53 protein-coding genes and 1 other RNA gene (2 of these 54 cut by a window edge) are annotated in these 57,671 nt (G+C 45.2%); 26 read left to right on the forward strand and 28 right to left on the reverse strand.

All coding sequences use genetic code 11. The annotated features are described in order from the left end of the window. From pepQ to DK187_RS09630, 5 genes are all read left to right on the forward strand, one after another. Window positions 1-700, forward strand: partial view of a Xaa-Pro dipeptidase gene (gene pepQ, locus DK187_RS09605; protein WP_111607133.1) — the 3' portion only. 590 nt of this gene lie to the left of the window's left edge; 700 of the gene's 1,290 nt are visible here — the last part of the coding sequence; its start codon lies off the left edge, out of view; it ends in the stop codon at window positions 698-700. 294 nt (window positions 701-994) lie between these two features. After that, entirely contained in the window at window positions 995-1,987 is a 993-nt protein-coding gene (locus tag DK187_RS09615; protein WP_111607135.1) for a tripartite tricarboxylate transporter substrate binding protein, read from the forward strand. Between the two features lie 74 nt (window positions 1,988-2,061). Continuing rightward, window positions 2,062-2,577: a tripartite tricarboxylate transporter TctB family protein gene (locus DK187_RS09620; protein ID WP_111607136.1), complete on the forward strand. Its 516-nt coding sequence runs from the start codon at window positions 2,062-2,064 to the stop codon at window positions 2,575-2,577. Between the two features lie 7 nt (window positions 2,578-2,584). Beyond that, the gene (locus DK187_RS09625; protein WP_111607137.1) at window positions 2,585-4,093 is read left to right on the forward strand and encodes a tripartite tricarboxylate transporter permease; all 1,509 of its coding nucleotides are present in this window, start codon (window positions 2,585-2,587) and stop codon (window positions 4,091-4,093) included. A gap of 402 nt (window positions 4,094-4,495) precedes the next feature. Further along, window positions 4,496-6,637, forward strand: coding sequence for a methyl-accepting chemotaxis protein (locus DK187_RS09630; RefSeq protein ID WP_111607138.1), 2,142 nt, complete (start codon window positions 4,496-4,498; stop codon window positions 6,635-6,637). Between the two features lie 121 nt (window positions 6,638-6,758). On the opposite strand, the gene DK187_RS09635 is transcribed toward DK187_RS09630, so the two are convergent. Beyond that, entirely contained in the window at window positions 6,759-8,612 is a 1,854-nt protein-coding gene (locus DK187_RS09635; RefSeq protein WP_111607139.1) for a bifunctional sugar phosphate isomerase/epimerase/4-hydroxyphenylpyruvate dioxygenase family protein, read from the reverse strand. A gap of 333 nt (window positions 8,613-8,945) precedes the next feature. Here DK187_RS09635 and pcaQ point away from each other — a divergent pair, with 333 nt between their 5' ends. Together pcaQ and DK187_RS09645 are read left to right on the forward strand one after the other, a co-directional pair. Next, the gene (gene pcaQ / locus DK187_RS09640; protein WP_111607140.1) at window positions 8,946-9,911 is read left to right on the forward strand and encodes a pca operon transcription factor PcaQ; all 966 of its coding nucleotides are present in this window, start codon (window positions 8,946-8,948) and stop codon (window positions 9,909-9,911) included. 35 nt (window positions 9,912-9,946) lie between these two features. Continuing rightward, window positions 9,947-10,888: an AEC family transporter gene (locus tag DK187_RS09645; protein WP_111607141.1), complete on the forward strand. Its 942-nt coding sequence runs from the start codon at window positions 9,947-9,949 to the stop codon at window positions 10,886-10,888. Here DK187_RS09645 and aroQ read toward each other — a convergent pair. The 4 genes from aroQ to DK187_RS09665 form a co-directional block, all read right to left on the reverse strand. After that, window positions 10,860-11,330 carry a type II 3-dehydroquinate dehydratase gene (aroQ, locus tag DK187_RS09650; protein ID WP_111607142.1) on the reverse strand — a complete coding sequence of 157 codons (471 nt, stop codon included), beginning with the start codon at window positions 11,328-11,330 and terminating at the stop codon, window positions 10,860-10,862. The genes DK187_RS09645 and aroQ overlap by 29 nt on opposite strands. Window positions 11,331-11,385: 55 nt before the next feature. After that, window positions 11,386-12,318, reverse strand: coding sequence for an AEC family transporter (locus DK187_RS09655; protein ID WP_111607143.1), 933 nt, complete (start codon window positions 12,316-12,318; stop codon window positions 11,386-11,388). A gap of 48 nt (window positions 12,319-12,366) precedes the next feature. Beyond that, on the reverse strand, window positions 12,367-13,080 hold the full coding sequence (locus DK187_RS09660; RefSeq protein ID WP_111607144.1) for a GntR family transcriptional regulator: 714 nt from the start codon (window positions 13,078-13,080) through the stop codon (window positions 12,367-12,369). A 138-nt stretch (window positions 13,081-13,218) separates the two neighbouring features. Further along, on the reverse strand, window positions 13,219-14,073 hold the full coding sequence (locus DK187_RS09665) for a shikimate dehydrogenase family protein (protein WP_111607145.1): 855 nt from the start codon (window positions 14,071-14,073) through the stop codon (window positions 13,219-13,221). Window positions 14,074-14,551: 478 nt separating this feature from the next. Here DK187_RS09665 and DK187_RS09670 point away from each other — a divergent pair, with 478 nt between their 5' ends. The 3 genes from DK187_RS09670 to DK187_RS09680 all read left to right on the forward strand — a co-directional run bounded on the left by DK187_RS09670 (window position 14,552) and on the right by DK187_RS09680 (window position 17,911). Next, window positions 14,552-15,766, forward strand: coding sequence for a LysR family transcriptional regulator (locus DK187_RS09670; RefSeq protein WP_111607146.1), 1,215 nt, complete (start codon window positions 14,552-14,554; stop codon window positions 15,764-15,766). Window positions 15,767-15,891: 125 nt separating this feature from the next. Next, window positions 15,892-16,839 carry a Gfo/Idh/MocA family oxidoreductase gene (locus DK187_RS09675; RefSeq protein ID WP_111607147.1) on the forward strand — a complete coding sequence of 316 codons (948 nt, stop codon included), beginning with the start codon at window positions 15,892-15,894 and terminating at the stop codon, window positions 16,837-16,839. Window positions 16,840-16,930: 91 nt separating this feature from the next. After that, window positions 16,931-17,911: an aldo/keto reductase gene (locus tag DK187_RS09680; protein WP_111607148.1), complete on the forward strand. Its 981-nt coding sequence runs from the start codon at window positions 16,931-16,933 to the stop codon at window positions 17,909-17,911. 102 nt (window positions 17,912-18,013) lie between these two features. On the opposite strand, the gene oadA is transcribed toward DK187_RS09680, so the two are convergent. Both oadA and DK187_RS09690 read right to left on the reverse strand, forming a co-directional pair. Next, entirely contained in the window at window positions 18,014-19,822 is a 1,809-nt protein-coding gene (gene oadA / locus DK187_RS09685) for a sodium-extruding oxaloacetate decarboxylase subunit alpha (protein ID WP_111607149.1), read from the reverse strand. Window positions 19,823-19,839: 17 nt separating this feature from the next. Next, complete coding sequence (locus DK187_RS09690; protein WP_111607150.1) at window positions 19,840-21,255, reverse strand: acetyl-CoA carboxylase biotin carboxylase subunit; 1,416 nt, start codon at window positions 21,253-21,255, stop codon at window positions 19,840-19,842. Between the two features lie 185 nt (window positions 21,256-21,440). Here DK187_RS09690 and DK187_RS09695 point away from each other — a divergent pair, with 185 nt between their 5' ends. Together DK187_RS09695 and DK187_RS21485 are read left to right on the forward strand one after the other, a co-directional pair. Next, window positions 21,441-22,421, forward strand: coding sequence for a LysR family transcriptional regulator (locus DK187_RS09695; protein ID WP_111607151.1), 981 nt, complete (start codon window positions 21,441-21,443; stop codon window positions 22,419-22,421). Between the two features lie 175 nt (window positions 22,422-22,596). Next, complete coding sequence (locus DK187_RS21485; protein WP_111607152.1) at window positions 22,597-23,886, forward strand: methyl-accepting chemotaxis protein; 1,290 nt, start codon at window positions 22,597-22,599, stop codon at window positions 23,884-23,886. 74 nt (window positions 23,887-23,960) lie between these two features. On the opposite strand, the gene DK187_RS09705 is transcribed toward DK187_RS21485, so the two are convergent. From DK187_RS09705 to DK187_RS09730, 6 genes are all read right to left on the reverse strand, one after another. Beyond that, the gene (locus DK187_RS09705; protein ID WP_111607153.1) at window positions 23,961-24,809 is read right to left on the reverse strand and encodes a class III extradiol dioxygenase family protein; all 849 of its coding nucleotides are present in this window, start codon (window positions 24,807-24,809) and stop codon (window positions 23,961-23,963) included. After that, window positions 24,809-25,171, reverse strand: coding sequence for a protocatechuate 4,5-dioxygenase subunit alpha (locus DK187_RS09710; protein ID WP_111607154.1), 363 nt, complete (start codon window positions 25,169-25,171; stop codon window positions 24,809-24,811). Before DK187_RS09710 ends, DK187_RS09705 begins: the two co-directional genes overlap by 1 nt. 41 nt (window positions 25,172-25,212) lie before the next feature. Then, on the reverse strand, window positions 25,213-26,085 hold the full coding sequence (locus DK187_RS09715) for an amidohydrolase family protein (protein WP_111607155.1): 873 nt from the start codon (window positions 26,083-26,085) through the stop codon (window positions 25,213-25,215). A gap of 63 nt (window positions 26,086-26,148) precedes the next feature. Continuing rightward, window positions 26,149-27,237 carry a 4-oxalomesaconate tautomerase gene (locus DK187_RS09720; RefSeq protein WP_111607156.1) on the reverse strand — a complete coding sequence of 363 codons (1,089 nt, stop codon included), beginning with the start codon at window positions 27,235-27,237 and terminating at the stop codon, window positions 26,149-26,151. Then, window positions 27,230-27,907, reverse strand: coding sequence for a 4-carboxy-4-hydroxy-2-oxoadipate aldolase/oxaloacetate decarboxylase (locus DK187_RS09725; RefSeq protein WP_111607157.1), 678 nt, complete (start codon window positions 27,905-27,907; stop codon window positions 27,230-27,232). The genes DK187_RS09720 and DK187_RS09725 overlap by 8 nt, the downstream gene beginning before the upstream one ends. A gap of 25 nt (window positions 27,908-27,932) precedes the next feature. After that, window positions 27,933-28,940 (reverse strand): amidohydrolase family protein, encoded by a 1,008-nt coding sequence (locus DK187_RS09730; protein ID WP_111607158.1) that lies wholly within the window; start codon window positions 28,938-28,940, stop codon window positions 27,933-27,935. 680 nt (window positions 28,941-29,620) lie between these two features. On the opposite strand from DK187_RS09730, the gene DK187_RS09735 reads away from it, so the two are divergent. The 3 genes from DK187_RS09735 to DK187_RS09745 all read left to right on the forward strand — a co-directional run bounded on the left by DK187_RS09735 (window position 29,621) and on the right by DK187_RS09745 (window position 32,459). Continuing rightward, on the forward strand, window positions 29,621-30,634 hold the full coding sequence (locus DK187_RS09735; protein ID WP_111607159.1) for a DctP family TRAP transporter solute-binding subunit: 1,014 nt from the start codon (window positions 29,621-29,623) through the stop codon (window positions 30,632-30,634). A gap of 80 nt (window positions 30,635-30,714) precedes the next feature. After that, complete coding sequence (locus tag DK187_RS09740) at window positions 30,715-31,188, forward strand: TRAP transporter small permease (RefSeq protein WP_111607160.1); 474 nt, start codon at window positions 30,715-30,717, stop codon at window positions 31,186-31,188. A 2-nt stretch (window positions 31,189-31,190) separates the two neighbouring features. Beyond that, window positions 31,191-32,459, forward strand: a complete 1,269-nt coding sequence (locus DK187_RS09745; protein ID WP_188322951.1) for a TRAP transporter large permease — start codon at window positions 31,191-31,193, stop codon at window positions 32,457-32,459. An 89-nt stretch (window positions 32,460-32,548) separates the two neighbouring features. Here DK187_RS09745 and DK187_RS09750 read toward each other — a convergent pair whose 3' ends face one another. Beyond that, window positions 32,549-33,028 (reverse strand): peroxiredoxin, encoded by a 480-nt coding sequence (locus DK187_RS09750; RefSeq protein WP_111607162.1) that lies wholly within the window; start codon window positions 33,026-33,028, stop codon window positions 32,549-32,551. Window positions 33,029-33,090: 62 nt separating this feature from the next. Beyond that, window positions 33,091-35,067 (reverse strand): methyl-accepting chemotaxis protein, encoded by a 1,977-nt coding sequence (locus tag DK187_RS09755; protein ID WP_111607163.1) that lies wholly within the window; start codon window positions 35,065-35,067, stop codon window positions 33,091-33,093. 210 nt (window positions 35,068-35,277) lie between these two features. Between DK187_RS09755 and DK187_RS09760 the strand changes: the two genes are divergently transcribed. The 3 genes from DK187_RS09760 to DK187_RS09770 all read left to right on the forward strand — a co-directional run bounded on the left by DK187_RS09760 (window position 35,278) and on the right by DK187_RS09770 (window position 37,855). After that, window positions 35,278-36,690, forward strand: a complete 1,413-nt coding sequence (locus DK187_RS09760) for an aminotransferase-like domain-containing protein (protein ID WP_111607164.1) — start codon at window positions 35,278-35,280, stop codon at window positions 36,688-36,690. A 201-nt stretch (window positions 36,691-36,891) separates the two neighbouring features. Then, entirely contained in the window at window positions 36,892-37,302 is a 411-nt protein-coding gene (locus DK187_RS09765) for an energy transducer TonB (protein ID WP_111607165.1), read from the forward strand. 37 nt (window positions 37,303-37,339) lie between these two features. Further along, window positions 37,340-37,855 carry a DUF501 domain-containing protein gene (locus DK187_RS09770; protein ID WP_111607166.1) on the forward strand — a complete coding sequence of 172 codons (516 nt, stop codon included), beginning with the start codon at window positions 37,340-37,342 and terminating at the stop codon, window positions 37,853-37,855. Window positions 37,856-37,930: 75 nt separating this feature from the next. On the opposite strand, the gene DK187_RS09775 is transcribed toward DK187_RS09770, so the two are convergent. Next, entirely contained in the window at window positions 37,931-38,221 is a 291-nt protein-coding gene (locus DK187_RS09775) for a hypothetical protein (RefSeq protein WP_111607167.1), read from the reverse strand. Window positions 38,222-38,312: 91 nt separating this feature from the next. Continuing rightward, complete coding sequence (gene glpK, locus DK187_RS09780) at window positions 38,313-39,797, reverse strand: glycerol kinase GlpK (RefSeq protein ID WP_111607168.1); 1,485 nt, start codon at window positions 39,795-39,797, stop codon at window positions 38,313-38,315. Between the two features lie 177 nt (window positions 39,798-39,974). On the opposite strand from glpK, the gene DK187_RS09785 reads away from it, so the two are divergent. The 3 genes from DK187_RS09785 to DK187_RS09795 all read left to right on the forward strand — a co-directional run bounded on the left by DK187_RS09785 (window position 39,975) and on the right by DK187_RS09795 (window position 43,319). Beyond that, window positions 39,975-40,745, forward strand: a complete 771-nt coding sequence (locus tag DK187_RS09785) for a DeoR/GlpR family transcriptional regulator (protein WP_111607169.1) — start codon at window positions 39,975-39,977, stop codon at window positions 40,743-40,745. Window positions 40,746-40,939: 194 nt separating this feature from the next. Next, window positions 40,940-42,427 carry a glycerol-3-phosphate dehydrogenase gene (gene glpD, locus DK187_RS09790; protein WP_111607170.1) on the forward strand — a complete coding sequence of 496 codons (1,488 nt, stop codon included), beginning with the start codon at window positions 40,940-40,942 and terminating at the stop codon, window positions 42,425-42,427. A gap of 121 nt (window positions 42,428-42,548) precedes the next feature. Then, on the forward strand, window positions 42,549-43,319 hold the full coding sequence (locus DK187_RS09795) for a TSUP family transporter (RefSeq protein WP_111607171.1): 771 nt from the start codon (window positions 42,549-42,551) through the stop codon (window positions 43,317-43,319). A gap of 3 nt (window positions 43,320-43,322) precedes the next feature. On the opposite strand, the gene gcvA is transcribed toward DK187_RS09795, so the two are convergent. The 4 genes from gcvA to DK187_RS09815 all read right to left on the reverse strand — a co-directional run bounded on the left by gcvA (window position 43,323) and on the right by DK187_RS09815 (window position 47,315). Further along, entirely contained in the window at window positions 43,323-44,258 is a 936-nt protein-coding gene (gene gcvA, locus DK187_RS09800) for a transcriptional regulator GcvA (RefSeq protein ID WP_111607172.1), read from the reverse strand. Window positions 44,259-44,776: 518 nt separating this feature from the next. After that, window positions 44,777-46,156 carry a glyceraldehyde-3-phosphate dehydrogenase gene (locus tag DK187_RS09805; protein ID WP_111607173.1) on the reverse strand — a complete coding sequence of 460 codons (1,380 nt, stop codon included), beginning with the start codon at window positions 46,154-46,156 and terminating at the stop codon, window positions 44,777-44,779. A 262-nt stretch (window positions 46,157-46,418) separates the two neighbouring features. Continuing rightward, window positions 46,419-46,748 (reverse strand): DUF3392 domain-containing protein, encoded by a 330-nt coding sequence (locus DK187_RS09810; protein ID WP_111607174.1) that lies wholly within the window; start codon window positions 46,746-46,748, stop codon window positions 46,419-46,421. Window positions 46,749-46,757: 9 nt separating this feature from the next. Next, entirely contained in the window at window positions 46,758-47,315 is a 558-nt protein-coding gene (locus tag DK187_RS09815; protein ID WP_223232290.1) for a uridine kinase, read from the reverse strand. 127 nt (window positions 47,316-47,442) lie between these two features. Between DK187_RS09815 and DK187_RS09820 the strand changes: the two genes are divergently transcribed. Continuing rightward, window positions 47,443-48,054, forward strand: coding sequence for a uridine kinase family protein (locus DK187_RS09820; RefSeq protein WP_111607175.1), 612 nt, complete (start codon window positions 47,443-47,445; stop codon window positions 48,052-48,054). A 34-nt stretch (window positions 48,055-48,088) separates the two neighbouring features. On the opposite strand, the gene dnaJ is transcribed toward DK187_RS09820, so the two are convergent. From dnaJ to grpE, 3 genes are all read right to left on the reverse strand, one after another. Next, window positions 48,089-49,213 carry a molecular chaperone DnaJ gene (gene dnaJ, locus DK187_RS09825; RefSeq protein ID WP_111607176.1) on the reverse strand — a complete coding sequence of 375 codons (1,125 nt, stop codon included), beginning with the start codon at window positions 49,211-49,213 and terminating at the stop codon, window positions 48,089-48,091. Between the two features lie 162 nt (window positions 49,214-49,375). After that, window positions 49,376-51,289: a molecular chaperone DnaK gene (dnaK, locus tag DK187_RS09830; RefSeq protein WP_111607177.1), complete on the reverse strand. Its 1,914-nt coding sequence runs from the start codon at window positions 51,287-51,289 to the stop codon at window positions 49,376-49,378. Window positions 51,290-51,390: 101 nt separating this feature from the next. Beyond that, the gene (grpE, locus tag DK187_RS09835; protein ID WP_111607178.1) at window positions 51,391-51,969 is read right to left on the reverse strand and encodes a nucleotide exchange factor GrpE; all 579 of its coding nucleotides are present in this window, start codon (window positions 51,967-51,969) and stop codon (window positions 51,391-51,393) included. A 185-nt stretch (window positions 51,970-52,154) separates the two neighbouring features. Between grpE and recN the strand changes: the two genes are divergently transcribed. Then, window positions 52,155-53,825, forward strand: a complete 1,671-nt coding sequence (recN, locus tag DK187_RS09840; protein WP_111607179.1) for a DNA repair protein RecN — start codon at window positions 52,155-52,157, stop codon at window positions 53,823-53,825. 69 nt (window positions 53,826-53,894) lie between these two features. On the opposite strand, the gene fur is transcribed toward recN, so the two are convergent. Next, window positions 53,895-54,305 (reverse strand): ferric iron uptake transcriptional regulator, encoded by a 411-nt coding sequence (fur, locus tag DK187_RS09845; protein ID WP_111607180.1) that lies wholly within the window; start codon window positions 54,303-54,305, stop codon window positions 53,895-53,897. Between the two features lie 69 nt (window positions 54,306-54,374). On the opposite strand from fur, the gene DK187_RS09850 reads away from it, so the two are divergent. Next, window positions 54,375-54,692 (forward strand): outer membrane protein assembly factor BamE, encoded by a 318-nt coding sequence (locus DK187_RS09850; protein ID WP_111607181.1) that lies wholly within the window; start codon window positions 54,375-54,377, stop codon window positions 54,690-54,692. A gap of 3 nt (window positions 54,693-54,695) precedes the next feature. On the opposite strand, the gene DK187_RS09855 is transcribed toward DK187_RS09850, so the two are convergent. From DK187_RS09855 to DK187_RS09865, 3 genes are read right to left on the reverse strand one after another with little or no spacing between them, the layout of a single operon-like run. Continuing rightward, the gene (locus DK187_RS09855; protein ID WP_111607182.1) at window positions 54,696-54,974 is read right to left on the reverse strand and encodes an RnfH family protein; all 279 of its coding nucleotides are present in this window, start codon (window positions 54,972-54,974) and stop codon (window positions 54,696-54,698) included. A gap of 1 nt (window position 54,975) precedes the next feature. Next, window positions 54,976-55,407 (reverse strand): type II toxin-antitoxin system RatA family toxin, encoded by a 432-nt coding sequence (locus DK187_RS09860; RefSeq protein WP_111607183.1) that lies wholly within the window; start codon window positions 55,405-55,407, stop codon window positions 54,976-54,978. 1 nt (window position 55,408) lies between these two features. Next, complete coding sequence (locus DK187_RS09865; protein WP_111607184.1) at window positions 55,409-56,767, reverse strand: sodium-dependent transporter; 1,359 nt, start codon at window positions 56,765-56,767, stop codon at window positions 55,409-55,411. 181 nt (window positions 56,768-56,948) lie between these two features. Here DK187_RS09865 and smpB point away from each other — a divergent pair, with 181 nt between their 5' ends. Beyond that, a complete protein-coding gene (gene smpB / locus DK187_RS09870) occupies window positions 56,949-57,428 on the forward strand; it encodes an SsrA-binding protein SmpB (RefSeq protein ID WP_111607185.1) in 480 nt (159 codons plus the stop codon). A gap of 114 nt (window positions 57,429-57,542) precedes the next feature. After that, window positions 57,543-57,671, forward strand: a transfer-messenger RNA (tmRNA) gene (ssrA, locus tag DK187_RS09875) (it continues 233 nt past the right edge of the window).

Here is a 57,671-nt window from a genome sequence, read left to right on the forward strand (position 1 = left end):
AGAACCTTATCCTGGCATTGTCGGCTTAAATGAACACGCTGCCGTGCTGCATTACGAGCATAAATCCATAGAGCCGTTGGGCAATTCCCGTACACTATTGATTGATGCTGGCGCTAACGAGCATGGTTATGCCAGTGATATTACTCGTACCTTTGCGCGCCATGATGATGACTTTAACGCTTTGATCCAAGACCTAGACACCATGGAACAGACGCTTTGCCACAGTGCCTTGTCTGGTGTTAACTTCCGAGATTTACATCAGCAAACACTGATCGGCATTGCCACTTTACTGCGTGAGCACAAAATATGTGCCTTAAATGTGGAGGAGCAGTTAAGCAAACGTATTCCGCAAGTTTTCTTTCCTCATGGTTTAGGGCACTTACTTGGCTTACAGGTTCACGATGTGGGCGGCCATCAAATAGACAAACTGGGGACATTAAGCATGCCTGATGAACAGGCTCCTTTTTTACGCCTCACGCGAACCTTAGCAGAAAACATGGTCATCACCATTGAACCTGGCTTGTATTTCATTCCAATGCTACTCGAAAAAATGCAAGCAGACATACCACAGCATGGTTGTGATATGGCACGTATAGAGCATTTTTTACCTTACGGCGGCATTCGTATTGAAGACAATGTGGTGGTAAAAAACCACCAACCTGTCAATTTAACTCGTGAGGCGTTTTTAAGTAAGTTGTAATTACCCTCCCCCTCGCTCCATTGATATCAAACGATGAATATGAATGGAGCGACCAAAGATCACGTTTTTTCTTTCAAATAGGCCAAAAATCGTAATTTTAACGTCCCTATCTATAACTAAAAGATCACAAAATGGGTAAAATATGGAATAGATAGCATCTTTATAAACAATAACCCATAGGCTAAGGTTACAGTGGTTCCAAAATACCAGTTGAAACACAGAACTGGTATCGATCACTAATAATAACAAAACCAAGCCAAGTTCATTTAACAATGAACACCAAAGAGGCCAATAATGAAAAAAACAACGATTGCGTTACTAGCAGCACTTTCCCTTTCTTCCAGCCTAAGCTTCGCGGATTATCCAACGAAAGACATTCAAGGCATCATCCAATGGGGCGCGGGCGGTTCAACTGATACCGTAATGCGCTCTATCACTCCTCATGTCGAAAAAGAACTTGGAACCAGTATCATCCTGACCAATAAAACAGGTGGTGTTGGTGCCATAGCAACCAAGTTCGTTGATGCGAAAAACGCCGACGGTTATACACTGTTAATGGGGGCAGAAAACCCACAGATGTATAAAATTTTAGGACTATCTGACATCGACTACAGCGATATGATTGCGATCAATGTGTTGGCTCGTGGGACGCCAATTATCGTCGCAAATAACGATGCGCCTTTTAACAACATGCAAGAGCTTATTGATTACACCAAAGCGCATCCAGGTGAAGTGAAATTCGGTTCTACAGGTCCTGGCGGATTAACCTCGATTGTGACAGCGATGTTGGACTCTCAAGTCAAACTGGATTACATCAGTATTCCTTATAATGGTGATGGCCCAGCGCTAACAGCACTTCAAGGTGGTGCGATTGACGTCATGCCTGCTGTACTCGGTGCGACTATCGAACAAATTAAGGCGGGACGAATGAAAGCCATCAGTCTAGTCGATGTAGAATCTAGCAAGCTGTTACCGGATCTTGCGCCTATCACCGATACCTTACCAGGTATGAAGTCTTACTTGCCATGGGGTCCTTTCTTTGGTGTGTTCGTGAAAAAAGGCACATCGGATGAAGCGGTAGAGAAATTACAAGCCGCGTTTCAAAAGGCCGCGTTTAATAGCGACTTTGTGGATCTTATGCAAAAACGTGGTTTCACCATCATGAATATTTCCGGTGATGAAGCCAATTACTTCCTTGAAGCTTACCGTTCAACCTCTTCTTGGTTAGTACACGATGCAGGCTTTAGTAAATTTTCACCAGAAGAGTTTGGTATTCGCAAACCATAACAAATAACCTAACCTCAAGACGCGGCTTACATGGAGTAAACGCGTCTTGTTTCCTTGCTTTATCTGGAGTTACCATGTCCAGCCAGTCCCCTTTTATAAAAACCCGTAAACCAGGAGAGCGAATTTTTTGCCTTCTAATGGTTATGGGCAGTGTTTATCTGTTTTGGCAATCTTATGCCATTTCAGGGTTCAGTTCGTTCAGCTCACCAGGTGCATTTCCACTGGCGGCCTCGGCCACCATGGTCTTGGCTTCCTGTGTGACCTTTTTGAATACGCTAAAGTTACCTGCGGCCGAAAACGTTCGCTTCGTGTATCACTGTTTTCCGCCTATTGTTGCCGTTATTATGGCGTTAATTTTGATTTATTCCGTCGTTTTGGAAAGCCTAGGCTTTGTTCTTTCCAGCTTTGCCTTTCTGTTCGTTTCTATCCAGTTTTTATATCGACGCAGCGTCCTCACTACACTCACAATAAGCTTGCTGGCCTTAATTGTCGTGTACATTATTTTTCGCTTAATTTTCCAAGTCGTGCTTCCTGAAGGCATCGTACCCGAACGCGAAATTTTATCCTCAATAAAATCTTTGTGGAGCTAGTCACTTTATGGATGCGTTACATTATTTTGCCATGTCTTGGCTATCACCAGAGTTACTAGGCTTAACCGCACTAGGCACGTTTTTAGGGATTTATGTCGGGGCCATCCCAGGTCTGTCCGTGACCATGGCCGTCTCGATTCTGATTTCGTTCACCTTTGCATGGGACGTCAATTACGCACTTTGCTTAATGGTCGGTGTTTATATGGGCGGTGTTTACGGTGGCTCTCGCACCGCTATTTTATTAAACATCCCTGGAGCGCCCTCGGCCATTGCGACGGCATTAGACGGCTACCCTTTAGCTAAAAAAGGGCTTGCTGGAGAGGCGATCGGCTTATCGACAGTCATGTCTGTCGTTGGTGGCTTTGTTGGCATTATCGTCTTAGCGCTTGCGGCACCCACTGTGAGCGAATTTGCCATCACATTCCAGCCTCGTGATTATATGATGCTGGGGATTTTAGGCATTATGCTGGTAGGTTCTTTATCGGGTGGCAGTCTAGCAAGAGGGATTTTTGCTGGTGCGTTAGGGCTCTTAATTGGTACCGTTGGACTCGATCCAATGACAGCAGAAGAGCGTTTTACCTTTGGTGTTGTTGAACTTTGGGATGGCATCAATCCCGTCGCGGTGATGATTGGTATGTTTGGTATCTCAGAAGCCTTGCATCAGTTACACCACATGAATAAGGCCGTCATCAAACAAAAAATCTCTCGCGTTATCCCTAAGTGGTCAGACATTAAAAAATACATGCCTCTTAGCCTGCAAACCTCTTTTATTGGCGTGATTGTAGGGGCGTTACCAGGAACCGGTGGCGACATTGCTGCGCTGATGGCTTATGACCATGCGAAACGCGTTACCAAGAATCCCAAAGTCCCCTTTGGTGAAGGCGCTAAAGAAGGTTTAATCGCCCCAGAAGCGGCCAATAACGCGGCTGTTGGTGGTGCTTATATACCAATGCTGACCCTAGGCATTCCCGGAGACGCGGTAACCGCAGTATTTATTGGCGCCTTGTTTATTCATGGTTTAAACCCAGGTCCTTTATTGCTCATCGAACAACCTCATATGTTTTGGTTTACCGTTGGCAATTTAACCTTAGCCAATATTTTCGTACTGATTTTTGGTTTAACCGGCATCAAACTGTTCTCGAAAATCGTCGAATGTCCAAAAGGCATCTTAATCCCACTCATTTTCCTTCTGTCGATCGTCGGTGCGTATGCGATCAACAATGCCATTACCGACATTTGGTGGATGCTGGCTTTTGGTGTGTTTGGTTACTTTATGCGTCTCTATGGCTTCCCTGTTGGGCCTGTGATTTTAGGGGTAATACTAAGCTCACTAACCGATGAAAATTGGCGTCGTGCCATTTTGTCAGAGCGTGGCAGTATCAGTGATTTGTTTATCAACTTATTTCATAGCCCACTTTCCACCGTGCTCTTTAGTGTGATTGTATTAATCCTCTTTACCCAGTCACCTCTTTGGACACGCTGGCTAAAACGAAAGCTCTTTCACGAAACCACCTAAGTACAGATTACACAGGCAACAGCTCCCCCCTCAACCCCGTTATTTAATGCCATAACAGGGTTGAGGGGTAGATTATCCTCTTACCTATGTCGCTAAATTTGTTTTTAACATTATCTGCTTACCTAAAAACGACAAACTGTTTCTAAATATCGACGAAAGCGCCCTATCATAAAGCAAAATGAGCGAAAAAAACCATTATGGTGCAATATAAAAAGACAGCTCTTTTAATAATTCACTGCTTTTTAAAACGTATCCAGTGGAATACCAATGCACTTTTATCTGTTCGCAGAATATCAAACTAAAGTTTTACATTGAAGAAACAATGGCAAAAAAATTGCTCTTTCAGCACACCCCTAAGCATCTGCAACGACGTAGTGCTTAATGCAATGGAGCAGTAAAGAGATGAGTTTAAAAAGCAATCAGATGTTACTTTCAGCAAAAGAACGCCGATGGTTACCTTGGTTTGGCAACACTGGGCGGTTTTCACTTTTTTGGTCGTGTTATTTAAATAAAGACACCTACCCAAACATAGAAAAAACCTTCGAGAATATTGCCAGCACCAGAGTGAAACTGCTCAACACTTGGGTGAATACTCAGTGGTCTCAGTTAGACGTCTTACTGGAAATCGTTTCTCCAACCTTCCCAATTGTCGAACAAGAAACACTAGAAGAACGTTTAAATATCGTCCCTGATGTCTCTGAATATTTTGTTATCGATGCGCAAGGACAGGTGCTAAAATCGACCACCCAAAGCCGTGTAAGCAAAATCGATTTACCAGCAAAAGCCGTGTCAGCAGGCTTGCTTGCGCCATTTATACATGGCCCTTATATAGACCAAAATACCTTAACAATTGGCGCATCCAGCTCAAAATTTCACGATGCGGTCACTCTAATGTTTTATCTCCCCATTAAACAAAATGGTATTAGCGTAGGTGCTGTCTGTGCCCGTATTCCCAATGACGTTATCGGTGATCTTATCCAACGCGAAGCGGGACACATTTATAAGGAATCTGGCGACAACTATTTGTTTATGGTGAAGTCAGAGTTCGATCCTTCCATACTCCCCGGCACCGCTCTGTCCCGTTCCCGCTTTGAAGACAATGCCTTCAGTCATGGCGAAAACCTAAAGGGTGGTATCAATACAAAATTTGGCGTCGTCAAGGTTCAAAAGCAGACTGAGTTTGAAATTCGTTTTACCGATCCTGCCACTAAAGAGTTGCACCCCGGTGTGCGAGAAACGATTAAGAAGGGTCAAAACCTTTTTGTGACTTACCCCGGCTATTCCGACTACCGACACATTCCTGTTATCGGCAAAGGGGTGACTTTTCAGCTGAAAGGCAGCCCAGATACATGGGGCATGATGTGTGAGGGCGACTTAGAAGAAGTCTATCGTCGACGCTCCATCAACTTAAAACTGATGAGAAGCTACTTGCTAGCCTCCAGTGTGCCGCTTGTCATCAGTAGTTTACTGCAGGTTTACACCGACTTATCCCTTCTGCCAACGAGCTTGATCGCCTTTGCCAGTTTAGGCCTAGCAGGCATCCTCTTTCATCGTTTCAGCACTAAAAAAATTAGCCGTAGCATGAGCCAAATGACGGAAGTCATTCAAACCATTGCCGAAGGAGAAGGCAACCTAAAACAGCGTCTGGATGACGATCTAGCCAACGACGAAACTGGTGACATGGGACGCTGGATGAACAGTTTTATTGACAACCTCGACAACACCATGGGACAAGTCATTTCGGCCAGCAATAACGTCAAAAAATCTAATGAATTTATGATTCGCACCAATGAAGAAGCCAGCCAAGCGTCTCATTATCTTGAGTCCACCGTTGAAAACATGCTGAGCGTGTTTCAGCAACAAATAGACGAAGTGCACAGTGCGTCTCAAACGGCAAATGATTTGAAACAAGCCATGGATCAAGTCGCCGCAGAAACACAATCTCGCCTAAAAGCCGCCAAAGCTGGCACACAAGAAATACGCGATGTCGTAAGAGCCACAGCGGAGTCGGTCAAATCATTGGATCAAAAAACCAATGAAGTAGCCGGTATCATTACCACCATTTCTGATATCACCAATCAGACCAACTTATTGGCCTTAAACGCTGCCATAGAAGCCGCTAGAGCCGGTGAACATGGAAGAGGATTTTCAGTCGTAGCCGACGAAGTTCGTAGCTTGGCCTCTAAAACCGCTTCAGCAGCAGAAGAGATACAAACCATGCTAGAAGGTATTCAGGAAGAAACACGCAGTGCGGTGACCTTTATGGAAAAAGGCGCCGAAAACGTCGATAAAAATCTCATCGCGAATGAGCAAAGCAATATCAGCGACAGCGCTTTGTACGACCTAGTCGACACCATGTTTGAAGCCATTTTGTTATTGAATGAAAGCAACCAGACAAACGCAAAAACCGTCCATGAAATGGGCGCGGCAACAGAGCAAATGCGTCGCTCAATCGCGGCACTTCAAAGACGTTCATCCCGTGTTGGGTTATCCGCCTTGAAGCTCAACTCACTGGTTGGTCAGTTTCAAGTAACCACCAAATAATAAACAGTCTCTAGTGCTGGGGTTTGGACGAAAAAAAACCGGAGGAAGTTTCCTTCCTCCGGCATAATTTCCTCACAAAAGGATACGCCTAAAACAAATCATTCCCCGCAATGACAATGACTTATTTTTTCTCTTGGCGCGCCTGTGAGGCAAGACGAACAAACGCATTCGCTTCGCCGTAGCGACTGTAACCACCCACACGTTGTACCACTTCAAAAAAGACGCCATGTACTTCTTCCGTATAGAAATGAAAGAATTCACCTTCGTCATTTTTATCGTACATAATATTATGTGACTGCAATTTCTTAATCAGGTCTGGCGACAAACCAAAGCGCGCTTCGATGTCACGATAATAATTCTGAGGAATCGGCAGCTGCTTCTCACTATCAATGTTTTTTGCTGCGGCAAAAATATCATCACACGCAAACGCAATTTGGTGCACCCCAGAGCCTTTAGACTTCTGGATAAAACGCTGTGCAGAGGCACCGCGTGCGTTGGTCATATTCAATGGAATACGCACACGCTTGTCTTTGCTAAGAGCGGTTCGGCTTACGACTAATCCGTGAATATCCGGCAAATCTTGGCTGGCATCGATATCGAAACCAAATACCGATTTATAGAAGAAAGACGCCGACAGAAAATCCGTATTGGAAACCGTTTGGCCGATATGATCGAAACGTGTTAAGCCAACCCCCGTTTCGCCCTGAATACCTTGAATCGGTTTGAAATCCACCTCGAAAAAACGTACAGCGGCGTCGGCTGAAACGAGATACACCAAGCTATCGCCAATACCGCGAAGTGCAGGGATATTCAATTCACCTGGACCGGCCTGATTATCAAAACGCTCGACACGATAGCGTTCAGCCAAAGACAAAGTGGCTTTAACATTTTCCGAGGCAAACGCCATCGCACAAACGGACACACCGTGTTTCTGGAAATGCTCGTGGGCTTGGCTTTTCGGCTCGCGGTTGAGGATCAGGTTAATATTACCCTGACGCATCAAGCTGACGTTTTTAGAACGGTGTTTATGGGTTTCATGAAAACCCAACTGAGCCAAGGTATTGGTTAACGCCGCGCCGCTTTCCCCTTCAATGGCAAATTCAATAAACTCAACATCGCTAACTTGTGGCGCCACAATCGGAGCGGTTTTTTCTTCACGCTTGCTCACCGTTTGGTCATCAAGCCAAATCAAAGAACGCATACCATCAATGGCCTTTTCTAATGGCGAAGAAGAACGGAATTCGTCATTGAAAATCTCATGGGACAAGTAGTCATTAAAGCCTTTGTCTTTCAAAACTTGTAAAAACTCGACCACTGGCATATCGCCTTGGCCAGGGAAGCAACGGAAATGTCGGCTGTATTGCAACACATCCATTTGTAAACTGGGCGCATCGGCCACTTGCACCAGCGCAATCTTGTTTAGCGGAATGTCATCACGCAGAACATCTAAGGTGTTACCACGGGAAAACATGTGAAAGGTATCTAAAATAATACCTAGATTCGGATGGTCAACACGTTTCACCAAATCCCATGCGTCATGATAATCGGCAATGTGGTAACCCCAAGCTAGGGCTTCATACCCCAGCATGATGCCTTCTTTTTTGGCTATTTCAGCCAAAGCAAACAAGTCCGCCGCGCACACATCACGATCCGCAGAAGAATAAGGCTGCACATTACTGCAAAACAACAAACGATTCGTACCCAACTCGTGAGCAACATCCATTTTGTGCTGCAACATTTTGACTTTCTGCGAACGCATTGGCTCAGGCATACCTTCCATATCACGGAATGGCTGCAAAGCGATAATCTCCAAACCAAGATCTTGCGCCATACGACGCACATCTCTTGGCGAGCCATCAAACTGAGTTAAGTCATTTTCGAAGATTTCTACACCTTGAAAACCGGCTTTTGCCGCCGCTTCGAACTTTTCTCTCAGCGTGCCAGATAAGGTAACGGTTGCGAGTGCTGTTTTCATTCTTACGCCCTGACTGTCAACATTTCATAACGAAAACGATATGTGAAAAGCAAATATGTTTTCTACTTCTATCATTATTATGCTTGATGCTAGCACAAGATTTTTGTATTGAGCGCCCTATTAAGAATGAAATAAAGTGCCAAAAATATATCGAAAAAGGAATACATAACCCCTTTTCAAGAGCGCAACTTAGGAGTGTAATATAGGAAAATTATTCCCTTATTAGCGCTTGTAACGAGCCTGATTCCTTAGTGTTTCTTTTTTTCAGTAGCTGACGACCCAATAGCCAGTTAGCAGCGACAGAGACCATGCGTGTACGATGGGAGACTTTTTATGCTAGAAAACCGTATTAAATATCGCCACCTTCAATGTTTTTTAGAAGTCACTCGTCAAGGTAGTGTTGTTCGTGCCGCTGATGTGTTGGCTCTTACCCAGCCAGCTGTGTCAAAAAAACTCAAAGAACTAGAAGACATTCTGGGCGTCAGACTTTTAGAACGCAGTAAAAAAGGCGTAGAGCTCACACCGTTTGGAAAAGTCTTTCTAGAACACGCTAGCACCAGTGTGGCCGCATTACGTGAAGGCACTGAACGAGTAGCCCAAGCACAGCAAAAAGGCATCAGTCGTATCAGCATTGGTGTGTTACCGACCGTTGCGACCAGCATTCTGCCAGAGTCCGTTAAACGTTTTCGCACAGGCGGTCTTGATGTGCGATTGCATTTGGTTTCCGGCCCAAACGCTTTATTAATGAGCCAGTTGCGTGTTGGCGAATTGGACTTAGTCGTTGGACGCTTAGGCGTTCCAGAAGCCATGTCAGGCTTATCATTTCAGCATTTGTACTCGGAGCAGGTCACGTTTACCGTTCGACCTAATCATCCATTGCTAACAAAAGAAAACTTCCAAATCAGCGATATTGCCAATTACACGGTGCTCTACCCGCCAAAAGGCTCCATCACTGCGCCCTATGTAGATCGTTTTTTATTGTCCCAAGGCGTCAGCACGCTAACGGATCGAATCGACACAGTGTCGGATTCGTTTGGCAAAGAATTTATTCGCAATAACGATGCGGTGTGGATCATTTCACGCGGTGTTGTGGCTCGAGAAATTTCTGATGGTGAACTGGATGAATTGCCTATCGACACAAAAGAAACGCTAGGAGCGGTTGGCCTGACAACCCGTGCAGACTCGGTTCCGTCACTAGCACTAAAGCTGTTTATGAACGCCATCCGAGATACCGCACAAACGTTAGACAGCTATTACAAACACATTGATCATCACCATAAAGACAGCCCTGTCGTTTAAGTGGCTAAATTAAGGTGCTAAGACAGGACTCCTAGATGCTGACCATTATCGCCATCACAACGCCCATTTTTATCATGATCATATTGGGATACTTGGCGGTTCGCGTTAAGTTGGTTCCTGGTGACACCATAGCTGGCATGGCAAAAATCGTCATGTATTTCACGCTTCCCGCTTTAATTTTCAGTACTTTGGCACGAATGGAGTTTGATGAGGTTATTGTCCCAGCCTATATTGCCACTTATGCAATAGGATCCATACTCACCCTATTGATTGGTCTATTTATTAGTTTAAAAGTCATGAAACGTTCTCTTATTGAGAGTACGTTAAAAGGGGCAGGCATGGCCTGTTCAAACTCGGCATTCTTCGCGTATCCAGTGATGTTACTGGCGTTCAGCAACCCTCCTACAGCAGCGTTTGCCATGTCCCTAATCGTCGAGAACATTCTGGTTCTTCCCATGATGTTTGTCATGCTAGAAGTCAGTGCGTCCAGAGGACAAGGTCTAAAACCCTCTCATCTCTTCTATGGCGTACTAAAACGGCTCATCAAAAATCCGTTAATTTTAGCCGTTACGGGTGGGGTATTAGCGTCGACATTTCACCTAGAGCTGCCCGCGGTGATTGATCGAGTATTGGTCATGTTATCCGGCGCATCCGCCACACTCGCACTGATTGTACTGGGCGGTTCATTAGTCGGTACCAGCCTCACTGGCAATGCCAAAGACATTTGTTTTGTTACCATAGGCAAACTCGTCCTGCATCCATTAATGATTGCCGTCGTGGCGCTCTTTATGCCAGAAATGGACCGCAACCTTCTGCTCGGTGGCATCTTAATTGCGGCCGTTCCCATGATGAGTATTTATCCGATTATTGGCAGCCAATATGGTTTTCGTTCTCTGTGCGCAAGCACATTACTGATTACCACACTGATGTCATTCCTTACACTCGCCGTTATTTTGTCTTTGATGGGGTTGAACTAAGCTTGTGCACCAAACCCTGAATACCCAATACATAGCCTTGTACACCCATACCCACGACAATACCTGCGGCAGCAGGTGAAATATAAGAGTGATGACGGAAGGCTTCTCTGGCGTGTACGTTGGAGATATGAACTTCGATAACAGGCACCTCTGCACCTTTTATGGCATCATGGAGCGCAACAGATGTGTGTGTATAAGCACCGGGATTGAACACTACGCCCAATACTTCGCCCGCTTTAATGCGACGGCCCGCTTCATGAATGAGATCAATCAGTACACCTTCGTGATTAGATTGATGGCATTCCACATCATGACCCAATGTCTGTGCAGCCTCACGGCACATGACTTCCACATCCGCTAGGGTTTCATAGCCATAAGTAGCAGGCTCACGAGTGCCCAGTAAATTTAAATTAGGGCCGTTCAATACCATGATGGTAGACATTTTTATTACTCCTATAAGTCAACATGAATATTCAATTAATCGCATTAGCCTATTTTCAAACAAAAAAGCGCAGCAAGACACTCAAGCTAAAAAATGACAACACGGTGGTAATCAATAACGTACTCGCACAGAAACTCCGTTCACCATACTCGCCACAGACAATGGGGTAAGAGCTAAACATAGGGACAGCAGCAAAAATAATAACCGCGATCTTTAAATCGTTTGGCATGGCCGGCGCCAGTAGCAAAAGCAAGGTGACGAGCGCGGGAAATACGACCAACTTACCCGTCGCTACTAATAAAATGGGAGACCATTGTCCTTTTATGGACACACCAACCAAAGAACCACCAATCACAATCAAGGCGACGGATGAAGCCGCAGCAGCCAGTAAATCCAGCCCTCGCCCCATAAAACTGGGCAGACGCAACTCAAACACGGAAAAAACTAAGCCAGCGGCTAAGGCAATTAATAAGGGATTCGTAGAAATGCGTTTCACCACAAAAACAAGAAGACTTTTCTCGCTGTTCTGACTTTTGCCCAACATGGTTTCGATAAAAATTAAGCACACTGGCAGCAAAATAATATTTTCCACCATCAATGACATCACAAAGGCCTGAGTCAAAGACGAATCAAAAAACTGTAATAAGACAGGAAAACCAATAAACGCACTGTTTGACATGGTTGCACCAACGCCTCTGACACCCGCGTCAACCAGACCGCTTTTCAGCAGTCGCCAGCTCAACAACACAATGATAAAAAAAGTCGCTAAGCCGCTCGCTGCATACACCGCAAGATAGTCAAAATGCAGGACTTCTCTTATCTCCATGCTGGACAATTTCATAAAAATTAACGCAGGCAAAGCAAGGTACAGCACAAAACGGCTCAACCCTGGTATGGCAGCTTGTGGGAGAAAAGAAAAACGCACACTCACAAAACCCACTAATATCAGAAAAAAAATGGGCGCAACGATATTAATGACGGCTGCCATGTTAGAAGTTCCTTATTGAGGTCATCGTGTTCATCTCATAAAAACCGCTTAGGCCGACGCTCTACTTTTGTTTGTAGTTGCAGAGGTTGCACTGCTGAGATCTGGCAGTGTTAAGCCTTTTTGAATATGCGAATCCAGTATCGATACTGCATTCTCTACGTCGTCTTCTAGAAGGCATTTCAACAATTGATGATGCTCCTCCATAGACGCCTGTCCACGAAAGGGGCGGCGGTGCAACGCCAGCACCTGATAACGCATATAAAGCTCAATTACTGAAGCATGGTAACGGATAAGCTGCTGAGAGCCGCAATGGGACACCATGGTAATATGAAAATCTCGATCGACTTTTTCCCATGCCTGCACATGACTCGTCTCGTCTTCCATCATCTGTTTCTCGACACAGTTCAAGCGAAAGTGCGCACTGATTAAAGCCGACTTCCACTCCATATGACCCACTTTATTGGCCATGGATTTACGCACCCCCGACAGCTCTAACATCTGTCGTAACTCTAATAGCTCGCATAAATCAGCGGTAGAGACAGGTTTTACTGAGAACCCTTTTTGATCGACAAACAGCACAAAACCATCAGACACAAGTCGCATTAAGGTTTCGCGTAGCGTGTTGACACTGGCACTATAACGCAAGCGCAACGCGTTTAATTTCAGCTTTTCGCCGGGAGCAAGCTTGCCCGTTACAATGTCTGAACGCAGTTGCTCATAGACAGATTGCCCAACTAATTTGCGATCATCGGAGTTAATCATAGAAATTTCTAAGGGCCTTTTATGGTTTTATAAGACCTCTGCACTATATCACGAGGCAAAGCATTCTAATGTATAGCCAAACGAAAAGACGCCCTTTGGCGCCTTTTTTAGGTTGTTCACTTTATGAAATGACGAGAACTAAATCAACGAGCTAACCACATCGTATTTTTCACGGAACTGATCCCAAACGGGCTTCACGTCCGTGACTTGTTGTCCGGTAAAAATCTCAAAAGCATCGATGCCTTGGTAGAAAAACAAATCAAAACCAGACACAACCTGCAGGCCCTTCTTATTTGCTTCTAGCAAAAATTCCGTATCCATTGGGGTGTAAACCGCATCAAAGGCCCACTTCTGTCCCTGAATCAACTCAGCCGCCAAAGGCATGCCTGGACTTTTCAAATGACCAACAGGCGTACAGTTTACCAAGCCATCCACTTCCGCCGCGGCCGCAGCAATGTCTTCTTTGGCCACCACACGGGCTTTATAACCTGCGTCGTTAATAGCATCCACCAAAGATTGCGCGCTACGTTCACTCAAATCAGTGATCAACACTTCTGTGGCGCCCACTTCAAACAAGGCAAAGCCAATCGCACGCCCTACACCACCCGCACCTATCATCAGCACTTTGCCTGCGGGTAAATCGCCCACTCGCCCCTTATAGCCGCGAATAAATCCCGTGTAATCGGTATTAAATGCACATACTTTGCCGTCTTTTAATAGCAAGGTATTACTGGCACCCACTTTTTTTACCGCATCGTTCACTTCGTCTGCACTGTCGATGGCAATTTGCTTGTAAGGAAACGTCACATTCGTACCAACAAACCCCAAAGCACGAATTTCAGCTAACTTGGCATTAAAGGCTTCGGCACTATCATCTTCGGGCACCTGCAGTTGGTAATCCACAGGCAACTGCTTTAGCTCACCTAACATCATGTGTAAAGAGGGAGATCGAGAAGCGGCAATCGCCTGACCGATTAGACCTAAATGTAACATTGTAATTGCCTCCAACGTATTCCCAAAAGGAATGTCATCACGTTAATAATTGAGTCATAAAGGATAAAAAACGCTTCCTTTATCAGAGATAGAGGAAGCGTATACCAAAACTCATGATTTGTTGTATGACAATTTGACATGTATTTTGATTGGAAAAATTATATCAAAATAGACAACACTGAAACGGCATTTTTGTGAACAAACTACCGTCTGAGACAAATCGCCTCCACGCTTTTTGCGACTTCGTTATAAAATTCGCCGATACTGTGAACAGCCGTTTGCTGTAAACATGAAAACAAAAGTACAGCACAGACCTAGAGTAATATCTCTTTTTCACTATTTAAAAAAAAGAACGCTAAATCCATATAAATAGTGACGTTTTTATCAAAACACGAAAAAAACATTGAATTAATGCTTATCCTTTATTTATTTGATATTCGTTTTTGATATAGTCTGGTTAAAATAATAAGGAGGTCTTATGGAGATCGCAATTCCCAACCTACGACATTTGCGTGTCTTTCTCGCGGTAGCAGAGCTGAAAAGTATTACTCGTGCATCTGAAACCATCTTCTTATCACAACCTGCCATTACACAAGCCATTGCAAAGCTAGAGGGGCTATTAGGCGCGGCCCTATTTGAGCGCCATTCAGATGGTATGTATCCCACGCCATCAGGTGAGGTATGGCAAAAACGCGTAAGCCGCGCCATCCATCATATCCAAAACGCCACACTCGAAATCGTCAAAGACAACACCCCCAAAGAGCGTGTGCAAAAAAATCTCGTGGCCTTGATCAGCACGACACAACTACGGGCCTTGATTGCCGTCTGTGAAGCGCAAAACTTCAGCATTGCCAGCCGCAATTTGGCGGTTTCCCAGTCCTCTGTTCATCGCGCTGCCCGTGATTTAGAGCGCTTACTTGGGGTCGTGTTATTTGAAAAAAACAGTCTTGGTACAAATGCAACGAAAGCCGCACAAACCTTAGCGAAAGCCACCAAACTGGCTTTTAGTGAATTACGCCAAGGCATTTACGAGATCAACGCCTTACAATTCAAAGATGTCAGTACCATCACCATTGGCAGTATGCCTTTGGCCCGTATGACCATCCTGCCTAAATCCATTTTGCAATTTAATGAACGCCATCCTGATGTGAATATCAATGTAACCGAAGGCCCTTATGCCGATTTATTACATCATCTACGCCAAGGCGACATCGATATTATTTTAGGAGCCTTACGCTACCCTTCCCCCGCTGACGATGTGGTCCAAGAAGAGCTATGGGCACCACCTTTGTCGGTTGTTGCTCGCACAAATCACCCCTTAATGAGCAAACACCCTGTTAGTGCCAAAGAGCTGGCAGAGTTTGCTTGGGTGGTTCCCGCCAAAGGTACTCCTACTCGGCAAGCCTTCGAAGATATTTTTCATGATGCAGGCATTCCGTTACCCACTAGGTTGGTTGAATCCAGTTCACAGATATTGATTCGTGAATTATTAATCGAAAGTGACCGCCTGACCCTGATTTCAGCACACCAAGTAGAGCGAGAAATTAATATTGAATTACTCAATGTCATCGACTTTCCACTGGAACATACTCGCCGACCAATTGGACTTTGTGTGCGAAAAAGCTGGCTTCCAACGGTGACCCAGTCCCATTTCCTCAGCTTATTGCGAGAAATATCTGAACACTTTCGCTAACCCTGAAAGAAACCAGATTGCAAAAAATGAATGGCTAATGCGGTTTATGGATTACCCCCATCGGCTATCGGATGCTAAATTTGTGAGTCATTATTCTATTCACTAATAAAAACAGGAGCCAACTAATGAGAATTTGTATCGCTGGTGCATCAGGCGCTTTTGGCATGAAACACATGGACGCCATTGCGGCCATTGAAGGCGCAGAGGTTGTTTCTGTAGTTGGCACCAAAATAGACGCCATCAAAGCGTTCGCGCAAGAACGCGGCGTACCTCACTACACTACAGATCTAGCCGAGAGTTTGGCTCGTGACGACGTGGACGCTGTTATTCTAGCGACCCCGACTCAAATGCACGCGGCACAAACTATCCAATGCCTTGAAGCTGGCAAACATGTTATGTCTGAAATCCCCATGGCAGATAACATCGAAGACGCTCGCAAAGTGGTCGAAGTACAAAAGAAAACTGGCCTAGTTGCGATGGCGGGGCACACTCGCCGTTTCAATCCTTCGCATCAGTGGATTCACAACAAGATCATGGCGGGCGAATTAAACGTTCAACAAATGGACGTGCAAACTTACTTTTTCCGTCGTTCAAACAAAAACGCCCTTGGCCAAGCACGCTCTTGGACCGACCATCTACTGTGGCACCATGCTTGCCATACAGTGGATTTATTCCAATACCAAACCGGCGAAACAGCCAGCAAGGTTCAAGCGCTACAAGGCCCAATCCATCCTGAACTTGGCATTGCCATGGACATGAGCATTGGCATGAAAGTACCGAATGGCGCAATCTGTACGCTATCTTTGTCCTTCAATAACGACGGTCCATTCGGCACTTTCTTCCGTTATATTTGCGATAACGGTACTTATATCGCACGTTATGACGATCTATTTGACGGCAGCGAGAACAAGATTGATCTCTCGGGTGTGGCGGTGTCAAATAACGGCATTGAGCTACAAGACCGTGAGTTCATAGCCGCGATTCAGGAAGGTCGTGCACCGAACGCTTGTGTCACCCAAGCCATTGAAGCCATGGAAACCCTACATCGCTTAGAACAATGTCTAGAAGACTAAATCGTAATGCTCTAAAGTGACAATACTTTAAAGTGACTCAACAAAACTCAAATGGGGAGCTTCGGCTCCCTGTTTTATTAAGGATATTGTTATGTCAAAACACCCTCATTTAACCCATCCAAACATCGGCCTCGGCTGCATGAATTTATCCCATGCTTACGGTTCACCGGTTGCAGAAGAACAAGCAATAAAAGCCCTACATCAAGCCTTTGAAATGGGTTATCGCCATTTTGATACTGCAACGCTTTATGGCGGCGGAAATAATGAACTCTTGGTCGGTAAAGCGCTAAAAGATCGCCGTGATGAGTTTTTCCTTGCCAGCAAATGCGGCATGGCCATGGTCGATGGCAAAAAAGAGATTAACGGCCGACCAGAAAACATTCGCAAACAATGCGAAGACAGCCTAAAGCGCCTGCAAACAGACCATATCGATTTGTATTATTTGCATCGCTTAGACTTCAATGTGCCCATCGAAGAAAGCGTAGGAACGCTGGGTGAGTTAGTAAAAGAAGGCAAAATAGGCGCCGTTGGCTTATCCGAAGTATCGGCTGAGACATTAACCCGTGCTCACAACGAATTTCCCATTACCGCGATTCAGTCCGAATATTCTTTATGGACACGTAACCCAGAAATCGCCGTATTAGACACTTGTAAAAAATTGGGCATTACTTTTGTTGCTTTCAGTCCCTTAGCGCGTGGCTTTTTAACGGGCACACTAAAAGACGTTGCGGATTTAGAAGCCAAAGACATTCGCAACAACATGCCTCGTTTTAACGCCGAGCATTATCCTAACAATCTTGCCTTGTTAAACGACTACTTTGCCCTTGCGAAAGACATCGGCTGCACGCCGTCACAGCTAGCATTGGCTTGGCTTAACGCAAAAGACAAAAATATTGTCCCTATTCCGGGTACTCGTTCGGTTAATCATATGAAAGACAATCTTGAAGCAGCGCAATTAAAGCTGGATGCCAAACAAGTCAGCTTGCTAGACGAAATGATTAATCAACATAACGTCCACGGTACGCGCTATACAGCAGCGCAACAGGCCGAAATAGACACCGAAGAGTTCTAACAGAAATCAACTAACAAAAAGCCCCTTACTCTTTATGTATGAAAAAGAGTAAGGGGCTTTTGCTTATATCATCCGTTCAAAAAGCCTCCACCGTGCTTCGATTTACACAATCTCAATCAACATTTCGCCCGGTGTGACTCGATCGCCTTTTTTAACGAAAACCCCTTTTACCGTACCCGCCACATTGGCATGCACTTCGGTTTCCATCTTCATCGCTTCCGTGACAAGCACAGCTTGACCTGCAGTCACTGTGTCGCCTTCTTTCACCAGGACATCAATGATATTGCCCGGCATGGCCGCACTGACATGGCCCGGCGCTGTCGCACGAGATCGACCAGAACCGCCGTCAGACACGTATTCGTTTAACGATTCGAATACCACTTCTTCTGGCATACCATCCAAAGACAAGTACAGTTTGCGTTTTCCAGCCCCAAAATCCCCCACGCCAGTGATTTCAACGTTGTAAACCTCTCCATGCACATCAATCTTGAACTCCGTTGCCAAGCCACCTGCGGCGGTGCCTTGACCTGCTTGTTCTGGCGGTAACAAGACTTCAGGAACCAAGCTGCCATCGGCACGTTGCTGTAGGAATTCGCGGCCTAACTCGGGGAACATAGCAAAGGTCAGTACGTCCTCTTCCGACTTCGCTAATTCACCGATTTCTTTACGCAGCTTATATAGCTCTGGCGACAACGAATCCGCTGGACGAGCGTCGTTCACCGATTCATTCCCTATGGCTTTTTTCTGTACGTCTGGATTCACCGCGGCAGGCGGTTGACCATAACCTCCCAATAAGTAACGTTTTACTTCATTGGTAATGGTTTTATAACGCTGGCCAGCTAATACATTATAAACCGCCTGCGTCCCCACAATTTGCGAGGTTGGCGTCACCAATGGCGGATAACCTAAGTCTGCACGCACACGAGGAATCTCGGCAAACACCTCACGAATCTTGTCTAGAGCATTTTGCTCTTTTAATTGATTCGCCAAGTTGGACATCATGCCGCCCGGGACTTGGTTAATCTGCACAGACACATCTTCGCGCGTAAATTCACTTTCAAATTGATGATACTTTTTACGAACATCGCGGAAGTAATCGGCAATCTCTGACAACAAGGTTAAATCTAAACCTGTGTCATACTCGGTATCTTTTAATGCCGCCACTTGAGTTTCAGTGGCTGGGTGACTGGTGCCGCTGGCAAAGGATGAAATCGCCGTATCAATACGATCTGCCCCCGCCTCAATGGCTTTCAGCTGACACAAAGGTGCCAAACCAGAAGTGGAGTGACTGTGCACTACCAAGGGTAAATCAACCGCTGCTTTGATGGCCTTCACCAGATCATAAGTCGCATAAGGCGTTAGTAACCCCGCCATGTCTTTAATGGCAATAGAGTCTGCGCCCATGGCTTGCATCGCTTTGGCTTGCTCAACAAACAAGGCGAGTGTGTGCACAGGACTGGTCGTATAACAAATCGTGCCTTGCGCATGTTTACCAGCTTTTTTCACCGCTTTCATCGCGGTTTCAATATTACGCAGATCATTTAGTGCATCGAACACACGGAACACATCGATGCCGTTATCGGCCGCCTTTTGCACAAAGGCTTCCACCACATCATCGGCATAATGGCGATAACCCAACAGGTTTTGACCGCGTAGCAGCATTTGCAAACGAGTATTAGGCAAAGCTGCACGCAATTGACGCAATCGCTCCCAAGGGTCTTCTTTCAAAAAGCGTACGCAAGCATCAAAGGTTGCGCCGCCCCACACTTCTAAAGACCAAAAACCCACTTGATCGAGTTTCTCACAGATCGGCAACATGTCTTCCGTACGCATACGAGTGGCAATCAGCGATTGGTGAGCATCACGCAAGGTGACATCTGTCACTTGTATTGTTTGTTTAACTTGACTCATTTTCTTCCTCCTGCGGATTATCGACCAACATGCGCTGCAATAGCGGCTGCCAACACCAAGGCAATATCGCTTGGATGGCGTCTAACGGAATAATTTAATAATTCAGGGTGCGCTGGCACGAACCCAGTATTGAATTTCCCCTTGATGAAATCTGGATGCTTCAATATTTGCTGATAATAATTCGCCGTGGTTTTGATACCATGCAAACGCATATCATCAATGGCGCGTCGACCACGTGCGACCATCTCATCCCACGTCAACGCCCACACCACCAGCTTCAAACACATGGAATCAAAGTAAGGCGGAATCTCGTAGCCAGTATAAATTGCGGTATCCACACGCACCCCCGGGCCACCCGGTGCGTAGTAGTGAGTAATACGACCAAAGCTGGGTAAAAAATCGTTTTTTGGATCTTCCGCATTAATGCGAAATTGCATCGCATAACCACGATAATAAATGTCTTCTTGGCGGAAGCTAAGGGGCAAGCCTGCAGCAATACGAAGCTGCTCACGGACAATATCAACCCCTGTGATTTGCTCGGTAATCGTGTGTTCAACCTGTACACGGGTATTCATTTCCATGAAATACACTTCGTTGCCAGACAATAGAAACTCCACGGTACCCGCGTTAACATAATTCACCGCTTTGGCGGCTCGCACTGCAAGATCGCAAATATACTGACGTTGTTCCGGAGTAAGCTGTGGGCTCGGCGCAATTTCGATCAATTTTTGGTTACGACGCTGTATCGAACAATCACGCTCAAACAAATGCACAGCATTACCTTGGGAGTCGGCTAATACTTGCACCTCAATATGGCAAGGGTCCACAATGCACTTCTCTAAAAACACTTCGGCAGAACCAAAGGCTTTGGTCGCTTCAGAAATAACGCGAGGGTACTGCGACGTTAATTCTGCTGGCGTATCACAGCGACGAATACCTCGACCGCCACCACCAGAGGTGGCCTTGATCATCACTGGATAACCAATTTTTCCAGCCAAACTCAACGCTTCGTCAAGGTTCGCTAAATTCCCTTCAGAGCCTGGCGTGATCGGAATCCCTGCCGCACGCATACTGTCTCGGGCTTGGGTTTTATCACCCATTTTATGAATAACAGAAGAATGAGGCCCAATAAAAGCGACGCCTTTTTGCTCGCATAACTCGGCAAAGCGCGCGTTCTCAGACAAAAAACCGTAACCGGGATGAATCGCATCACAGCCTGTCTCTATGGCTAAGTTAACCAAACGCAAAGGGTCTAAATAACCGGCAAGAGGGTCCTCACCCAACGAATAAGATTCATCCGCCCGTTTGACATGCAAGGCATATCGATCCGGTTCCGTAAAAATCGCCACAGAGCGAATCCCAGCCTCTGCACAAGCGCGAATGATACGAACCGCAATTTCACCTCGGTTAGCAATCAACACTTTTTTTAACATGAGTCACTCCTTTCTTGTTTGAAGAGATCACTGCACAACGTAGCCAGTACAACTTTTGTACAAATACCTCTGAATATTCAGACTACTCAAATACTAACCAAAGTAAAAATTGATATTACAAGAGTTATCTATAAGCTATACCTGATAGATAACCGTACAATCGCGATATAAGAGGGAAAATAACAATGCCTCAGAGTGTACAAAGTTTAGTCAATCGACTGACTTTTCGACAGTTACAAGTTTTTAGAAGTGTCTATGAATTGAACAGCTACAGTCGAGCTGGCGACATGCTCGGCCTGACTCAACCCGCGGTTAGCAATCAAATACGACATCTTGAACAAGCGCTCGAGCAACCCTTGTTTGAATACGTCGGCCGTCAGCTTTATAGCACAGCAACGGCCAAACGCTTGGCTCAGTGCATTCATGCTATGTTTGATGAAATCGAGCGTTTTCAGCAAGACTTATCCGCTGAAACGGGACTGATCTCAGGTGAATTAACCTTAGTGGCCGTGAGCACAGCACAACATGTGGTGCCTTATTTGCTTGGCGCGTATACCAGCTTGCATCCAAATGTGACGATAAACGTAAAAATTATGAATCGTGCCGCTGCGATTGAACGCCTTAATGAAAGTCATGATGAATTAACCATCATGGGATTGGTACCAAACGATAAACCCATGTTTAGCCTACCTTTTTTGAATAATGAATTGATCGCTGTCGCACCACAAAACCACCCTATTCTCACTCTAGAAGACATATCATTGAGCGCATTTTTAGAACACAATTTACTGCTTCGAGAAGCGGGTTCTGGTAGTCGCTTAGCACTCGAATTACACTGCCAAAAACAACGTATTCGCTTGCAAGCAGGCATGGAAATAGGCTCCAATGACGCCATCAAACACGCCGTTATTGCGGGTCTAGGTGTCGCGGTCTTACCAAAATTGGGCATTTTGTCTGAGCTCACCCTTGGCACACTAGTCGAAGTCCCCATCAAAGACTTCCCTCTTCGCCGCTCTTGGTGCTTGATCCATCCCCAAGGACGCCACCCAACGCCAACCATGCGTTCTTTTATTGACTATATTCAACAAAATATTGCTCAGTTTGAATACATGTTCTCCCGAATGTCCGCGAACCTATGTGTCAAAAAAAGCATAAAAATCCGCTGATATAAGGCATAATTTTCCTCAATGTAACATAAAATTACCACTTCAAGACCCTTTGCCCACAGACAAGATCACAAAGAATATTTATGATCCTCCAATCTATTGAAAGACACTTTCATGCCTCCTTGAGCCACCAACTGATCGTGCGACAACGTTATAAAAAAAAGAGAAAATCACCATGTTCTTTGGAAAAAAAAATATCAACCATGACAAAGCCGAGACGTCAGAAAATGATGCTTTGGTTCAAGCCATCACCGCATTCTGTGCCACCATCTATTTTCTTCCGGATGGCACCATACTTGATGCCAATCCCTTATTTCTAAGTGCTGTGGGTTACTCACTTGATCAGATCCAAGGCAAACACCACGCTATGCTATGCCCAGAGGCGATTTTTACTAGTCAAGAATATAAACAATTTTGGCCAACACTCGCATCAGGGAGCTGCCAACAAGGCACCTTTTTGCGCAAAAGAAAAGACGGATCGGACCTGTGGATAGAGGCCACTTACTTTCCGGTTAAAGTCGATGGCAAAGTCGTCAAAATCATGAAAATTGCCTCCGACGTCACGGAAGCAAAGCATCGTGCTGACAGCCAACAAGCGGTTTACAATGCAATCAATCGCTCAAATGCTATGATCGAATTTAAGCCAGATGGCACCATCATCACAGCCAATCAGAATTTCTTGACGACTATGGGCTTTCAGTCCACTAAGGAAATCGTTGGACAACATCATAGACAATTTTGTAAAGACGATTTCTATAAGAAGCACCCTCAGTTCTGGCAAGAGCTCGCACAAGGCGAATTCAAAACAGGTCGCTTTGAGCGTATCAATAAGCATAAAAAGACGGTTTGGCTAGAAGCCAGCTACAACCCTATTTATGACGATACCGGCAAAGTTATAAAAATATTAAAGGTAGCGTCAGACATTACTCAACGAGTAAATACAGGATTAGCAACACAAGACGCCGCAAATGTGGCGTATACGACGTCGGTAGAAACAGCTGATGCATCCAAAAAAGGTGCGAGTATTCTGCAGCAGACAACCACATCATCTAAACAGATAATCACCGAAGTCCAAACAGCAGAGAATTTGATAGAACAATTAAACGTTCAATCAGAAAAAATCGCCAAAATTGTCACCACCATAGGATCGATAGCGGATCAAACCAATTTATTGGCTCTAAACGCGGCGATAGAGGCAGCTCGTGCTGGCGAACATGGCCGGGGCTTCGCGGTGGTTGCTGATGAGGTTCGCACACTGGCCTCTCGTACCAGCAAATCGACCACCGAAATTGAGGACATGGTGAAAGAGAATAGCAATTTGACACGCCAAGCCAAAACCAGCATGAGCAAGGTAAATGAACATTCAGCACAAAGCGCTCAATTAATAGAAGACGCCTCAGGCATCATAGACGAAATTTTGAAAGGCGCGATGCATGTTTCGAACACAGTAAATAAACTGATATAAATCGAAGGATGAAAAGACCCGCAGCCTAAAAAATGAAGGCAGCGGATCTTTTATCATCGTACATGAGCACCAATTTATTTAGGCATTTCATGCTCTAACAGCATCAAACCTGAGCCTGTATTCGAAATCGGCGCATGGTAATTACGATGCAGTTCAGTCACTTTACCTAACAAGGTACCGCGCATTGCTATCAGCATGTTCAGCTCAACAGCTTGTGCTCCGCCTTGCTCAACAAGATCAATGTTCGTGTATTTCGTTAAGGCTTCTGGGTCAGAAACCAACTTATCCAGACAGTCTAGATCAAAAGCACGGTTGATAAAGCCAGCGCGTTCACCATCCAGTTGATGAGACATGCCGCCCGTACCAAACACCACCACATTAAGATCCTTTTCATACGATGCAACCGCTCGGCCAATGGCTTTGCCTAGTTCAAAGGTACGCCAAGGTTGTGGCATTGGGTATTGCTCGCAGTTAATGCACACAGGAATGACTTTTACGTGACCGTATTTGTGCCCCGGCCACATAAGATTCAACGGTACGGTTAAACCATGATCGACCTTCATTTCTTGGCAGATCGTCATGTCAAACCCTTCGTCGACAAGGCTGTTGGCAATGTGCCAAGACAAATCAGACTCACCTGTTACAGGTGGAATTGTCGGAATCCCCCAGCCTTCATCCGAGTTGTAATATTCGTCCGCAACGCCCATCGCAAAAGTGGGTTTTTTGTCGATGAAGAACTCCAAACCGTGATCATTGTAAAAAAGAATAATCACATCCGGTTTTTTCTCATTCAACCAGTCACGCACTGGCGGATAACCATCAAAAAACGGTTTCCAATAGGGCGTTTCTTCCAATCCGTTGGCCATCGCATTGGCAATCGCCGGAATATGAGACGTCGTTATTGCACCAATAATGTTTGCCATTAGACTTCTCCTCGCCCGTTTCTTTCTAACATCGCTTTAAATTCGTCCGTGGTCATGCCCGTTTGCAAACCACCAATATCCTGCATATTTAGCTTTAACAATCCGGTGAATTTCGCTAAATAGTAGATACTGCCACCTTCACGCAAAAGCCCAATAACATCTCGGTTACGAATCGCTTCTTTTTGCGCTTGTGTGAGTTTGAATTTTTCACAATAGGCTTCTGGGTCCGCATTAAATTCATCACGTGCGACTTGATCGTTAAATGAGTAACACATTTTGTTTAAGCCGTAGCCTTTTTTCGCCATCTGGCCGTCAAAAAGGTACGTCCCTTGGAACTGTCGATCTGTATAGTTACTAGCCATCTTGGTAACCTCTATTTTGATACTTTGCAGCGGAGTTTGGATTAGTTCCAATACAGGCGCATTGGGTTATCCACCAACAACGCTTGCTGTAGTTCTTTAGTTGGCGCGATATGAGGAATCACATCCACAAGATGTCCATCATTGGGCGCCTCTACTTTCATGTTTGGATGTGGCCAATCGGTCCCCCACAACACACGATCAGAAAATTGCTCGACCAAGGTACGAGCAAAAGGATACACATCAGAATAATCTGGCGCATGTTGCGTCAAACGCTCAGGGCAACTGACCTTACACCATACATTGTCATTGTCCGCCATGAAGTTAACAAAACGTTGGAAGTCTGGATGATCCACGCCATTGGCCACATTGGGTGTGCCCATATGATCCACCACAATCGTGGTATTCAACGCTTTCAAGAACGGAATCAAGTCTTCTAGATCTGCCGCTTCAAAGTACACTACAATGTGCCAACCGAAAGGACGAATCTTGTCAGCAATCGAAAAAAACACTTCTTTTGGAGTGCTGTCTACAAGACGTTTCACAAAGTTAAAGCGCACACCGCGCACACCTACTGCATGCATTTTTTCGATGTCTTCGTGCGTAATCGAATCATCAACAAACGCCACACCGCGAGCCAAATCCCCAGCCGTCTCTAACGCATCAATCAAGGCGGAATTATCCGTACTGTGACAAGAGGCCTGCACAATCACATTACGCGAAAAACCTAGGTGATCACGCAAGGCAAACAACTGCTCTTTGGAGGCGTCGCAAGGTGTGTACTTACGTTTTGGATGGTAGGGGAATTTATCCGCTGGACCAAAAACGTGACAATGCGCATCTACCGCCCCCGCTGGCGCTTTAAACGTTGGCTTGCTTGGGTTTGGATGAAATGGAATATAATCTTTGTCCATCATGTTCAAATACCTGTTTTATTATTCGTTCTAATTAAGCAGTCGTTATGACATAAAACTAGCGAGTTAAAGACCGTTGTCATGAGCAAATACTTGTCCATCAAACAACTTTCTCGCGGTGCGTAAAATCGCGGCTGAGCCCACATCGCCGTTTTCATCTTGATCTAAAATAACGGTCATCGACCCAATCGGATGTTCAACATCCAAGGTCATGCGAGTGCTAGGCTCATAATTCGCCACTTCATTCGCTGGCGAGCCTTTCAGAACGGCTGCGGTCGCCACACTCACCGCCCCCAAGACGCCAATCGAAGCATGGCAACGATGGGGAATAAATGTACGAGTCGAGATGGCACCACCGTTCGTGGCTGCGCTTACCATGGTCATTTTAGGCACGGATTTGTCTTTCACATCCCCTAAGTTCATCATGGGACCAACTTGCAAGCGAATCGATTCGAGCTTGGCCCGCAACGCGTCATTGGCTTCGAGCTCTTCACGAGATTCTGTCCCCGTAATCCCCATGTCCACAGCACGAATGATCACCACAGGCATACCGTTGTCGATACAGGTTACCTCGACACCATCAATCACATCGACCACATTGCCTGTTGGCAACAAGGCACCACAGCTTGACCCTGCCGTGTCTTGGAACACGATCGGCACAGCAGCCGAGAAACCTGGCACGCCGTCAATACGGGCATCGCCCTCGTATTGCACTTCGCCATCTTTTACCGCGACACGCGCTACGGCGATTTGCCCCGTGTTTTCCATAAAGATACGTACAGACGTTTCGCCCTCTTGAACCGCCACTAAGCCACGCTCAATGGCGAACGGCGCAATACCCGCTAGAATATTGCCGCAGTTTTGTGCGTCGGTGACAATCGCCTGATCAACAAAGACCTGCAGAAATAAGTAATCCACATCGGCATCATCACGAGACGATTTTTTTACCACAGCGACTTTCGAGGCCAACGGATCCGCACCACCAATGCCGTCAATTTGACGCTCATCTGGCGAGCCCATCACGCGCAATAAAAACGCGGCGCGAGCATCCACATCTATGGGTAAATCGTCGGCTAAAAAATACGCGCCTTTAGAGGTGCCGCCACGCATCCACATACAAGGCGCACTTTTTATAACGCCTGCCTGTTTAGACATATTTCAAGCCTTTTTCTGCTAAGCGAGGGCGCATTTCATAAATATCTAAGCCCAATTCACCGTTGGCCATACGCACACGTTTGGCTTCTTCATTGGCCATGCGCTTACGAGCCAATTCCAACACTTCCGCGGCATTTTCACGACGAACAACCACCACGCCGTCATCATCTGCGACAATGACATCCCCCGGATTCACCAAGGCATCCGCGCAAACAATCGGCACGTTTACGGAGCCCACCGTTTCCTTGATCGTGCCTTCAGCAAACACTGCTTTTGACCACACAGGGAAGTTCATTTGACGAAGATCGCGAGTATCCCGAACGCCGCCATCAATCACCAAGCCAACCACGCCACGAGATTGAGCCGACGTCGCCAACAAATCACCGAAAAAACCATGGTTTGAAGGAGACGTTGGTGCAAACACCATCACATCACCGGCTTTGCACTGTTCTATCGCCACGTGCATCATCCAGTTATCGCCAGCGGCACCTGAAATCGTGATCGCGGATCCGGCAATGGTTTTGTCCATTTGAATGGGGCGCATGTAATGAGCCAATAAACCAACACGACCTTGAGATTCATGAATCGTTGCGACGCCACACTCAGCTAAACCATCGATGACAGCTTGGTCGGCGCGTTCAATATTTTGTACTACTACATTATTTCGCATGATGCTTTCCTTAAAATCGATACACTTAAGCTTTTAATCTTGAAAAGACGCGACGCGCATTCCCTTCAAAGATCGCTTGTTTTTGCTCAGCGGATAACACGGTGTTGTTGTCAATATAACGTTTCGTATCATCAAAATAGTGGCCCGTTTCTGGATCGACACCGCGTACCGCACCGATCATTTCAGACGCAAACAAGATGTTCTTGGTTGGGATGATGTCTAACAGAAGATCAATACCACGCTGATGATAAACACAGGTATCGAAATAGATGTTGTTCAAAACACGCTCAGCAAGATCAAAACCTTGATCTAGTGCCATGCCACGGAAACGACCCCAGTGATAAGGCACGGCGCCACCGCCATGAGGAATAATGATTTTTAGATCTGGGAAATCTTTAAATACGTCCGACATCATCAACTGCTGAAAGCCCGTGGTATCCGCACCTAGGTAGTGTGAGCCAGTCGTGTGGAAACAATCGTTACATGCCGCGCTCACATGGATCATCGCAGGAATGTCGTATTCGCACATTTTTTCATAAATAGGATAGAAAGAACGATCCGCCAAAGACTTGTCTTGCCAATAACCACCACTTGGATCTGGGTTCAGGTTGATACCAATAAAGCCCATTTCTTCCACGGTACGAACGATTTCCGCCACCGATTTACCTGGGTCAACACCAGGAGACTGGGGCAATTGCGCAACGGGAGCAAAGTTCTCGGGAAAAAGATCACACACACGGCGAATCAAATCATTTTGATGTTCTGTCCAATACTGGCTGGTGTATTCATTACCAATATGATGCCCCATCCAGCTCGCACGAGGAGAGAAAATCGTTAAATCTGTACCGCGCTCTTGTTGTAAACGTAGTTGGTTATTGATGATGCTGTCACGGATTTCGTCGTCTGAAACAATGACTTTACCCTTTTCACCCACAAAAGCCGGATCTTTAGCGACCTGTGCTTTTTGCTTATCGCGGTATTCGCCTACACCGGGTGGCGTGGTCGTATAGTGTCCATGGCAATCTATAATCATGTTACATCTCTCTATTCTTATTTAAAGCGCTGTTTTTATTGGAGTTAATGCTGTGAAAATGAAGATTAAACGCCAACCTCATGCACGCTCATCTTCCTTATCTGTACAGCCAGTTAAAGATAATGACTTTAGAGTATTCTTTATCTTCGGACAATTTGGCTATTTCAATTTAACCGAAAGGGTATTGCATTTTGAGATAGCCTATTCTCAACATCGGCCAGATACCGACTCGTTTAAGATATTTATATTCCGCAGTTTTCTTTCAAAACACAGGTTAAGCGATGAAAACCCCATATTATGGTCTTGATATATATAGTTTTTTTTATAAATGCCTGCTTAGAAAAACTTTCGTATGCTCTTTTTGATATATAAGAGGTATTAAAAATTCATTTCTAAAAATATAAAAACTACGACATTTTGGTTACCTTGCTTGGCAAAGTGGATCTAAAACACCCGCCGTAAGCAAAATATAAAGAGCAGCACCTTGACAAGAGCAGCTGCATAAAAATTGTGCGTCTCAATGAAAAAAATATAGGGTATTTTTGAAATGATCCTATATTATTTAGACGCTTAACCCTGTTAAATCACGAATACCGAACAGCCTACCGGCTCGAGAAGTCCGGTAGAAAATACAAAAATAATACGATTGGGACACAGATCCCGAGCTTGGAGACGTAAAAATGAATCTAACAAAAAAAATTACCCTCGGTTTACTGGCCGCTGGCGCAGTCAGTAGCGTAAGCGCAGCAGATCTAACCTTAACCATTGGTCATGTAGATCCTCAAGATTGGACAACGTCCAAAAAAGGTGCTGCAACAGAAGTCTTCAAAAACCTTGTAGAAGCCGAATCCGGTGGCCGCATTGAAGTCAATGTCTACCCTTCTAGCCAACTTGGCGGTGAAACAGACCTTGTACAATCGGCACAAGAAGGCACATTGAGTATGGCCATGGTATCTGGCGCCTTTGCTAAAGTGTGTAAAGAAGCGGCCGTACTCGAAATTCCTTATCTTTTTCCATCTGCGCCTGTGGCATGGGAAGTTCTGGACGGTGAATTTGGTAAAGCCTTGTCCGAGCATTGCTTAAAAGAGAGCGGACTACGCACGCTTGCCTATGGTGAAACGGGCTTCCGTAACTTCACCAACTCGAAACGCCCTGTGGCAGAACCAAAAGATTTGAGTGGTTTAAAGATTCGCGTTCAGACTTTGCCGTTGTACGTAGAAATGGTAAAAGCTATGGGGGCAGAACCTACGCCAATCGCGTGGCCTGAAGTGCCTTCTGCACTGACGACTGGTGTCGTTGATGGTCAGGAAAACCCTGTCAGTGTTATCGAAGCGAATAAATTCTATGAGTTCCAAAAATACCTAACCCTAGATGGTCACGTTTACGGCACAGACTTCCTATTAATCAATGAAGATGTGTATCAATCTTTGAGTGATGAAGATCGTGCCATCATTGACCGTGCAGCCAAGGTGGCTGGCGTGTTAGGACGTGCAGTACAGCAATTCAATTCCGCAAAAGGTTTAAAATCGCTTGCGGCAAACGGCATGCAAATCACCACGCCAACACCAGAGCAAATGGCTAAGTTTCGCGAGGTCGCACAGCCTGCTGTTATCAACTGGTTGAAAGGCGAAGTGCAGCCAGAATGGATTGAGCGTGTTCAAATGTCGGTACAAGTCGTTAGCAACTCGCAATAAGTGTTTACACGTTGAAACCAGGCAACCAAAAGCACTGACTTTTGGTTGCCTATCCTTTGTCATCACTCGGAAAGCTCACCATGAAGCGCCTCTATAAAAATTTTCTCGCTATTTTAACTGGCTCCTCTCTATTGGTTATTTTTGGCGTTGTGTTAGTCAGTAGCCTGAGTCGTTACCTATTTAATTCGCCCATTCAATGGAGTGAGGAAGTGGCAAAATATGCCATGATCTATGGCACCATGTTTGGCATGGCATTGTGCTACTTAGAAGGCATTCATATTCGCTTTACCTTTCTAGAGGATATGGTGCCCGCCAAAATTCGTCATTTACTGCACTTTATTTCCGACATCATCGCGCTAATAAGTGGTGGTGTAATTGCCTATTCAGGTTATTTATTCATGATGAAACGCGGCGCGATAGAAGCGCCCGGTACAGGCATTCAAATGTATTACTTTCAAGTAGCCATGGTCATTGGCGGCGTATGTTTGGTGCTCGCAGCGCTCATCAGACTGACTCAATATATCCAACCTAAAACCGTATCGGAAGGACAATAATCATGTTAGGTATCGGGATTCTTATTGTTCTTTTAGTGATTGGTAGCCCTATCGCTTTTGCTATTTTACTCGGCGTTGTTGGCCATGTTTATACCTTACCCTTTAACATTAGTTTAGTCGCTCAGCGTATTTTTAGCGGACTGGACTCGTTTTCTATTTTGGCGATCCCGCTGTTTGTTCTAGCCGGAGAATTGATGAACGAAAGCGGCATTACCAGTCGTATTATTAATTTTGCTAATGCGCTGGTTGGTCATTTAAAAGCCGGACTTGCCCATGTCAATATCTGGGCATCGGTTATCTTTGCGGGACTCTCTGGCTCTGCCGTAGCGGATACGTCCGCACTGGGTCGTGTGTTTATCCCCACCATGGAAAAAGAAGGCTATCCGCGCTCTTTTGCGGCCGCATTAACGGCTGCGTCGTCGGTTATCGGTCCGATGATTCCGCCCAGCATTCCAGTGATCATTTACGCCTTAATTACCACTGGCGTATCAGTCCCGGCTCTGTTTCTTGCAGGGGTAACACCTGGGCTCTTCCTAGCCGTTGGCCTGTCTATTTATGTTTATTTTTTCGCCGGTCATTACGCACCACTCAAAGCAAAACTCTCCATGGGAGAACGCTGGAAAGCCTTCGTTGATGCGTGGATTCCGCTTTTTATGCCAGTTTTTATTGTTGGATCCATTCTAACGGGCATAGTGACACCAACAGAGGCCGCAGCCTTTGCCGCAGCATACGCCTTGCTAGCCGGCATGTTTATTCTAAAAAGCTTAAAGGTGTCTGACCTTCCACGCATTTTTATTCGAGCCATGCGTGACTCCTCTGTGATCTTGATCGTCATCGCTGTTGTTGCCGCTGCCAATTGGCTACTCACCTTTTCAAGAGTGCCGCAAACAGTCAGCCAAATGGTACTTGAACACGTTTCAAGCCCTTGGATGTTCCTCATCCTAGTGAACGTCATCTTGCTCATTGTTGGCCTCTTCCTTGAAGGGATCGCCGCCATGCTGATATTGCTACCGATATTACATCCTATTGCAATGAGCTTAGGCATAGACCCTGTCCATTTTGGTATTGTGGTGATTTTTAACCTGATGATTGGTCTAATAACGCCACCAATGGGAATTTGTTTATTCGTTTCCAACTCCATTGCGAATGTCGGTATTGCGGCTATTTCACGACAAATCATGCCGCTCTTTTTAGTAGAACTAGCGGTATTAATATTAATTACTTTTGTGCCCACTACCGTTACGTTTTTACCTAAGCTACTCGGCTACTAAAAACCGTAAAATACTAAACACGGGACATAAAAAAACGACGCACACCGCGTCGTTTTTTTATGTCTATTAAGGAAGGTTGGCAAACCGCTTTATAGCTGAGACAAAACGTACTCAGCCGAGCTCACTTTATATTCCCCTGGATTATCTAACCACAATTGCTGAACGATGCCATTTGATACCAACATGGCATAACGACGACTACGAATGCCCATTTTTGCCGCAGAAATGTCCAACTCTAGCCCTAGAGAACAGGTAAATTCAGCCAAACCATCAGCGGCCATAATAAGATGCTCGGCATTATTCGCTTTGCCCCAAGCGTTCATCACGAAAACATCATTGACAGAGAGACACACTATGTCATCTATTCCTTTCTCTTTTAACGCATCATAATGCACCACAAAGCCAGGTAAATGGCTGGCACTGCACGTTGGAGTAAAGGCGCCCGGTACAGCAAACATCAACACAGTTTTACCCGCAAAGAATTCGGCCACATCCACGGTTTCAGGGCCTTCTTCTCCCATCACTTGAAACGTACCATGAGGCAACATATCACCCACAAGAATCGACATAGACTTTATCTCCTGAGAATTAAGATACCCCAATATTAACGCAACCTATCTCAAAAACACCATCAAACAATCTTAAATTGACTCAGCAAATCTTTTTGATGAGACGCCAATGTTGATAATCCTTTGCTGTCTTTCTCACTCTGATCCGCTCCTAAAGAGGCTTGCTCAGACATTACCGATATATCCAAGACATTCTGTTTGATCTCCTGCGCGACCGCAGATTGCTCTTCCGCGGCCGTTGCGATTTGGGTACTTAAATCTCGAATCTCCGCCATGCTACTTTGCAATTCGGCCAACGACACACCAACTGAACGTACTTCCTCAACACTGGAATTGGCACTTTGACGGCTGGTTTCCATACTACTGACAGTTTTGGTCACACCTTGCTGTAATTGGATAATCACTTGCTGTATTTCTTCCGTCGAACTGTGCGTTCGTGTTGCCAAAGTTCGCACTTCGTCGGCCACGACCGCAAAGCCTCGACCTTGCTCTCCAGCACGTGCCGCCTCTATCGCGGCATTAAGCGCCAACAAATTAGTCTGCTCCGCAATTTCCTGAATGACATCCAAAATCCGATCAATACTTTTGGAATGCTCATCCAGCTGATTCACCACGGTCGTAGACGCTTCTATCTGCTCAAGAAGACTTTCCATTTTGTCGATACTGGCGTCCATCTGGGCTCGGTTTTGATTGGCTCTTTGATCTACTGACTGTATTTGATGCAAAATAACTTCCGAGCTTTTCGCCACCTGATCCACCGTGGCCACCATTTCTGACATAGACGATGCCACTTCAGTCGTTCGCTCATTTTGAGTGACCATCAAGCGTTTTGAATCACTTGCTAAACGAACGTTATTACCGGCAGAATCCGCGACTTTATTGGAAGCCTGATCAATTTCCATCATAACACTTTGCAACTTAGCAACGAGACTGTTGACCCAAGCTGACAATTCCCCAAACTCATCCTTTGTTTTTACTGCACTACGCTGGGTGAAATCGCCATCCGAAATTTTACCCAACACCTGCATAACTTCTTTTAATGGCAGACGAATACTGCGGCTCACCCAAAGCGCCACCAGCACGGCAATCACAATAGAAACAATCAAAACCACACCAATCACAAGCGTGGATAATGCCGCGGCTTTTGCCGCCTCTTCTCTGGCGTTTTCACTCATGAGCGCCGCTTCAGACAATAGTTTTTGCGCCGAGGTATTTACCACATCCATACTGTCAGATAGCTGCTTCGCCAATAACTCCGACTCTTGTACCAAGCGAGTGGTTTGATATTGCTTCGCTACCACGCCCTCGTCAGACATCACACTGATTTCGATTTCACTCACCAAATCATTGATATTGTCATCGTTCACATAAGATTGCTTATCCTTCAAACTGGATATGATCGATGCCATGCTATCGCGTAACGCCTGCATTTTTTCCAAATTACGCACATCAAAATAGTCATTGACGGAGACCTGCAAGCTTTCTATTTGGCTTTGCATATAAGAGGCGGCAAACTGAATTTCAGAGGTATCGCCATCGGTCACCAGCACGCCTAAATCTTCAGCCGTAAAATTAATGGCATCTTTTAAGTCTAGCTTTTCATCCGGTACAGAGGCCTGCAACTCAAGCATGGTTTTATGATTAGAGAAGGCGGTATCTGTGTAACTGAAAAAACGAGCGACCTCTGTGTTGATATTTCCTAAGGCTTGATTCATTTCCGGAAGGTTTTGAAGCTGGGCAGACAATTGGCCAGATACGTCATTGAACTCTTGTTTATAACGTAAAAAGCGCTCAGACAAATCCTCTAACGAATCGGGTGATTTGCTTAAAAGATATTGCAAAACAGCACCATTAGCTAAACTTAGGTCTTCTTTCAATATATTACTGGTGGCAGAAATACTGGCTACTTTACCCGTAACGACATGCAGACGATCTTCAATTTTGTTGATGCCAACAAAACCGGATGCCGCAATCATCAATAAAAGCAGTAGTAAAATCCCAAAGCCAAATAAAATCCTCTGAATAACGGACAACGACATAATCGACCCCTAATAAAAACCTACTCTAGATTATCTAACATGTTCAATATTGACCAAGTATACAGGAATACCATAACACTTTATTTACAATTCACGACACCCTGTAAACACCAAACGCACACAATCGAGCGTAGCCAAATCCACATAGATTTCTTTCAACCCACCAATCTGGTAAATTACCCTTCTCTTTATCTATTCGACCCGCGCTTTATGGATTGCCCCTTATACGAAAAAATTGCCAACCAAATTGAACAACAAGTTCATGAGGGGATTTTCTTACCGGGCGCCAAAATTCCTTCTGTGCGAAAATCCAGCAAACAAATGGACGTTAGCGTCGCTACCGTACTGCAAGCCTATAGTTTGCTAGAAGACCGAGGCGTCATAAAAGCGCGCCCGCAAAAAGGCTATTTTGTTCAAGAAACTCAGCTTCAACAGAATGAACCTGCAAAAATCGAACCGACTCAGAACGATGGCTCCATACACGCCTTATTAAGACGTTTATTACACGTATCACAAGATGAAAGTATCATTCAATTTGGTGCGGCCATTCCCAAAAGCCCGTTTCTCCCCATACGTCAATTACAACGTTCAGTGGGGCGTCTCATGCGTTTAGAGCCCGAAATATGCGCCGCTTATGAATTCACCCCTGGTTCATTAAGCCTTCGCCGCCAGATCGCCATTCGCATGTTAGACAGCGGCTGTCAGCTTCAACCTGACGACATAACCATTACACTAGGCTGTCAAAACGCCTTAATGCTGTCCTTGCAAGCAGTGGCAAAGCCCGGGGACACCATTGCCATCGAAAGCCCCGCCTACCATGGCGTGTTGCAAATCATCGAAGTACTCAATCTAAAAGCCATAGAAATACCCTGCTCAGCACAACATGGTATTGATTTAAATTTACTGGAAGAAGCCGCAAAAGAATGGCAAATAAAAGCCTGTGTGGTGACCCCAAACAATCAAAATCCAATTGGCGCGACGCTCAACACACAAGCCAGAAAGCGCCTTATCCAGCAATCGATTCAATACAACTTCACCCTTATTGAAGACGATGTTTATGGTGAATTAAGCTACAAAGACAAAAGGGAGCGGTCCCTCAAAGCCGATGACAAACACAATACCGTGATTTACTGCAGCTCTTTTTCAAAAAGCATTGCCCCAGGATTTCGTATTGGTTGGGTCGTTGGCGGGCGATTCCAAGCACAAATAGAACACTACGCGTATGTGCAATCTCTGGCCGTGCCAACGCTGACACAAACGGCCATTGCCAACTTTCTAGAAAATGGTGCTTACGACCGTCACTTGCGTAAAACCCGACAGTCCTATCAAGACAACTTGATCCGTTGCCAAGCGCTCATTCAGGAGCACTTTCCTAAAGGCACCCATACCTCTACCCCACAGGGTGGATTTTTGTTGTGGGTCACGCTACCAAGCACCATAAACGCTATGACGCTCTACACCCAAGCCTTAGATAATAAAATCGGACTGTTACCCGGTTTGGCCTTTAGCTTAACGGCACAGTTTAGCCACCATTTTCGCTTAAACTATGCGCTAAATTGGGACAATCAAACCGATGCTGCCCTAAAAAAACTGGGCCAACTCTGCCAACAGCAACTAGACTAAAAGCCATAATAAAAGCGGCAAAAGACACAAGGTCACACAGTACTTTTTTACATATAAGCAGAGGTTATGAACTTTCATTTAGGCATCTTAAAATTCATCTGTACAGACAGAGCAAAAAGCGTACAATTCGCATTCTTTTTTAAACACTCTGCCTTCTTGGCCGATAACATGAATATCTAAAATAGTAGCTGGCTTGTTGCGATGGAATTTGTTGCACATCCGAGAGACCTTCCGTTAGAGATTACGCTAATAGAAGATCAGCCTTTTCCTCCGATCAGTGAAGAAAGAGCTGGGTTTGTCGGTATTACTTATGTCACCCTTCGTCCTTTCGATTTTGGACGCTCGGTTAGAATTACATTGGAAGAAATAGACCCCAACTTTTGCGTATCTGGTCGCATTGCTTGGTGTCGTCAAGAAGCCGACGGTTACCATATCGCCATCGAATTCCCTACTAAAGAAGAGTGTTATTGTGTTCGCATGATAGAACAGCTCTCTCAGATAGAACATTATCGACGCCAGGCAAAAATGGCAGGACGACGATTGAACTACAACGAAGCAGCGGCTGAATGGATACAAAAATTTGCCGCTAGTTTTCCCGCGTTCACCATTTAATTCTTCTTTTGACGAAGACACTATTCAATAAAATATTATGACCAACACACTTTCTCCGCGTGATCTAGAGATCATCACAGCACAACTTGGACGCGCTCCAAGCGGTATCAACGCCATTGCCCATTATTCCCCTAACGGCACCCCACAAGTACTGGAAATGGAAACTTGGGTCTTCGACCAACCTTTCCCTACCCTGTATTGGTTGTCCAGCAAAGCCATTGATAAAGCCCTCGCAAAAATAGAAAGCCATGGCGTGGTAAAAGAGCTGGAACAACGCATCAAAGACGACGAAAGCTTAAGAGAAGCACACTACGCCTCACATCGCGACTACATTACGAGACGTTGGGCAGTAATGAGCCCAGAACACAAAGCCATTATTGAAGAAAAAGGCTTTAAGCCACTGTTCGACAAGCTTGGGATTGGCGGTATTGCGAATTGGGATCAGGTTCGATGCCTGCACATGCAATATGCCCATCACCTTGCTGGTGATAACGTTATCGGTCGAATCCTAGACGAAGAATATGGCATGAAAGCCATTGCCGACGCAGAATAACAAAAAAGGCAAGCCATCAGCTTGCCTTTATTATTGTCTTTTCACAGACTAAATTCTAAAACGCTGCAAAAAACTTTACTTTAAGCTTTTTAAAATCGCTCTCAGCTCTTCCGGTGTAGACACCTTAGGAAGGACTTCGCGAATACGATTGAAGGCAGCCTGAGCAACCGCTGCACGTTGAGCATAAGTTGTCAACGCACCGCCCGTCCAGCCTGCCAATTTCACCATTTCATTTTTGAAGTTATTACCACCGACACCATGTCCTCCTAGGGCCATCAATGCGTCTTCAATTTCTAAATAGCTTGGACGCGCCCCACCAAACTTCATAAAATCATCTTGCTGTACTTCGGCAAACTGTTTTGACATTCTCTAGACCTTATTTAGAAACACACCTAGCACTAAAGTTAGCCATATTTGCGCGTCGGCACAAGACAAAGCATGTATCAAATCGTAAAAATTACGCTCTGGTACGTACACGATCCACCGCTTTTTGCCAACCTTGATACAATTTATCCCCCGTGCCTTTTGCCATCGTGGGTTCAAAACATTTATCCGCCTTCCACAGCGCCTCAACGTCGTCCAAAGACTGATAAAGACCAACCTGCAACCCTGCCAAAAATGCCGCCCCCAAGGCTGTGGTCTCGGTGACACAAGGACGCTCTACGGTAATTTCTAATAAATCACTCAAGAACTGCACCATCACATCATTTATGACCATGCCGCCATCAACACGCAACGAACTAAAGGTTGCCCCGTCCTGCGCCATCGCCCCAACCAGATCCTTGGTTTGATAACATACCGAACGTAGGCCAGCACTGACGATATCAGCAACGCTTGTATCTCGAGTTAACCCGATCATCGCACCACGGGCATCAGGATCCCAATAGGGAGCGCCCAGCCCTGTAAAAGCGGGTACGAGATACACCGAATCATCATTCAAAGCCTGCTTCGCCAAACTTTGCGTTTCTTTGGCATCAGCAAATAACTTCAAGCCATCTCGCAGCCACTGAATGGCCGCACCCGCTACAAAAATACTGCCTTCCAGCGCATAGGTGACTTTTCCATTTAAGCGATAGCCAACCGTAGTGAGCAATTTATGCTCTGAACGAATCGCCTTATCACCGGTGTTCAAGATCATGAAACAACCCGTACCGTATGTACTTTTCACCATACCTGGCGTAAAACACGCTTGACCAACCAAGGCCGCCTGCTGATCACCAGCCACACCATTTACAGGAATAGCGGCGCCTAACCAAGACGCATCAATCACCCCAAAATCCGCACTGCAATCCATCACTTCTGGGAACAATACATCACCGATTCCCAACAGCTCAATTAACTCTGCATCCCACTCTTGGGTATGAATATTGAACGCCATCGTACGAGCCGCATTGGTTGCGTCCGTCTTATGGGATTGTCCATTCGTTAATCGCCATAATAAAAAACTGTCCACGGTACCAAATGCTAAACGCCCAGCCTGTGCCTTCTCACGAGCACCATCAACGTTATCTAATATCCAACGGATTTTGGTAGCCGAAAAATAGGGATCGATCAGCAAGCCAGTTTTTTCCTGTACTTTTTCGCTCAAACCCTGCTCGCTCAATGTCTGACAAAAGCCGCTAGTGCGTCTATCCTGCCAAACAATCGCATTATAAACGGGTTTTCCCGTGTCAATATCCCATAGGATCGTTGTTTCTCGCTGATTGGTGATGCCGATGGTTGCTATCGCTTGGGCGTCGATCCCTGTATCCTTAAGCACAGATTGACACACAGATAAGGTGGATGACCAAATGTCTTCTGGATCATGCTCAACCCAACCATCATTTGGAAATATTTGCGGGAACTCCTGCTGAGATTGGCCGACGCGAGTGCCTTTTTCATCAAATAAAATAGCCCGAGAACTGGTGGTGCCTTGATCAATTGCAAGAATATAATGGGTCATGGTGAATTCTCTTTGAAATCACAGCCACCCAAAAACTGAGCGACTTAAAATTAATTGTTGTTTTGTTTTTTGAACATGAATATTCAAATGCGAATATTCTCTATTAAAAACCAATGCGCACTCGTTTAGCAAGCCTCGTTTAACAAGTAATGTCTTTTATCAGGAGAAGAAAACAATATGGGCCAACTCTCTCGCCAAGATAATATTGTCGCCATAGTAAAAGAAAAGGGCTATGTGACCATTGATGAATTGGCCAGCCAATTTGCCGTCACGCCACAGACAATTCGCCGCGATATTAACGAGTTAGCAAAGGCGGACCTAATTCGCCGTCATCACGGTGGCGCCAGCTACGATTCCAGCACAACGAATGTGGCTTATGCAACGCGACAAATTTTACAACTTCCAGCAAAAGAACAAATTGCCAAGCGTATTGCGGCCGAAATTCCTAATAACGCCTCCCTCTTTATCAATATTGGTACCACTACGGAAACCGTTGCACGAGCCTTACTCAACCATCAAGGCTTACAAGTCATCACTAATAATCTCAATGTAGCGGCCATTTTGAGCGGAAAAGAAGACTTTACCGTGATTATTGCGGGCGGAACGGTTCGTTCAAGAGACGGTGGTGTCATGGGTGAAGCAACGATCGACTTTATCAACCAGTTTCGTGTCGATTTCGGCATTATCGGCATCAGCGGTATTGATCCGAATGACGGTTCCTTGCTCGATTACGATTACCAAGAAGTACGAGTAGCGCAAAGCATCATTAGCAATTCTCGCACCGTTTTCCTCGCCGCCGACAGCGCCAAATTTGGACGTAACGCCGTTGTTCGATTAGGTAACATCACACAAGTTGATCGACTTTTCACGGATGAAAATCCACCGAAAGCCATCATTAATTTGATGAAAGAACACAAAGTCCGCCTAGAAATCTGTACGCCCAAGTAACACTTGGGCGTTGCACATACCATAGAAATGACCTATTAAAAGCGAGCTTTTCTGCTCTTCACGCTTCAAAAAGCTCAAATATTCACCAAAACTTCACAAACCCTTGTTGTCATAAAGCCCTTAGAGGTTTAATATCGAACACAAATGTTCACTTTCGAACATACACATTCGCATTTTAGATCGTGAGGCTTAGTATGAATCACTCCCATTTTGACCTATTTGTTGTTGGCGGCGGCATTAATGGCACAGGAATCGCTGCGGATGCCGCGGGACGAGGCCTAAATGTTGGCCTTTGCGAAATGGGAGACTTGGCTAATGCCACTTCATCATCAAGCAGTAAATTAATCCATGGTGGATTACGTTACCTTGAACATTATGAATTCCGTTTGGTAAAAGAAGCGCTAACAGAACGCGAAGTATTGCTCAAAGTCGCGCCTCATCTTGTGACCCCAATGCGCTTTCAAATGCCACACCGCCCTCACCTACGCCCAGCGTGGCTGATTCGTATTGGTTTATTCCTTTATGACAATCTGGGCAAACGCGAAAGGTTGTTAGGCTCAAAGGGTGTCAAATATGGTTCAGACAGCCCATTAAAAGACGATATTACACAAGGCTTCGAATACTCAGACTGTTGGGTAGACGATGCCCGCTTGGTGGTTATCAATGCACTGAGTGCACAAGAAAACGGCGCGGCTATTTTTGCCCGCACTCGCTGTGTCGCAGCCAAACGTGTCGATAATCAATGGCACATCAGCTTAGAAGATCAAATTACAAAAGAAACCCACGACATCACCGCAAAAGCGTTGGTTAACGCGGCGGGCCCCTGGGTGTCATCCTTTATCGAAACCAAACTGGAACGAAAAGCCCCCTATGGTATTCGTATGATCAAGGGCAGTCACATTGTGGTACCAAAGCTGTACCAACACTCGAATGCCTTTATCATGCAAAATACAGACAAACGCATTGTCTTCGCCATCCCTTATCGCGAACAATACACCCTATTGGGCACAACCGATGTTGAGTACAAAGGCGACCCAAATAAGGTAGCCATTTCTGAAGAAGAAACAAAATACATATTGAAAGTCGCCAATGACCATTTCAAAAAAACACTCACGCCAAGCGATGTCATTTGGAGTTATTCCGGGGTGCGACCACTTTTAGAAGATGAGTCGTCAGACCCATCTGCCGTGACTCGCGATTACACCTTGCATCTTGAGGATCAAAACCATCAAGCACCGTTACTAAGTATTTTTGGCGGCAAAATCACCACCTACCGCAAACTTGCCCTGTCTGCGATGAGCAAGCTGACACCTTATTTCACAAACCTTGGTGACGAATGGACACACAGTAAACCGCTACCAGGGGGTGACTTAGGCATGTCTCTGGATGCCTTTGGCATGAAGCTGCAGCGAGATTATCCTTTTATTGGCGCACATCTTGCCCGTCGTTTCGCCAATAGCTATGGTACGTTAACCCATATACTGCTGAATAAAGCCAATTCTGAACAGGATCTTGGGCAAGACTTTGGCAATCAGCTTTTCCAAGTCGAAGTGGATTATTTAATCAACCATGAATGGGCTCGTTCAGCACAAGATATTCTTTGGCGTCGCACTAAACTGGGCCTTGAGTTCACCTCAGACCAAGTCGCGACCCTTGAAAACTACATCCAAACAAAGATTTAACTCAACACCATAGTACAAACCAAAATTACGACTGATTTGCCCACCTAAATGATTGTCTAGGTGGGCTTTTTTTGCTCTACTAAAAAGCACAGCCCATCTCTTCTACAGGAATAAACACACAATGGACTTTGTCTTTTTTGATATCTCTATCTGGATCTATCTTGCTCTCTTTGGCGCAGCATTTATTGCTGGCGTCATCGACGCTATCGCTGGCGGTGGCGGCTTAATTACCGTGCCCGTTTTATTGGCAGCAGGGCTGTCGCCAGCAGAGGCACTGGCTACTAATAAATTGCAAGGCTGCGCTGGCACAGTGTCGGCTTCTTATCACTTTGTCAAAAAAGGCCAAGTGAAATTGGCTGATATGTGGTTACCTATTGCCATGACAGCAATAGGCGCCATTTGTGGAACATTACTGGTGTCTTACTTAGACAGTAGTTTGTTGCTCAAAGCCGTGCCTATCATCCTGATTGCGGTCGCTATTTTCTTTTTCTTCTTACCCAAAATCCAACCCTATATTGCCAGTAAGTTTTCTCTGACTCATGTGCAATTTGCCTTAATTATTGGCACCAGTATTGGCTTTTATGATGGCTTGATCGGTCCTGGTACTGGCGCCTTCTTTTCAACCGCGTATTTGTGTCTGATGGGGCTTACGGTTGTCTCAGCAACGGCCCATACAAAAGTACTCAATGCCACCAGCAATCTAGCCTCTCTTGCGATGTTTGCTTTCAGTGGGCACATTATTTGGGCGCTGGGTATCGTCATGGGCATGGGGCAATGGGTTGGCGCACAGATTGGTTCTCGCCTAGTCATCACCAAAGGGGCAAAATTAATTCGCCCTATGGTCATCATTATGTGTTTGGCTATTTCTATTAAACTACTGTTGGATAACTAATCTTCAAAGTTCACTCGGTGTTGTCAACGCATCTTCCGATGAGTATTGGTAACACTGAGTGACCAACCAACTAAGCAACTGCTGAACGGGTTCGCGCTGGCGCTGTATTTCTGGACAAACAAACAAATAAGCATGGCCTTCGTCTAGGGCTTCTGAAAACGGCCTCACCAATCTTCCCTGCTGAATATCATCCATGACCAAGGGTGTCCGCCCTAAAGCCACACCTTGTCCAGCAATCGCCGCTTGCACAGCAAGATCACCACGGTTAAAGCTAATGCCACGCGAAGGCTTAACCCCTTTTGCGTTCACCAATTGCAACCACTTCTCCCATTCGGCATAAGGGCTGGAAAAGCGCCACTCTGAGTCATCGTTTAACAATGGCACATGAGCTAATTGACTCGCTTCCGTCAACGCTCGTAACTCAGCAAAAGCTGGACTACAAACGGGAAACACCTTGTCCTTCATCAAAGGAACAATATACCCCTTAGAACTGTGAACATGACTGTGCACGATCGCCACATCTATTCTGTCACGCTGGAAGTTAACCTCTCTATCATTGGCCTGAATCCTTAGCTGTAAATCAGGATACGCTTCTTGCAAACTACCTAATCGGGGGATCAACCACTTAGTGGCAAAAGAGGGCATAACAGAGACAGTCAAAATGTTAGACGTTTCTTCCTCTTGCAGCTCTAACACCAAATCATTAATTTCATTAAAACTATGGTTTAACTGAACAGCCAAACGGGCTCCTGCTACTGTCAGCTCTAAGCGCCGATGATAACGAACAAACAAAGTGAGCTTTAAACGCTCTTCGAGCTGTCGAATTTGTTGACTCACCGCGCCCTGTGTAAGATGCATCTCTTGGGCAGCTTTGGTAAAACTCAAATGACGAGCCGCAATGGCAAACGTGCCTAATCCAGCTAAAGGCAAAGATTTCATAAAACCACCACCATAAGACAATGTCAGCTACTGCAAAATATCCAAAAAATACCTAACTAAAAAACAAAAAATATCTGAGTGATAAATATAAACCTTACAAAACAAATGCTTAAGATAAGACCAAGTAACGATCAAGCCACATCCATCAACAAATGACATCGTGACCTCTATTTTGCATTAATTCAGCTAATCCAACAAATCAATTTATATCGTTTGTAACAGACAAGCAAAACGATAGAATTACTGTATCTCTTAGGTTGAACAGCGGCCTAATATTTACCGATACAGCCCTAACTGTATCTTATCTAAAAGTAGTCCCACAGCTTACTTTTAGATGAATATCAGCATTCCCCACAGGATGATGTTATTCGCAACTGCTAGTTACTTTTTTTGAAACCGGACGCTTGTCCGGTTTTTTTTTGCCACATTTAGACCATTACGCCATCACCTACCAGCAAAAAAAACGGCGCCCCTAAGGTCGCCGTCAACTAACACACGTAAATGTGTCCGATCATTCATTAAGCCGCTTTTGCTTTGTCCTCATGCAATTGCGCCTGCGTAAAATTTGCTTGTGCTAGTTTCTCCATAAGGCGCACGACCTGACAGCTGTAGCCATATTCATTATCGTACCAAACATAGAGAATGGCTTGATTACCACGCACCTTAGTTGATAAAGAATCGACAATCCCTGCTTGCTGAGAGCCAATGAAGTCAGAGCTAACAGCATCAGCACAATCACTGTAACCAATTTGCCCAGTTAGTTCGGCACGCGTAGAGGCTGCTTTCAATAGCTGATTAATTTCTTCAACCGAAGACGCTGTTTTTAAATTCAGGCTCAACACAGCAATAGAAACATTGATAACAGGAACACGAATCGCGCTACCGCTCAATTTACCTTCTAAAGAAGGGATGGCTTTCGATACCGCTTTCGCTGCGCCAGTCTCTGTCATAACCATGTTCATACCCGCAGCACGACCACGACGATCGCCTTTATGGATATTATCGATTAGGTTTTGGTCATTAGTGTAAGCATGGACTGTTTCTACATGACCAGACTCAATACCGAAAGCTTTCTCAAGTACAGACAAAATTGGCGTAATCGCATTCGTTGTACAAGACGCCGCCGACACAATGCGATCAGCGTCGGTGAGATCACTGTCGTTCACACCAAATACAACGTTCTTCATTTCTTTACCAGGAGCAGTCAATACAACACGCTCAATACCTGGACGGTTCAAATGAACACTCAAACCGTCATGGTCACGCCAGCGGCCAGTGTTATCCACCAACAAAGCATTATTAATTCCATAAGCTTGGTAATCCACTTCTGCAGGGTCAGAAGCGTAAATCACCTTCACTGATGAACCATTAATAATCAAGGCTTGATTCTCTTCGTCAACCTTAACCAATCCGTCGTAAACACCGTGAACAGAATCGTACTTCAGCAAGCTCGCACGCTTAGTAAGATCATCATCGCACGCTTTACGCACAACGATAGCAGCCAACGACATGCCTGGCGTGGTGTGACCAAGTGCACACATACGACGCGCCAACAAACGACCAATGCGACCAAATCCGTATAAAACGACTGGAGTTTCAGTACCGTCGTTTGACTGAGCAGCCAATATAGTGTCAACATCCGCTTCAGCGATTAAAGACTCAAGCTCAACCACTGTATGAGCGACATCACTGGCTAACACTTGCTCTAACACTTGATAGACTTGAGCAAGATCTAATTCTGGATGCTGATCAAAAGCGGCCATTAACCCAGTGACAGAATCCGCCATGAGCGTGTTGCCTGCCAACTGAACTTTTACCGCTTTTTCACGGCCAAGTTTACCCAAAAGAGGAATCATAGATTCTGCTTGCGAAAGTGCTTGTAACCAAGTGCTTGTCATTTTCTGCCCCCGAAAAAAGACTCTGTTGTATCAATATGGGCGCAGTCTAACGGCACTTCAGAACAAAAACAAATTGTAATAAGGCAACAAAAAACCTTTAAAATCTTATATTTAGCGTGATTTTTTATAGAAATAACGAAATAACCAGAAAGGTCTAGAAACTTTACTACATAATCATAAAATAAAACGCCACATCAGCCTGAACCGTTCGATTATGTTGTAATTTGGCAACGAAAACTGACAGGAAATTTCATGAATTATTTTACAAATGGCGCTTTCTCTCGGCCAAAATCCCTAAAACACAGAAACAACCGATCACCAAAGCGGGTCGATAGACAAACTCCACCTGCGTAATTCCCCAATACACCAATGGCTGGCTCCACAAAGTCAAAAGACCATAGCCAAAAGTACACATCAAAATGAATGCCATTACTCTCGCAATGAATACCCAAGAGGCAACCAACCGCTTAAGGTAAGCATTCACCTTATCCCCATATATCACCAAACATGTCGCCACGAACGCAAGAGAGATATCCTGAAGATGGGGCTGAATAAAATGCGCCATCCGTAAATTAAGATCCACAATAAACATAAACAACCACTATTTTTTACGAGATAAGGCTTCGACATCAATTTGACCAGAACGCGTCACTTCGCGGGGATGCTCATCAACATACAGAATAGACACATCAAATGTACTGTTATGCAATTCAATCAAAGTGCCATCTTTGAACAACCACGTTGAACGACCAATTCCTTTGTTCAGATACCCGCCACTAGGCGCACCGTATTTTTTTTCCAGTAAATCGCCTAATGCTTTGCGCTTTTCATTGCTTTCGACAACACCTGATAACAAGGCTTGACTAACATAACCAGACGAATTGGAATAAATAGTCGCATTGGTCACACCGAAAATACCTTCCGGCCCCAAACTATAGCTGACCACACCTTCTTTATAGGAGGGATAACTACGCAACCCCATGGTAGCAAGTTGCTTTTCTAAACGTTCCAAACTCAAATCATTTAAAGACAAACCAAACAACTCTGCGATGCTAGAAGCACGAGAGGTCATGTCATTTGACGTATTTGCCGACACACTGGCCACAGAGAACACAGCAAGCACACTAGCAACGCAAAACGACAAGGAAATTCTTCCCATCAACTCTTTCCTTTACGATATGAAAATTTAGTTTTACAGGCAAAAAACACGTAACCTGATATATAATACAACAGTATAAACGCCTCTAGTTCAAGGCGGACAAAAACTTTATTTACTGAGGTAATACATGGCTCTTGTTATTGGCATCACTGGCGTATCTGGCAGCGGAAAAAGCCGACTTTGTTCCTTATTAGCGGAAGGTCAAGATGACAAAATCACCGTTTTGTGCCAAGACAGTTTTTATAATGGCTGTGGCAGTATCGATCCAGATGTGTACAACTTTGACGATCTAAGTTCTTTAGACCTTGAAAGTCTCACGCTAGCTATTCACAACTGCAAAAACCGTCAGCAACCTAATGAAATTCCTGTTTACGATCACTCACAGCATAAACGCATCGGCTATCGGAACCTTGATCCTACACACGTCGTCTTGGTAGAGGGGCATATGATGTTCCAAGACGCGGGAATTCGAGACGCGGTTGATTACCTTCTGTACGTCGACACAGACATGGACATCGCCATTGTGCGCCGCCTAAAACGAGACATCGCAGAACGTGGCCGCGACGTCAACGAGGTCACCAGTCGATATATGCGTCACGTTCGCCAAGCATCACTCAAAACCATCGACATTCGTAACAAAGCAGATTTTATTATTCCAAACAATAAAAGCTTTACCAACGCTGCCAGCTTATTACGCAACCACATAGACTACCTACTCAAAGAAAAAGGCGCCAAATAGGCGCCTTTTTCTTTACGCTCAAACCAAACAACCTTTATTTCTTAATATCGTCGAAAAAACGTTTCACACCATCAAACCAGCTTTTTTGCTTCGGTGAATGATTTGTCCCCTCACCCATGCTTTCAGCCAATTCGGTAAGCAGTTCTTTTTGACGAGACGTCAGGTTTACTGGCGTTTCAACCACAGCCTTACAAATTAGATCACCAACAGGACCGCCACGAACAGGTTTCACGCCCTTATTACGAAGACGGAATAGTTTTCCTGATTGACACTCAGCGGTCACCTTCAAACGTACGCGGCCATCCAATGTCGGTACATCAATTTCACCGCCCAATGCCGCCGTTGTGAAGCTAATAGGCACTTCACAGTAAAGATTCGCACCATCGCGTTCAAAAATGCTATGAGGCTTCACTGACACTTGAACAAACAAATCACCTGCAGGGCCGCCATGCGTACCCGCTTCGCCTTCGCCAGACAAACGAATACGATCGCCCGTATCGACACCCGCTGGAATTTTGACATTCAGTGTTTTGTATTCTTGTACGCGGCCTTGACCATGGCAATCTGAACATGGATCAGAAATAACCTGACCGGCGCCATGACATTCTGGACAAGTCTGCTGAACAGAGAAAAAACCTTGTGACATGCGTACTTGACCAGCACCACCACAGGTACCACAAGTTTTAGGCGTTGAGCCTTTTTTCGCACCAGAACCATCACATGTTTTACAGTTTACTAGGGTTGGAATGCGTATTTTTTCTTCGCATCCCCACACCGCTTGCTCAAGATCCAACTCAAGCGTGTAACGTAAATCGGAACCTCGGCGCGTTCGGCTTTGACCACCACCGCCACCAAAAATATCACCAAATACATCACCAAAAATATCACTAAAACCGCCCGCGCCTGCGCCACCGCCATAACCACCAGCTTGGCCGTTCACGCCATCGTGACCAAAACGATCATAGGCTGCGCGCTTATCATCAGAAGACAACACTTCATAAGCCTCAGCGAGCTCTTTGAATTTTTCAAGTGCTTCTGGGTTATCTGGATTCTTGTCTGGGTGGTACTTATTCGCCAAAGAACGATAAGCTTTTTTAATATCTTTCTTATCCGCGCCTTTGGCCACCCCAAGAACGTCGTAATAGTCTCTTTTGCTCATCGCAGCAATTCCTGAATTAAAAAGCCTGAATTAAAAAGCCTGAATTAAAAAATCTACATCTAAAAAACACCAAACTCATATTGTGCAAATAGCAAAGCACGGTCAAAAACCGTGCCTGCCATACACAGCCCCACTAACGAGGGCAAAATAAGAGCTTAACGCTTATTTTTTATCTTCTTTTACTTCTTCAAACTCAGCATCAACAGCGTCGTCTTGAGACTTAGCTTGCTCGCCTGTTGCAGATTGAGCACCCGCTTCAGCATCGGCATACATCTTCTGAGCCAAAGTGCCAGACGCTTGAGTCAACGCATTGGTTTTCTCTTCAATCTTCTCTTTGTCATTAGATGTCAACGCTTCTTCAAGCTCAGTAATCGCCGTTTCAATCGCCGCTTTTTCTTCAGCAGATGCTTTATCACCCGCATCCGCTAGTGTTTTACGCGTCGCGTGGATCATGCCGTCAGCGGTGTTACGAACTTGTACAAGTTCTTCAAACTTACGGTCTTCTTCCGCATTCGCTTCGGCATCACGCACCATTTTTTCAACTTCTTCATCGCTCAAACCAGAAGACGATTTGATAACGATAGACTGTTCTTTACCAGTCGCTTTGTCTTTCGCAGACACGCTCAAAATACCGTTTGCATCGATATCGAAGCTTACTTCGATTTGTGGCACACCACGTGGCGCAGGTGGAATGTCAGCCAAGTCGAAACGACCTAGAGATTTGTTCTGCGACGCTTGCTTACGCTCACCTTGCAATGCGTGAATCGTTACCGCATTTTGGTTGTCTTCTGCTGTAGAGAAGGTCTGAGATTTCTTCGTTGGAATCGTCGTGTTTTTCTCGATCAACGTCGTCATCACACCACCCATTGTCTCGATACCTAGAGACAGCGGCGTCACGTCTAGAAGAAGAACGTCTTTCACATCACCAGACAGTACCGCGCCTTGGATAGAGGCACCGATTGCAACCGCTTCGTCTGGGTTCACGTCTTTACGTGGCTCTTTACCGAAGAATTCCGTTACTTTCGCTTGTACCAATGGCATACGTGTTTGACCACCAACCAAGATAACTTCATTGATATCGGCCGCCGTTAGATCAGCGTCTTTCAATGCTTGACGGCAAGGCTCAAGCGATTTCAACACAAGCTCTTCAACCAAAGACTCTAACTTAGAACGCGTCAATTTAACGTTCAAGTGTTTAGGACCTGTTGCATCCGCTGTGATGTAAGGCAAGTTCACTTCCGTTTGAGAAGAAGAAGACAACTCAACTTTCGCTTTCTCACCCGCTTCTTTCAAACGTTGTAGCGCCAATGGATCATTGTGTAGATCGATACCAGACGATTTTTTAAATTCGGCTGCCAAGTATTCGATAACACGCATATCGAAGTCTTCACCACCTAGGAAAGTATCACCGTTTGTAGACAATACTTCGAATTGCTTCTCGCCATCAACATCAGCGATTTCGATGATAGAGATATCGAATGTACCACCACCAAGGTCATAAACCGCGATAGTAGAGTCACCAGAACTCTTGTCTAAACCGTAAGCCAACGCCGCCGCTGTTGGCTCGTTGATAATACGTTTCACTTCTAGACCAGCAATTTTACCCGCATCTTTCGTTGCTTGACGCTGAGAGTCATTGAAATAAGCAGGAACCGTGATAACCGCTTCCGTTACTTTCTCGCCTAGGTAGTCTTCCGCTGTTTTCTTCATTTTCTTCAGAACTTCAGCAGAGATTTGTGGTGGCGCTTTTTTGTCGCCTTTTACTTCTACCCACGCATCGCCGTTATCTGCCGCAATGATTTTGTAAGGCACCATAGAGATGTCTTTTTGAACAACGTCGTCTTTAAATTTACGACCGATCAAACGCTTAACCGCAAACAAAGTATTTGTTGGGTTGGTTACCGCTTGACGTTTAGCTGATTGACCAACAAGTACTTCGCCATCTTCAGCAAATGCCACGATGGAAGGTGTGGTGCGATCGCCTTCCGCGTTTTCAATAACGCGTGCTTTCTCGCCGTCCAACACAGCAACACAAGAGTTCGTTGTACCTAAGTCAATACCAATGATTCTACCCATGGTTTGTATCTCCAATAAATTCGTTTATGACGATGATAATTCTGTATTTGGGTACGCTTAAATGTATTTCAAGCGTCCAGTGTCAAAAAAATGACAGTAAATTAAGCGGCGCTTGAAACCACGACCATGGCAGGACGCAACAAGCGACCATTAATGGTGTAACCCTTCTGAACCACGTCCATGACGGTATTCGCTTCTAATTCAGGGTTTGGCACCATAGTGATGGCTTGATGCAACTCTGGGTTAAAGGGTTCGCCATGAGGATCAACCACTTTCACTTCAAAGCGAGCCAATGTTTCAAGCAAATCTTTTAGCGTCAGCTCAACACCTTCTCGAACAGGGTCTGATTCACCGGTGTCTGGTGCTGAAGCCAATGCACGCTCAAGATTGTCCGCCACGTTCACAATCGATTTAGCAAACTTTTCTAAACCAAACTTGTGCGCCTTCTCGACATCTTGTTCCGCACGACGACGAACGTTTTGTGCATCAGCGTGTGCACGAAGTGCCGCTTCTTTATACTGAGCGACTTCTTCTAGCGCTTTTGCAAGCTCATCATTTTCAGTAACTTCTTCTAAAGTCTCTACTTCAGGCTCTAAAATCTCTTCTACTGTTTCGTTTTGTGTTTCGCTTTTCAAATCTTGCTCCGCGTCTAGATTAGGATCTTTTTGCTGCTCACTCATTCTTCAACTCCAAATAACAGAAACAATTCTTTGTCTGTGCCAGTTATATGGGGACAGCTTTTTCGCTTTCAACAGTCAAAGCCGCATTAATTTTATGGGAATTAAATTTACGAACAGGACTTGTCAAAAAACAACCAAGTACTGTATAAATAACCATATAAATATATTTTTCTTTGGAGCACTCTATGCTGACCAGCATCGCTATTTCCAACTTCGCCATTGTTGAATCCTTAGAACTGGAATTCAAAAAAGGCATGACCGTGATTTCAGGTGAAACCGGTGCCGGCAAATCCATCATGGTGGATGCTTTATCGCTTTGCCTAGGCGATCGTACCGATGCCGCAGTCGTGCGACATGGTGAAAAAAAAGCGGATATTAGCGCCAGCTTTGACATACAACAGTACCCGCATGTACAAAAATGGCTGGAAGAAAGAGACCTAGAACACGACCAACATTGTATTTTGCGTCGTGTGATCAGCAAAGAAGGTCGCTCTAAAGCGTACATAAACGGTCGCCCTTGCACATTGAACGACTTAAAAGAAGTCGGCAGTCAACTGGTCGATATCCATGGTCAACATGAGCACCAGTCTCTTCTGAAAAAGAACGCCCAAAGACAACAGCTTGATGAATATGGTCGCCTTACCGAGTTAAGCAAACAAGTCAGTCAACAGTATTCAATATGGCGACAGCTGAAAGAAGAGCTCTCTGCACAACAAAATAGATCCGCAGAGCAAGATGCTAAAATACAGCTTTTGTCTTATCAGGCTCAAGAACTACAACAGCTTGATTTAAAAGAAGGCGAAATTGAAGAACTGGAAAACGAACAGGCCTTTTTGTCGAACATTGCCGACTCACAATACAAAGCGTACCAAGCCAGCGGCATTTTAATCGACAGTGACGAAGGCAATGTTTGTTCTTTGTTACATCAAGCCATTAACAGTGCCAGCCAAATCCGCCCAGCCACCAAAGAACTGGAAAACGCACTGGAAATGATGAATGTGGCTTTAATACAAGCACAGGAAGCAGCAGACAGTTTGCATCATTACCAAGACACGTTAGAACAAAACCCTGAGCGTCTTATAAATGTAGAACAGCGTTTATCGGATATTTACGATACCGCTCGCAAACACAGAACCTTACCTGAAGGCCTGTTGGCCTTGCGAGAAAGCGTTGAGACTGAACTAAATAGTCTACAAGGCAGCGAAGAAAGCTTAGAGTCATTAAAAGAAAAAGAAGAGCAAGCCTATGAAAAGCTTACCGCGCTTGCGACAACATTGACAGAAAAACGCATTATTGCCAAAGACGAGCTAGCACAAAAAGTCGAAGAACAGATACACGGGCTTGGCATGCCCCACGCACGCTTTTTCATTCAGTGCCAACCACTTAACCAAGTATCAGCCAATGGCTTTGAAGACATCGAATACATGATCGCCTCCAACCCTGGACAACCAGCGCAACCGCTGCGCAAAGTGGCTTCAGGCGGCGAATTGTCACGCATCAGTTTGGGGATTCAAGTGGTGACCGCACACACATCGATTATTCCAACCTTGGTATTTGATGAGGTAGACGTCGGTATCAGTGGTGGCATCGCTGAAGTAGTAGGTCGTATGCTACGCTCGGTGGGCAAACGCGGACAAGTCTTCTGTGTGACGCATTTGGCACAAGTCGCCGCGCAAGGCAATCAGCACTTAAGAGTCAGCAAACTGGTAGAAGATGAAGCCACCTCTTCTCAAGTCGAGTTACTCAAAGATCAGCACCGCACTCAAGAGATCGCTCGCTTGTTAGGCGGACTCGAACTCACTGAGCAAACACTCGCTCACGCCCGTGAAATGCTTGGTAACGTCCAACTGCAATAACCATCTCAATAAAAAGGGCTTAAACTCGTCGTTTAAGCCCTTCTGTGTTTACCCAAGGTTATATGGGCATTATTTTTTCTTTGGACGCACGTAAATGATCAAGCTGTGGTCTTCAATATCAAAACCGTGCTCTTCTGCAATTTCACGTTGGCGCTTTTCGATGATAGGGTCAACAAATTCAATCACCTTGCCGCTGTCTAGGCAAATCATATGATCATGGTGATCGCCTTTCGCCAACTCAAACACAGCCGTGCCAGCCTCAAAGTGATGGCGTTGTACTAATCCTGCAGTTTCAAACTGGGTTAGCACTCGATAAACCGTCGCCAAACCTACGTCTTCACCTTGATCTAGTAAAGTGCGATACACATCATCAGCACTCATATGACGGTCGCCCGCACCTTCAAGAATTTGTAAAATTTTCACTCGTGGTAGAGTTACCTTGAGTCCCGCTTTCTTTAGCTCTTGATTTTCGCTAGTCATGAGTCATTCTCTATTCGATCTTGTTGATAATTACTTTATCATTAGCACACCGGAGTAAGGATAATACAAATGAAAAAATCAGTTTTTATATTATGCGCAGCGCTTTCACTCGGCGCATGCAGTTTATTTCCACCACCGTACAAGGTTCCAGTAACACAAGGAAACCTTGTCACCAAGGAACAGCTATCACAGTTACAAATTGGCATGTCTGAATCTCAGGTCACTTATCTATTGGGCAACCCAATGCTAAGAGACACCTTTAAACCAAACGAATGGCATTACCTATATACAACACTATACGCAACGCCAGACACCAAACAAAGTGATGCAGACGACCTGGTGCTAATTTTTAGCGATGGCGTCTTAACACAAATCAAAAACAACTAATTCTTAGTTGTTTTTTGCTGCACGGTTGGCCCTTGCTTGTTTTGGGTCAACCTTCAGCTCACGATACAGCTCAACTCGCTCGCCTTCTTTTAACGCTTGCTCTTCTGCGTTTCTTACCGCTTTACCAAAAATACCCACCTTAACCGTTTCGACATCCACATCAGGGAAAAAAACTTGGATATTAGAACGACGAACCGCATCGCGCACTGTGCAACCTTCTTCAACCTCTAAAGCGATAATTTTCTGCTTTTCAGGTAGAGCATACGCTACTTCCACTCTCATCTTATTCACCGTACACCACTTTGGCCCGCTTGCTAAAAGAATCCACCATGGTGTTGGCAATTTGACTAAACACTCCACCAAAGGCAAATTTCAGCATGCCGCTCAGTTCAAAATTAATACTCAGCATAATTTTACAGCTCGTAGGAGACAACTCTGTGAACGTCCACACCCCATGCAAACGTTTAAATGGCCCTTTCACCAAGGTCATCTCTATTCGACTGTAATTTTCCAAAAAGTTCTTGGTCGTGAAAGATTGTCTTACCGGCCCTTTTCCCACTTCCAAAGAAGCCACGATTTCTGTTGGCGTTTTTGAAATGAGAGTAGAGCCCAAGCAACCCGGTAAAAACTCGGGATAACCATCGATATCATTCACCAGTGCAAACATTTGCTCGCAACTGTAATTCACATGCGCGAATCGCTCTATATGACTCAAACTACACTCCTATCCAGCCAGCAAGAGTAATCACTATCATTGCTGGAATACTTATGTATTTCAATGTCTTATACCACCATTGAAAATGATTTGCTTGCTTTGTAATCATCTCATTTTGCAGCATAGGACGAGGAATAAACCACGCCACCAAAACGGACAACAAAATCGCCCCAACAGGCAAAAGAATCAGGGATGTAAATTTATCCAATAATTCAAACAGATTTAGTCCAAACATCAGCTTGCTGTCCCAATGATTAAGAGACAACAACACCGCAATGCCCACAAACCAAACCGCCATGCCCATTAATAACGCCGCTTTTAAACGGGCAATATAAAATTTCTCATGCAACCAAGCGACAAACAGCTCCAACATGGAAATCGCCGAGGTTAACGCCGCCACCACAAGCAGTAAAAAGAACACTCCTGCAAAAAACTGCCCGCCCAACAAATTGCCAAAAATGATCGGCAAAGACACAAACGTCAAACTCGGGCCAGCCTGAACATCAATATCAAACGAGAAAACCAACGGAAAAATCACCAGCCCTGCTAAAAGAGCCACCAACAAATCCACGCCCACCACAATGCTGCAGGCTCGAGCAATGGACATACGTTTACTCATATAGGCGCCATAAGCAAACATGGCTCCCATACCGACACTTAAACTAAACAACGCCAAACCGACAGCAGCCAGTACCACATCAAAGGTAATATCCTGCCAAGACCAGCGAAACATAAAGTTCAACGCATCGCTCATATTGCCAATCATCATGGAATAGCAAGCCATTAATAACAAAGTCACCACCAGCATCGGCAATAAAATCCGCACCACCGCAGACAAACCACGAGTCACCGATTGACCGACCGTCAAAACGACCAATGCCATAAAGACCGAATGCCATAATAACATTTCACTGGGCGTCGCTAACAATTCATTAAACATGCCAGACGCACCCGCTTGGGTAATATTGTCAAACTCCCCCGTAACGGCTCGGTCTAAATACGCAATAGACCAACCCGCAATCACACTGTAAAAGGTCAAAATCAAAAAGCCTGTGATACCCGCCAACCAAGGCACCAACACCCAAGCAGGATGCACAATGCGGCGCTCACTTAAATCATTCACCGTATCAATCGGGTTAGAGCGCACCGTTCGACCAAGCGCTACTTCTGCAATCAGCACAGGCAACCCCACCGACAGTAAACATAGGCAATACACCAGCAAAAAGGCGCCACCACCGTTTTCGCCAAGCACATAGGGAAACTTCCAAATGTTGCCCAATCCCACCGCCGATCCACTGGCCGCAAAAATAAATATCCATGGACTTGACCAGATACCTTGTAAACATCGACTTTCAGGCATAAATTTAGGCTCTAAATACACAAGATGTGTTTTAAGGATAGGAACAAAATACGAACATAAGCAACGTACGTGACACCTAACCAGACAAATTTAGTTAACAGGTACGAATTTTCCAACATTCAGGCGCATACCTCAAGAAAAGCATAGGTTTTTGCCTCTATCGACCGTATAATTTCCAACTATGAGTAAAGTAAAGAAAAAATCCAGCAGCACGGGCACCATCGCGCTTAATAAACGTGCAAAATACGACTACTTTGTCGACCAGAAGTTCGAAGCCGGTTTGGTTTTGTCTGGTTGGGAAGTAAAAAGCCTGCGCGAAGGCAAAGCCCAATTAGTAGACTCCTTCGTCATCATCCACCAAAACGAAGCGTGGCTTGTCGGTGCGCGTATTACGCCACTGCTTAGTGCCTCAACGCATGTTGTTTGTGAACCTTTGCGCCAACGTAAATTACTGTTGAACCGCAAAGAGCTTGATAGGATCATCCAAGTCACCGAGCAAAAAGGCAAAACCTGTGCGGCCATGGCACTGTACTGGAAAGCCAACAAAATCAAATGCGAAATCGCTTTGGTAACGGGTAAAAAAGAACACGATAAACGTGATACTGAACGTGATCGTGATTGGTCAAGAGACAAAGAACGATTAATGAAACACAGTGCCTAGTCTGACCCATTCATAAATGGTTACTTAACCGTGTAGTGAATAGGAACAAACTAAGCATTTCAGCGTTATCTCTAGCGTAAGCCAATAGTTTGCGTTAGACTAGCGTTACTTTTTGGGGGCGACATGGTTTCGACGTCGGTTACAAACCCAAAGGTGCATGTCGAGAGTGATGCGTGATCTCGTTAATCCCCCGCATCAATTTTATAGTCGCAAACGACGAAAACTACGCTTTAGCAGCCTAAA

Source organism: Marinomonas arctica, from assembly GCF_003259225.1.
Lineage (GTDB): Bacteria > Pseudomonadota > Gammaproteobacteria > Pseudomonadales > Marinomonadaceae > Marinomonas > Marinomonas arctica.

Excerpts from the sequence above, each read along its gene's own strand:
- DK187_RS09805 (WP_111607173.1), bottom strand. The coding sequence starts at position 46,156 with ATGACAAGCACTTGGTTACAAGCACTTTCGCAAGCAGAATCTATGATT.
- smpB (WP_111607185.1), top strand. The coding sequence starts at position 56,949 with ATGAGTAAAGTAAAGAAAAAATCCAGCAGCACGGGCACCATCGCGCTT.
- DK187_RS09645 (WP_111607141.1), top strand. The coding sequence starts at position 9,947 with ATGCTGACCATTATCGCCATCACAACGCCCATTTTTATCATGATCATA.
- dnaJ (WP_111607176.1), bottom strand. The coding sequence starts at position 49,213 with ATGAGCAAAAGAGACTATTACGACGTTCTTGGGGTGGCCAAAGGCGCG.
- DK187_RS09725 (WP_111607157.1), bottom strand. The coding sequence starts at position 27,907 with ATGCGAAATAATGTAGTAGTACAAAATATTGAACGCGCCGACCAAGCT.
- recN (WP_111607179.1), top strand. The coding sequence starts at position 52,155 with ATGCTGACCAGCATCGCTATTTCCAACTTCGCCATTGTTGAATCCTTA.
- DK187_RS09720 (WP_111607156.1), bottom strand. The coding sequence starts at position 27,237 with ATGTCTAAACAGGCAGGCGTTATAAAAAGTGCGCCTTGTATGTGGATG.
- DK187_RS09675 (WP_111607147.1), top strand. The coding sequence starts at position 15,892 with ATGAGAATTTGTATCGCTGGTGCATCAGGCGCTTTTGGCATGAAACAC.
- DK187_RS09820 (WP_111607175.1), top strand. The coding sequence starts at position 47,443 with ATGGCTCTTGTTATTGGCATCACTGGCGTATCTGGCAGCGGAAAAAGC.
- DK187_RS09865 (WP_111607184.1), bottom strand. The coding sequence starts at position 56,767 with ATGCCTGAAAGTCGATGTTTACAAGGTATCTGGTCAAGTCCATGGATA.
- DK187_RS09625 (WP_111607137.1), top strand. The coding sequence starts at position 2,585 with ATGGATGCGTTACATTATTTTGCCATGTCTTGGCTATCACCAGAGTTA.
- DK187_RS09615 (WP_111607135.1), top strand. The coding sequence starts at position 995 with ATGAAAAAAACAACGATTGCGTTACTAGCAGCACTTTCCCTTTCTTCC.
- DK187_RS09855 (WP_111607182.1), bottom strand. The coding sequence starts at position 54,974 with ATGAGAGTGGAAGTAGCGTATGCTCTACCTGAAAAGCAGAAAATTATC.
- fur (WP_111607180.1), bottom strand. The coding sequence starts at position 54,305 with ATGACTAGCGAAAATCAAGAGCTAAAGAAAGCGGGACTCAAGGTAACT.
- DK187_RS09755 (WP_111607163.1), bottom strand. The coding sequence starts at position 35,067 with ATGTCGTTGTCCGTTATTCAGAGGATTTTATTTGGCTTTGGGATTTTA.
- DK187_RS09680 (WP_111607148.1), top strand. The coding sequence starts at position 16,931 with ATGTCAAAACACCCTCATTTAACCCATCCAAACATCGGCCTCGGCTGC.
- DK187_RS09735 (WP_111607159.1), top strand. The coding sequence starts at position 29,621 with ATGAATCTAACAAAAAAAATTACCCTCGGTTTACTGGCCGCTGGCGCA.
- DK187_RS09630 (WP_111607138.1), top strand. The coding sequence starts at position 4,496 with ATGAGTTTAAAAAGCAATCAGATGTTACTTTCAGCAAAAGAACGCCGA.
- DK187_RS09705 (WP_111607153.1), bottom strand. The coding sequence starts at position 24,809 with ATGGCAAACATTATTGGTGCAATAACGACGTCTCATATTCCGGCGATT.
- DK187_RS09730 (WP_111607158.1), bottom strand. The coding sequence starts at position 28,940 with ATGATTATAGATTGCCATGGACACTATACGACCACGCCACCCGGTGTA.
- DK187_RS09750 (WP_111607162.1), bottom strand. The coding sequence starts at position 33,028 with ATGTCGATTCTTGTGGGTGATATGTTGCCTCATGGTACGTTTCAAGTG.
- oadA (WP_111607149.1), bottom strand. The coding sequence starts at position 19,822 with ATGAGTCAAGTTAAACAAACAATACAAGTGACAGATGTCACCTTGCGT.
- grpE (WP_111607178.1), bottom strand. The coding sequence starts at position 51,969 with ATGAGTGAGCAGCAAAAAGATCCTAATCTAGACGCGGAGCAAGATTTG.
- dnaK (WP_111607177.1), bottom strand. The coding sequence starts at position 51,289 with ATGGGTAGAATCATTGGTATTGACTTAGGTACAACGAACTCTTGTGTT.
- DK187_RS09655 (WP_111607143.1), bottom strand. The coding sequence starts at position 12,318 with ATGGCAGCCGTCATTAATATCGTTGCGCCCATTTTTTTTCTGATATTA.
- DK187_RS09635 (WP_111607139.1), bottom strand. The coding sequence starts at position 8,612 with ATGAAAACAGCACTCGCAACCGTTACCTTATCTGGCACGCTGAGAGAA.
- DK187_RS09745 (WP_188322951.1), top strand. The coding sequence starts at position 31,191 with ATGTTAGGTATCGGGATTCTTATTGTTCTTTTAGTGATTGGTAGCCCT.
- DK187_RS21485 (WP_111607152.1), top strand. The coding sequence starts at position 22,597 with ATGTTCTTTGGAAAAAAAAATATCAACCATGACAAAGCCGAGACGTCA.
- glpK (WP_111607168.1), bottom strand. The coding sequence starts at position 39,797 with ATGACCCATTATATTCTTGCAATTGATCAAGGCACCACCAGTTCTCGG.
- gcvA (WP_111607172.1), bottom strand. The coding sequence starts at position 44,258 with ATGAAATCTTTGCCTTTAGCTGGATTAGGCACGTTTGCCATTGCGGCT.
- DK187_RS09715 (WP_111607155.1), bottom strand. The coding sequence starts at position 26,085 with ATGATGGACAAAGATTATATTCCATTTCATCCAAACCCAAGCAAGCCA.
- DK187_RS09795 (WP_111607171.1), top strand. The coding sequence starts at position 42,549 with ATGGACTTTGTCTTTTTTGATATCTCTATCTGGATCTATCTTGCTCTC.
- DK187_RS09695 (WP_111607151.1), top strand. The coding sequence starts at position 21,441 with ATGCCTCAGAGTGTACAAAGTTTAGTCAATCGACTGACTTTTCGACAG.
- DK187_RS09690 (WP_111607150.1), bottom strand. The coding sequence starts at position 21,255 with ATGTTAAAAAAAGTGTTGATTGCTAACCGAGGTGAAATTGCGGTTCGT.
- DK187_RS09710 (WP_111607154.1), bottom strand. The coding sequence starts at position 25,171 with ATGGCTAGTAACTATACAGATCGACAGTTCCAAGGGACGTACCTTTTT.
- aroQ (WP_111607142.1), bottom strand. The coding sequence starts at position 11,330 with ATGTCTACCATCATGGTATTGAACGGCCCTAATTTAAATTTACTGGGC.
- glpD (WP_111607170.1), top strand. The coding sequence starts at position 40,940 with ATGAATCACTCCCATTTTGACCTATTTGTTGTTGGCGGCGGCATTAAT.
- DK187_RS09660 (WP_111607144.1), bottom strand. The coding sequence starts at position 13,080 with ATGATTAACTCCGATGATCGCAAATTAGTTGGGCAATCTGTCTATGAG.
- DK187_RS09770 (WP_111607166.1), top strand. The coding sequence starts at position 37,340 with ATGACCAACACACTTTCTCCGCGTGATCTAGAGATCATCACAGCACAA.
- pcaQ (WP_111607140.1), top strand. The coding sequence starts at position 8,946 with ATGCTAGAAAACCGTATTAAATATCGCCACCTTCAATGTTTTTTAGAA.
- DK187_RS09765 (WP_111607165.1), top strand. The coding sequence starts at position 36,892 with ATGGAATTTGTTGCACATCCGAGAGACCTTCCGTTAGAGATTACGCTA.
- DK187_RS09740 (WP_111607160.1), top strand. The coding sequence starts at position 30,715 with ATGAAGCGCCTCTATAAAAATTTTCTCGCTATTTTAACTGGCTCCTCT.
- DK187_RS09620 (WP_111607136.1), top strand. The coding sequence starts at position 2,062 with ATGTCCAGCCAGTCCCCTTTTATAAAAACCCGTAAACCAGGAGAGCGA.
- DK187_RS09815 (WP_223232290.1), bottom strand. The coding sequence starts at position 47,315 with ATGGGAAGAATTTCCTTGTCGTTTTGCGTTGCTAGTGTGCTTGCTGTG.
- DK187_RS09670 (WP_111607146.1), top strand. The coding sequence starts at position 14,552 with ATGGAGATCGCAATTCCCAACCTACGACATTTGCGTGTCTTTCTCGCG.
- DK187_RS09760 (WP_111607164.1), top strand. The coding sequence starts at position 35,278 with ATGGATTGCCCCTTATACGAAAAAATTGCCAACCAAATTGAACAACAA.
- DK187_RS09665 (WP_111607145.1), bottom strand. The coding sequence starts at position 14,073 with ATGTTACATTTAGGTCTAATCGGTCAGGCGATTGCCGCTTCTCGATCT.
- DK187_RS09775 (WP_111607167.1), bottom strand. The coding sequence starts at position 38,221 with ATGTCAAAACAGTTTGCCGAAGTACAGCAAGATGATTTTATGAAGTTT.
- DK187_RS09850 (WP_111607181.1), top strand. The coding sequence starts at position 54,375 with ATGAAAAAATCAGTTTTTATATTATGCGCAGCGCTTTCACTCGGCGCA.
- DK187_RS09785 (WP_111607169.1), top strand. The coding sequence starts at position 39,975 with ATGGGCCAACTCTCTCGCCAAGATAATATTGTCGCCATAGTAAAAGAA.
- DK187_RS09810 (WP_111607174.1), bottom strand. The coding sequence starts at position 46,748 with ATGTTTATTGTGGATCTTAATTTACGGATGGCGCATTTTATTCAGCCC.